The 41,839-nt window shown below is 41.4% G+C and carries 35 protein-coding genes, 2 rRNA genes and 1 other RNA gene; 15 read left to right on the forward strand and 23 right to left on the reverse strand.

The window, feature by feature from the left end:
- A 16S ribosomal RNA gene (locus tag AACX33_RS17505) occupies window positions 1-126 on the reverse strand; the annotation flags it as partial.
- A 527-nt stretch (window positions 127-653) separates the two neighbouring features.
- On the opposite strand from AACX33_RS17505, the gene AACX33_RS17510 reads away from it, so the two are divergent.
- The 3 genes from AACX33_RS17510 (at window position 654) to AACX33_RS17520 (ending at window position 4,161) form a co-directional block, all read left to right on the forward strand.
- Window positions 654-800, forward strand: a complete 147-nt coding sequence (locus AACX33_RS17510) for a hypothetical protein (protein WP_227789154.1) — start codon at window positions 654-656, stop codon at window positions 798-800.
- 214 nt (window positions 801-1,014) lie between these two features.
- Window positions 1,015-1,185, forward strand: a complete 171-nt coding sequence (psb34, locus tag AACX33_RS17515; RefSeq protein WP_194003631.1) for a photosystem II assembly protein Psb34 — start codon at window positions 1,015-1,017, stop codon at window positions 1,183-1,185.
- A 180-nt stretch (window positions 1,186-1,365) separates the two neighbouring features.
- Window positions 1,366-4,161 carry a PAS domain S-box protein gene (locus AACX33_RS17520; RefSeq protein ID WP_194003633.1) on the forward strand — a complete coding sequence of 932 codons (2,796 nt, stop codon included), beginning with the start codon at window positions 1,366-1,368 and terminating at the stop codon, window positions 4,159-4,161.
- A 51-nt stretch (window positions 4,162-4,212) separates the two neighbouring features.
- Here AACX33_RS17520 and AACX33_RS17525 read toward each other — a convergent pair whose 3' ends face one another.
- A complete protein-coding gene (locus tag AACX33_RS17525) occupies window positions 4,213-4,728 on the reverse strand; it encodes a sporulation/spore germination protein (protein WP_194003690.1) in 516 nt (171 codons plus the stop codon).
- 414 nt (window positions 4,729-5,142) lie between these two features.
- Between AACX33_RS17525 and AACX33_RS17530 the strand changes: the two genes are divergently transcribed.
- The gene (locus AACX33_RS17530; protein WP_227789155.1) at window positions 5,143-8,076 is read left to right on the forward strand and encodes a PAS domain S-box protein; all 2,934 of its coding nucleotides are present in this window, start codon (window positions 5,143-5,145) and stop codon (window positions 8,074-8,076) included.
- A 382-nt stretch (window positions 8,077-8,458) separates the two neighbouring features.
- Here AACX33_RS17530 and AACX33_RS17535 read toward each other — a convergent pair whose 3' ends face one another.
- Both AACX33_RS17535 and AACX33_RS17540 read right to left on the reverse strand, forming a co-directional pair.
- On the reverse strand, window positions 8,459-10,444 hold the full coding sequence (locus AACX33_RS17535; RefSeq protein WP_194003635.1) for an SUMF1/EgtB/PvdO family nonheme iron enzyme: 1,986 nt from the start codon (window positions 10,442-10,444) through the stop codon (window positions 8,459-8,461).
- A gap of 1 nt (window position 10,445) precedes the next feature.
- A complete protein-coding gene (locus AACX33_RS17540) occupies window positions 10,446-10,832 on the reverse strand; it encodes a Pepco domain-containing protein (protein ID WP_194003637.1) in 387 nt (128 codons plus the stop codon).
- A 389-nt stretch (window positions 10,833-11,221) separates the two neighbouring features.
- Between AACX33_RS17540 and rsmA the strand changes: the two genes are divergently transcribed.
- The 3 genes from rsmA to AACX33_RS17555 are packed head-to-tail and all read left to right on the forward strand — an operon-like array spanning window position 11,222 to window position 13,379.
- On the forward strand, window positions 11,222-12,040 hold the full coding sequence (gene rsmA / locus AACX33_RS17545) for a 16S rRNA (adenine(1518)-N(6)/adenine(1519)-N(6))-dimethyltransferase RsmA (protein WP_194003639.1): 819 nt from the start codon (window positions 11,222-11,224) through the stop codon (window positions 12,038-12,040).
- Between the two features lie 19 nt (window positions 12,041-12,059).
- Window positions 12,060-13,013, forward strand: a complete 954-nt coding sequence (ispE, locus tag AACX33_RS17550) for a 4-(cytidine 5'-diphospho)-2-C-methyl-D-erythritol kinase (protein ID WP_194003641.1) — start codon at window positions 12,060-12,062, stop codon at window positions 13,011-13,013.
- Between the two features lie 45 nt (window positions 13,014-13,058).
- Window positions 13,059-13,379, forward strand: coding sequence for a DUF3082 domain-containing protein (locus tag AACX33_RS17555; protein ID WP_194003643.1), 321 nt, complete (start codon window positions 13,059-13,061; stop codon window positions 13,377-13,379).
- Here the strand turns inward: AACX33_RS17555 and AACX33_RS17560 are convergent.
- The 3 genes from AACX33_RS17560 to AACX33_RS17570 form a co-directional block, all read right to left on the reverse strand.
- Window positions 13,376-14,260: a response regulator transcription factor gene (locus AACX33_RS17560; RefSeq protein ID WP_194003645.1), complete on the reverse strand. Its 885-nt coding sequence runs from the start codon at window positions 14,258-14,260 to the stop codon at window positions 13,376-13,378. The two genes, AACX33_RS17555 and AACX33_RS17560, sit on opposite strands and share 4 nt — an antisense overlap.
- 54 nt (window positions 14,261-14,314) lie before the next feature.
- Window positions 14,315-15,847 (reverse strand): sensor histidine kinase, encoded by a 1,533-nt coding sequence (locus tag AACX33_RS17565; RefSeq protein WP_227789157.1) that lies wholly within the window; start codon window positions 15,845-15,847, stop codon window positions 14,315-14,317.
- 68 nt (window positions 15,848-15,915) lie between these two features.
- Window positions 15,916-16,320, reverse strand: coding sequence for a hypothetical protein (locus AACX33_RS17570; protein WP_194003647.1), 405 nt, complete (start codon window positions 16,318-16,320; stop codon window positions 15,916-15,918).
- A gap of 1,474 nt (window positions 16,321-17,794) precedes the next feature.
- On the opposite strand from AACX33_RS17570, the gene AACX33_RS17575 reads away from it, so the two are divergent.
- From AACX33_RS17575 to AACX33_RS17585, 3 genes are all read left to right on the forward strand, one after another.
- Window positions 17,795-18,067 (forward strand): HetP family heterocyst commitment protein, encoded by a 273-nt coding sequence (locus AACX33_RS17575; protein ID WP_194003649.1) that lies wholly within the window; start codon window positions 17,795-17,797, stop codon window positions 18,065-18,067.
- Window positions 18,068-18,136: 69 nt separating this feature from the next.
- Complete coding sequence (gene trpC, locus AACX33_RS17580; protein WP_194003652.1) at window positions 18,137-18,976, forward strand: indole-3-glycerol phosphate synthase TrpC; 840 nt, start codon at window positions 18,137-18,139, stop codon at window positions 18,974-18,976.
- Window positions 18,977-19,212: 236 nt separating this feature from the next.
- Window positions 19,213-20,478 (forward strand): HhoA/HhoB/HtrA family serine endopeptidase, encoded by a 1,266-nt coding sequence (locus tag AACX33_RS17585; RefSeq protein ID WP_194003654.1) that lies wholly within the window; start codon window positions 19,213-19,215, stop codon window positions 20,476-20,478.
- A gap of 562 nt (window positions 20,479-21,040) precedes the next feature.
- Here the strand turns inward: AACX33_RS17585 and AACX33_RS17590 are convergent.
- Together AACX33_RS17590 and AACX33_RS17595 are read right to left on the reverse strand one after the other, a co-directional pair.
- Entirely contained in the window at window positions 21,041-21,406 is a 366-nt protein-coding gene (locus AACX33_RS17590) for a TSUP family transporter (protein WP_194003656.1), read from the reverse strand.
- Between the two features lie 12 nt (window positions 21,407-21,418).
- Window positions 21,419-22,384 carry an acetamidase/formamidase family protein gene (locus tag AACX33_RS17595; protein ID WP_194003696.1) on the reverse strand — a complete coding sequence of 322 codons (966 nt, stop codon included), beginning with the start codon at window positions 22,382-22,384 and terminating at the stop codon, window positions 21,419-21,421.
- A gap of 659 nt (window positions 22,385-23,043) precedes the next feature.
- Between AACX33_RS17595 and AACX33_RS17600 the strand changes: the two genes are divergently transcribed.
- Entirely contained in the window at window positions 23,044-24,720 is a 1,677-nt protein-coding gene (locus AACX33_RS17600) for an MBL fold metallo-hydrolase (RefSeq protein ID WP_194003658.1), read from the forward strand.
- A 510-nt stretch (window positions 24,721-25,230) separates the two neighbouring features.
- On the opposite strand, the gene AACX33_RS17605 is transcribed toward AACX33_RS17600, so the two are convergent.
- The 3 genes from AACX33_RS17605 to AACX33_RS17615 form a co-directional block, all read right to left on the reverse strand.
- On the reverse strand, window positions 25,231-25,542 hold the full coding sequence (locus AACX33_RS17605; RefSeq protein WP_194003660.1) for a DUF6679 family protein: 312 nt from the start codon (window positions 25,540-25,542) through the stop codon (window positions 25,231-25,233).
- A 555-nt stretch (window positions 25,543-26,097) separates the two neighbouring features.
- Window positions 26,098-26,313 (reverse strand): hypothetical protein, encoded by a 216-nt coding sequence (locus AACX33_RS17610; RefSeq protein ID WP_194003662.1) that lies wholly within the window; start codon window positions 26,311-26,313, stop codon window positions 26,098-26,100.
- Window positions 26,314-26,523: 210 nt separating this feature from the next.
- Window positions 26,524-27,312 carry a Nif3-like dinuclear metal center hexameric protein gene (locus AACX33_RS17615; RefSeq protein ID WP_194003664.1) on the reverse strand — a complete coding sequence of 263 codons (789 nt, stop codon included), beginning with the start codon at window positions 27,310-27,312 and terminating at the stop codon, window positions 26,524-26,526.
- A 180-nt stretch (window positions 27,313-27,492) separates the two neighbouring features.
- Between AACX33_RS17615 and AACX33_RS17620 the strand changes: the two genes are divergently transcribed.
- Window positions 27,493-28,176 carry a DUF1997 domain-containing protein gene (locus tag AACX33_RS17620; protein WP_194003666.1) on the forward strand — a complete coding sequence of 228 codons (684 nt, stop codon included), beginning with the start codon at window positions 27,493-27,495 and terminating at the stop codon, window positions 28,174-28,176.
- A gap of 57 nt (window positions 28,177-28,233) precedes the next feature.
- On the opposite strand, the gene AACX33_RS17625 is transcribed toward AACX33_RS17620, so the two are convergent.
- Window positions 28,234-28,704, reverse strand: coding sequence for a DUF4079 domain-containing protein (locus tag AACX33_RS17625; RefSeq protein WP_194003668.1), 471 nt, complete (start codon window positions 28,702-28,704; stop codon window positions 28,234-28,236).
- A 252-nt stretch (window positions 28,705-28,956) separates the two neighbouring features.
- Between AACX33_RS17625 and AACX33_RS17630 the strand changes: the two genes are divergently transcribed.
- A complete protein-coding gene (locus tag AACX33_RS17630; protein ID WP_194003670.1) occupies window positions 28,957-30,234 on the forward strand; it encodes an ankyrin repeat domain-containing protein in 1,278 nt (425 codons plus the stop codon).
- Between the two features lie 399 nt (window positions 30,235-30,633).
- Window positions 30,634-31,089 (forward strand): cobalamin biosynthesis protein, encoded by a 456-nt coding sequence (locus tag AACX33_RS17635; protein ID WP_194003672.1) that lies wholly within the window; start codon window positions 30,634-30,636, stop codon window positions 31,087-31,089.
- Here the strand turns inward: AACX33_RS17635 and AACX33_RS17640 are convergent.
- From AACX33_RS17640 to AACX33_RS17670, 7 genes are all read right to left on the reverse strand, one after another.
- Complete coding sequence (locus AACX33_RS17640) at window positions 31,061-31,414, reverse strand: phage holin family protein (RefSeq protein ID WP_194003674.1); 354 nt, start codon at window positions 31,412-31,414, stop codon at window positions 31,061-31,063. The two genes, AACX33_RS17635 and AACX33_RS17640, sit on opposite strands and share 29 nt — an antisense overlap.
- A 39-nt stretch (window positions 31,415-31,453) precedes the next feature.
- The gene (locus tag AACX33_RS17645; protein WP_194003676.1) at window positions 31,454-32,251 is read right to left on the reverse strand and encodes a peptidoglycan-binding domain-containing protein; all 798 of its coding nucleotides are present in this window, start codon (window positions 32,249-32,251) and stop codon (window positions 31,454-31,456) included.
- Between the two features lie 76 nt (window positions 32,252-32,327).
- Complete coding sequence (locus tag AACX33_RS17650; RefSeq protein WP_194003678.1) at window positions 32,328-33,611, reverse strand: insulinase family protein; 1,284 nt, start codon at window positions 33,609-33,611, stop codon at window positions 32,328-32,330.
- 70 nt (window positions 33,612-33,681) lie between these two features.
- Window positions 33,682-34,923 (reverse strand): insulinase family protein, encoded by a 1,242-nt coding sequence (locus AACX33_RS17655; RefSeq protein ID WP_194003698.1) that lies wholly within the window; start codon window positions 34,921-34,923, stop codon window positions 33,682-33,684.
- A 206-nt stretch (window positions 34,924-35,129) separates the two neighbouring features.
- Window positions 35,130-35,313, reverse strand: a non-coding RNA gene (gene ssrS / locus AACX33_RS17660) — 6S RNA.
- 60 nt (window positions 35,314-35,373) lie between these two features.
- Window positions 35,374-36,528 (reverse strand): 5-(carboxyamino)imidazole ribonucleotide synthase, encoded by a 1,155-nt coding sequence (locus AACX33_RS17665; protein ID WP_194003680.1) that lies wholly within the window; start codon window positions 36,526-36,528, stop codon window positions 35,374-35,376.
- Window positions 36,525-37,013 (reverse strand): pentapeptide repeat-containing protein, encoded by a 489-nt coding sequence (locus tag AACX33_RS17670; RefSeq protein ID WP_194003682.1) that lies wholly within the window; start codon window positions 37,011-37,013, stop codon window positions 36,525-36,527. Before AACX33_RS17670 ends, AACX33_RS17665 begins: the two co-directional genes overlap by 4 nt.
- A 569-nt stretch (window positions 37,014-37,582) precedes the next feature.
- Between AACX33_RS17670 and AACX33_RS17675 the strand changes: the two genes are divergently transcribed.
- Window positions 37,583-37,903: a hypothetical protein gene (locus AACX33_RS17675; protein WP_194003684.1), complete on the forward strand. Its 321-nt coding sequence runs from the start codon at window positions 37,583-37,585 to the stop codon at window positions 37,901-37,903.
- Between the two features lie 46 nt (window positions 37,904-37,949).
- Here AACX33_RS17675 and AACX33_RS17680 read toward each other — a convergent pair whose 3' ends face one another.
- The 3 genes from AACX33_RS17680 to rrf form a co-directional block, all read right to left on the reverse strand.
- A complete protein-coding gene (locus AACX33_RS17680) occupies window positions 37,950-39,863 on the reverse strand; it encodes a GTPase family protein (RefSeq protein WP_194003686.1) in 1,914 nt (637 codons plus the stop codon).
- Between the two features lie 351 nt (window positions 39,864-40,214).
- Entirely contained in the window at window positions 40,215-41,549 is a 1,335-nt protein-coding gene (locus AACX33_RS17685) for a hypothetical protein (protein WP_194003688.1), read from the reverse strand.
- Window positions 41,550-41,717: 168 nt separating this feature from the next.
- Window positions 41,718-41,835, reverse strand: a 5S ribosomal RNA gene (gene rrf / locus AACX33_RS17690).
- Between the last annotated feature and the right edge of the window lie 4 nt (window positions 41,836-41,839).

A 41,839-nucleotide genomic window follows, 5' to 3' on the forward strand; every position in this document is an offset into this window, starting at 1 on the left:
GACCTGAAGCCAGATTCTCACGCGTTACTCACCCGTCCGCCACTATCTCCGAAGAGACCGTTCGACTTGCATGTGTTAAGCATACCGCCAGCGTTCATCCTGAGCCAGGATCAAACTCTCCGTTTTGTTGTGCTTAGAGTTTTATCCGAAACAACTTGTTGTCTCAGAATCCTGTAAAATTTTTGATTAACCTTTGGGATTCTACCCAAACTAAATCTTCTTGACGAGGATTGGTTATTATTTAGCTTTCAAAGTATTCTGTTTTCACGGTTCAGGTGTTGCGACTTTCGCCTTGGCACTTATCTAATATATCTACTCTGTCTGGTTTCGTCAAGGGGTTAGGCAAAGTTTTTTTTGAGGGGCAGAAAAAGTGACGGAAATCAGCTTGTGATCAGTGTTTAGCGGAACGCAGCAATGTGGACGACGGAGCATCGGATGTTGTGATGAGCTTTGATGATTCGCGTTACCGATTGTTTAGGCAGTGTCTGTGATGAAGGCTTTGCAGTTGAGTGGATTTGTGGGCGATCGCTCAATAGCCTGTAACTATATCAGTCTCATGCCTTTATGAGCCTATGGATAGAGGCGATCGCCGATTAATGCATAGAAACTGAGAACACAAACATATATATATATGATGTGCGGGTAGAGTTTTCATGGATTGGTATCTACTGAAATTAACTACTCATATCCAAAAATACACTTTTGGAGAACGGCTAATACCAGAACGCCTGGGGAAGGGTAGCTTACCTTCTGGGATAGTAGCCGAAACTTGGGAAGTGATTGTCTCTACAAGCTTTTGAATCAGTAGATCGAAAAGTCATGCGATCGCTTCAGTGATATTTTAATTACCCTCAGTCAGCAAATAATGGTGATTGTTTTGAGGCAATGTCTGGCTTTGCTATAGATAAGCATATTTAATTACCTTCATCCACTATTATTTGTCAAGCAGCATTGACGAATCGTAACAATCTTGTTATATTAGTTTACATAAGGTAACAAATACAGGAAAACATTATGTATACAACCATTAACGAAAGCGGCATTCTGAATAACTACGCCACCGAACCCAAAATGTACTGCGCTACCTACCCCAACAAAGAGGAGCAACGTCAATATACTGTGCAAGCTGCGTTTGGGACATTGCTTGTGACTACGTTAATTTTGGTAGCTTTGAGCGTTAGCTAATATTTAGAGATTTCGGTATCGGTATCTCTCATCGTCATTTGGACTTCTCCTTCTCACCCCGGTTAGTTTTGCCGGGGTTTTTTGTTGCGTCAGACTAATTATGTAATTTTGCTGTAGTTGAGTCTTAAAGTGATGCACTAACGATACAATCTCTATCCTAGAAGCATCAAGGAGTTGGTGATGAGTGCTGAACAGCTAGAACAGGTGAGAAAATTGCAGGCTACTCTCACCAAGATGGAAGTAACATTAAGTGCGATCGCAGATGCTGTAGTCTGGGTGGGAGAAAATGGGCGGATTCAATGGTGCAATTCTAGCTTTGAGCATTTGGTAAACCAACCACCGAATCATATTAGCGGCGCAATCCTGAGTAATTTATTGCCTCTAGTCCAGGCGGGAAAACTTGTTGATTTACCAGCTTACCCCGATGTTCTGATACATACTGGGGCGTATAAAACAACAGAATATCAATTTCAGTGCAATCAGCGTTCCCGAATGTTGCAAATCTCAGGCAGTTGTGCAAGAGTAGCCAGTGATCATTGTGCCGTATTGGTGATTCGGGATGTAACGCAGGCTCAGGAAGATATCAGCCAACGCCAGGAAGCCCAGCAAGCTTTACTAAGCGCTACCTTGGAATCAATTCCAAACGGTATTTTAGCCATCGATAGTGTGGGGAATATCGTCAATTACAACCAAAAGTTCTTAGAAATGTGGTCAGTTCCCCCAGAAGTTCTGACAGCACTAAATGATGAACAGTGTATTGCTTATCTGGCAAACCAACTCAAAGATCCTCATCAATTTACGCAACGAGTCCGGGAGTTATACACACAGCCAGAAATCGATAGTTACGATTTATTAGAACTGCAAGATGGCAGAGTATTTGAGCAATATTCTCATCCGCAATCCTTAGAAAAACAAATTATTGGTAGAGTCTGGAGTTTTAGCGATATTACACAATACAAACAAGCAGAAGAAGCACTACTACAAAGTGAACTCCAATATCGGGCAATTTTTGCCGCCATCAATGATGGACTATTTATTACGGAAATAGAAACGGAAAAAGTTGTTGAAGTAAATCCGGCTGCTTGCCGAATGCACGGTTACACTTACGCAGAGTTTATTAATTTACATCCATTTGATTATATACACTCAGACTCACATCATGTTTTTCAAGACTATGTGCAGAAAATTCAATTGAATAAAGCATTTTATGGGCAGGCAGTTGATATCTGCAAAGATGGCACGTTAATTGATGTGGAAGTGGAAGGAACGATTTGCACTTACAACGGTAAGCCACACATTTTGGCAATAGTGCGAAATATTAGTGAACGTAAACTTACCCAAAAAGCCCTACAACAAAGTGAAGCAAAATATCGCGATTTGGTACAAACTGCTAACTGTATCATTCTGCGTTGGGATAGCAATGGTAATGTGATCTTTTTGAATGATTATGGTCAAAAGTTTTTTGGCTTCGATTTAGATGAGATTGTCGAACATCACGTCATCGGCACAATTGTTCCCGAAACAGAAACCTCTGGACGCGACTTACAAGCGTTAATGGTGGATATTTGCCAAAACCCAAACAATTATTTATTTAATGAAAATGAGAATTTATGTAAAAATGGCGATCGCGTCTGGGTAGTGTGGGCAAATAAACCCATTTTGGATGAACAGGGCAACTTAAAAGAAATTCTCTCAGTAGGGACTGACACTACAGAACGTAAACGCACCGAAGCAGCTCTTCAGCAGAGCGAATTACAGTTTCGTAGCATCGTTGAAAATGCCAATGACTTGATATATATCCTGAACCAAGACGGCATTTTTACTTATCATTCACCCAACATCACTGCAATTTTGGGATATAGCCTTGAGGAAATAGTCGGTCATTCCATAGAGGAGTTTACAGATCCTGAATTTTTACCTACTAACTACTCCGCCTTAGAGAGGGCGGTAACTGAGATACAACATTCTGGTATAGAGATGCGAGTCAAGCACAAAAATGGTAGCTGGCGATGGATTAGTTCTAATACCTCAACCGTCACCAGTCCGACTGGCGAAGTCACAATTTCAGGTGTGGGGCGCGACATTACAAAACGCAAACAAACCGAAATTAAATTACAGCAACAAACCCAAGACCTAGAAAATACTCTATACGAACTACAACGCACCCAATCTCAACTAATTCAAAGTGAGAAAATGTCCTCACTTGGTAATATGGTTGCGGGTATTGCCCATGAAATTAATAATCCTGTGAATTTTATTTATGGTAATCTCACTCCAGCCAATGAATATGCGCGAAACTTGCTGCGGCTAGTAGAACTCTATGAATTACACTTTCCCCATCCCCCAGAAGAAATTCAAGCAGAAATTGCAACTATCGACCTAGCATTTGTCAAGGAAGACTTAATTAAATTGCTTAATTCTATGCAGGTAGGAACTGAGAGGATTCGGGAAATTGTGTTATCTCTGCGGAATTTCTCGCGTTTAGATGAAGCCGAATTTAAACAGGTGGATATCCACGATGGTCTTGATAGTACTTTGATGATTCTCCAAAACCGCCTGAAAGCACAACCGGATCATCCAGGAATATTAGTGATTAAAGAATATGGTAAAATTCCTGCGGTTCAATGCTATCCTGGACAATTAAATCAGGTATTTATGAATATTTTAAGTAATGCTATTGATGCTTTGGAAGAAAATTTCGTCGGAGAACAAAGGCAAATTCATATTAGTACGGAACTTTTACATAACAACCTCGTAACAATCTGCATTGCAGATAATGGTCTGGGTATTCCTCAAAAAATACTTTCCAAATTATTTGATCCTTTCTTTACAACTAAAGATGTGGGGAAAGGTACAGGATTAGGGCTATCTATTAGTTATCAGATTATAGTAGATAAACATCGGGGAAATTTATCTTGTCATTCAATTCCTGGAGAAGGTGCAAAATTTATAATTGAAATTCCCATTCGTCAATGAATAATTATAAATTTTGGTTAACATAATATCCTCTACACTTCCCTCAGTGTTTCAAAGAATTACTTCCTTACCTTGCTCTGTGAAGCGAACTTCTTTAATATTCCATTCAGCATTACTCATTAAAGTTTTGCGGAGACTGCCAAATAGAGCAAACTGTTCACAACTAGAAAGCGAAACGAACTGCCGCTTCGACAAAGGAGATAGCCGCAAATCAACTGTAGCAACGCTATTTTGAACTTGAACACGATAACCAGACAAGTCAAAGTCAGCTGTATCTTGTTCTGCGATAATTTTACCCACCGCACTGCTAATAGGTTCTGCCGCTGGTATTGAAACTTGTTGCGGGATTAATTCTTGACATTGATTATCACTAGTATATAAAATAACTTTAACAGTTTGGCTCGTGGGAGTTTGAGAAGTTGCCGCAGGTGTTTTTGGAGTCGCCTTTGGTGTGGTAAGAGAAGATGGTGTTTCACTCTCGATAGTGCTGGAAGTAGGACTACAACTACTGATGCTAGCTGCGATCGCTACTACTATAAATGGCAAAAGATACTTTTTGTTGGTCATATTGATCATGGTTATGTGATTATCTATTAACTTCAGTGCCACTGGTATCAATTCCGCATAAATTTCCCAAAATTGCACAAGCAGCTGTTAAGCTTAACCAGTTGTCAAATTCTTGACTCAGAAATTACAGTAATTATCCTGAAATTTATGGACTAAAAATTCTAATGGATACCAAGTTTAGGATTTCAGAGAAATAAGTTTTCCTAATTGCATAGTCAAAATAATTGTTTTCTCCTTGTCTTCTTTGTCGGCTTGGTTGTGAAGGCTAAAAAGGGCAAAATACCAAGCTGCATAACAGCGTAAGTTAGGATAAATTAGGAGAATTATGGCGTTAATTTTAGATTTTAAACTTGAGATTGGGAAAAATAGATCCTGAAGTTAACTTTATCCCCTTACTTGGAAATTGACGAGACTATGACTGGTAATCTCATCACTGTCGATAAAAATACCTATGAATCTCTTGAAAAAGAGCTGATAGAACTGCGTCAGCGAGTCATCCGGAATAACCTGAAATATAGCCAAGAGCAAATAGATTTACTTATAGAGTATACACCTGCGGCGATCGCCATATTTGACCGTCAAATGCAATACCAGTTAGTAAATCGCCGTTGGCGGGAAGATTACGGCTTAGGCGATGAAAATATTATTGGGCGATCTCATTATGAAATTTTCCCCGATGTTTCCCAGGATTGGCGGAAAATTCATCAACGCTGTTTGGCGGGAGACATTGAGAAAAGTAACAAAGATGCTTTCTTACGTGCAAATGGTCAAACCGATTGGGTGAAATGGGAGATATATCCTTGGTACGAAGACTCTGGCGCAGTCGGTGGTATCATCATGTTCACAGAAGTGATTACTGCTAGCAAACAAGCAGAAATCGCCCTAGCAAATAGTGAAAGACGCTTCCGAGATATCGCCGCTAATTTGCCTGGGGCGATTTTTCAATTCACAATCCGTAATGGTGTTTGGGGCGTGGACTATATAAGCGATTTTATCTGGGAACTTGCAGGTATTACCGCAGCCGCAATGATTGAGGATTTAAATAGCTTTTTTGCTCGGCTACATCCAGAGGATTTTGACAGCTTAGTTGCTTCAGTAGAAGACGCAGTAGCACATTCTACTCCTTGGCATTATGAGGGAAGATTGGTGAAGCCTAACGGAGAAATACTTTGGTGGCGCGGAGATTCAACTCCTATGCAAAATGAACAACAAGAGGTAATTTTTTGCGGAGTGCTAATGGATATTACTGAGATTAAGCAAAAAGGAGCAGAGCTAAAAAAACTGAATGAGGAGCTAGAAGCCAGAGTTGAAGAGCGGACAGCTGCTTTACGTCAAGCTGAAGAACGGTGGCAGCGACTAGCAGACAATGTACCAGGGATGCTTTATGAATTTAGTCTTGACCTGGATGGCACAATGTCTTTTCCCTTCGTGTCTTCGGGATGTCGAGAAATTTTGGAACTAGAGCCAGAAGAAGTTCAAAAAGATGCAACCTTGGTTTTTAAGAATATTCATCCTGATGATTTTCCAGACTTGCACTCAGAGATCACTCACTCTGCCCAAACACTGCAAAACTGTGAATATGAGTGGCGGACTCTGGCACCTTCTGGTCAGTACAAATGGATCAAGTCAGCCTCTCGCCCAGAACGCCAAGCAGATGGTGAAATCATTTGGTATGGCTGTATGGTTGATATTACAGACCGTAAACAAGCAGAAGAAAAACTTCAAGAGCAGGCACAGTTTTTACAAAGCATTTGGGAAAATGTAGATTACGGCATTTATGTTTTAGACGTGATCAACAATGGAGAAGAATTTCGTTACGTTAAATTTAATCCAGCTATTTTGAGAACTAGCCCCATACCTTTAGCATCGTTTCCAGGAAAAATCATGGCTGAGGTACTACCTACTGATATAGCGGATATTTATCGTGATCATTATCGGGAATGTGTTGAGTCTGGCAAAAGCATATTATTGGAAGAGTCTTTTTCTGTCAATGACAAGGAAACTTGGTGGCTCTTGAATATCACACCTCTGTTTGACAATGCTTTACGAATTGATCAGCTTGTGGTTACAGTCACTGACATCACAGAACGCAAGCAAGCCGAACAAGACCGACAAATGTTTGTCTCACTGATTGAAAATAGCAATGACTTGATTGGTTGTGCCTCTCTAGAAGGAGAATGCCTATTTATTAATGAATCTGGACTCAAACTCGTGGGTGTTAAGAGCTTAGAAGTTGCTCAAAGATTCAATCTTCTTGATTATTTCCTTCCTGAAGACAGAGAAGAAATGCAGATGCAAATTATACCTACTGCTATGGAGCGTGGTCTGTGGCAAGGTGAATATCGTTTGCGACATCTTCAGACTGATGAAGCAATTCCAATTGAAATGAACCTGTTTGTGGTTAAAAGTTCTGATACTGGTGAGCCATTGTGTTTAGCAAGTATTACGCGTGACATTACAGAACGCAAGCAAGCGGAAATCAAATTGCAGCAACAAACCCAAGACCTAGAAAATACCCTATACGAACTGCAACGCACCCAATCTCAACTTATTCACAGTGAAAAAATGTCTTCACTTGGTAATATGGTTGCGGGTATTGCCCATGAAATTAATAATCCAGTAAATTTTATTCATGGTAATCTCAGTCCAGCCAGTCAATATGTTCAAGACTTGCTGCGGCTAATAAAACTCTATGAATTACACTTTCCCCATCCCCCGGAAGAAATTAAATCTGAAATTGCAGCTATCGACTTAAAATTTCTCAAAGAAGACTTGATTAAACTGCTTAACTCTATGCAGGTAGGAACTGATCGGATTCGAGAAATTGTGTTATCTCTGCGGAATTTCTCCCGTTTAGATGAAGCCGAATTTAAACAGGTGAATATTCACGAAGGGCTTGATAGCACTTTGATGATTCTCCAAAACCGCCTGAAAGCAAGACCGCATCATCCCGAAATATTAGTGATTAAAGAATATGGTAGAATTCCGGCTGTTCAATGCTATCCTGGGCAGTTGAATCAAGTATTTATGAATATTTTGAGTAATGCTATTGATGTGTTAGAAGAAGTTTTTGTCGGGGATAAAAGACAGATTAATATTATTACTGAAATTGTCAATACAAACAGAATAGCAATCCGCATTGCAGATAATGGACAAGGAATTTCTCAAAAAACACTAGACAAAGTATTTGATCCTTTTTTTACAACTAAAGAGGTGGGGAAAGGTACAGGATTAGGGCTATCTATTAGTTATCAGATTATAGTAGATAAACATCGGGGACATTTATCTTGTAATTCCATCCCTGGGGAAGGAGCAGAATTTGTGATTGAAATTCCCATTCGGCAGTGAATAATTATTAATTATAATTAAGCATAATTAGCCAATAGAAGCGAGACAGTTAAGAATGAAACTAATTTACAAATTAATGTTCTAAATAATGGTAAATATATAAAATATAGTAGTTGTGTTTTCCAAAATTACCCATTGCTCCAGTGATTTTGCAATATTTAACTCGAAGTAAAATCGAGTGGAGGAATGTGGTAATGAAAGCATCTCGTGCTTAAGTAAAACAAGAGATATAAATAATATCTATAGTTGCTACGGAAATATGGTTGAATAGGATAAGTCTTCGGCTTTGCAACCTACCAAGCTATGGGATTCGGTTTGATCTTCGGAGGTCGTCGCCTTCCTCTCTTGAAGAGGTCTGGACTGTTCTGATCTTCGCGAGCGCTCACGCAACCACACAGACCAACCTAAAACCAAGATTGCTACCACGACCCGTGCGCTCGAACCTATGGCGAGCAGCAGATCGGCAGGCTTTGGCATCGTTGTACCACGAGCCGCCGCGTAACATAGAATTATTATCATTACTACTAAGGTATGCGCTACCGTCTGTGGGCGCTTCTTCGTAATTTTCTTTATATGTATCTTGACACCATTCCCAGACATTACCGTGCATATCGTATAAGCCGAAAGAGTTAGGTGGAAATTGTCCTACGGGTGTTGTCATCTCACGAAATTCACCTTTTGGCCCATTGCCGTAATTGCCTGGGTATAATTTACCCTGATCATCGCGGTCTGTTCCTCGATAGTTTGCTAAATCAGTGGTAATCGTTTCACCAAAATAGAAGGGTGTAGCTGTTCCCGCACGACAAGCATATTCCCATTCGGCTTCGCTGGGTAGCCTGTAGGTTTTTCCTGTCTTTTCACTCAACTTTTGACAAAACTCTACGGCATCATTCCAATTTACTAGTTCTACAGGTCGTTTATCACCTTTGAATTTAGCAGGATTTTCCCCCATAATTGCTTGATACTGTGACTGAGTAACTTGATATTTACCCATGAAAAACCCAGGGACTGTTACCTGACGCTGGGGATTTTCACGATTCAATCGTCCCTCCTCTCCTACTGGTGAACCCATTGTAAATGTTCCCCCTGGTATCTGCATCATTTCCAAGGTGATACCATTCCCTAAATCCTCAACAAAGTATTCTGCTTGGCTGCTGGGGCGATTGGTGATTTTTCCTTGTGCGTTCACAGTCACAGTTTCAAATGAAAAGGTTTGCAGCGATAAACCGGGGTTCTGTCCTCCTGAAATATATTCCCACAGATGTGGCGTTACAATTGCCAAACCTAACCCACCAGCCCCCATACCCACAGTTTGAATTATTCGCCGTCGTGACCAGTTAGCTATTATTGGTAACTGTGGTGAAGAATTTTTTAACTGTATTGGAGTAGTGGGTCTTTGACTTGTTCCCTTACTAGAATTGTCTGGAATTGATTGCTGAGGCAAATCAGGATGAGAAGAATTATTTCGTAACTGTTCAATCTTTTGTAATGCTCTCACCGCTTCTATATCCTGTCCTAAAGCAGCTGCCAACACTCGAATCCATAACTGCTCTGCTAAATCTAGATTACCTTCGTCTTTTGCGCGATAAGCATCAGTTTTAAGTGTGGCAATATCCGCTAAAGTTGCATATTGAGGTACAAGTATTAGATGAGATTTATTTACAGGCTCGGCAATCACATAAGGCGTTTGCCTCCCGTGATTATATTCACTAACAATTTCAGGGACACGAACATTTAAATACTGGTTCAATCTTTCAACAGTGGCACATTTACCTTGAATTCCTAACCCTTCTAGTAAGGCCGTGGTGAAAGCACCTTGTTGTAATGCTTCAATTTCATAAGAATATTCCTGGGGACTACAGGAAAATATGCTGATAACTCCTTGTTGACGTGCTTCTTCAGCCGCTTGTCGTCCAATACCTTCACCTGCACGAGTACTTAAACTACGACAAGCATCCAACATCAAAACCACATTATCAGCACCACAGCGACGCAGGCGTTCAGTGACATAATTAATGGCAATTGCTGTATTTGGGATATCTTCTGGGTCGCCATCGCAGGGTATGAGATAATCACGTCCAGCGTGTCTAATGCCATGACCACTGAAGAAAAACCAAAAGTTATCACCCGCACTCATGAAAGGATTTTCAAATAACTGCCGCAAAACTCGTAGCAAGTTAGCACGATTTGGGCGAGTCGATTTTCCGTCAATATCAGGGGAGTCATCCGAGAAGAAATATATCTGCTCAAACCCTGCCTGATTTTGGAGAAACTGCTGGATTAACTGTGCATCCCGTTTGGCATAATTTAGCGGTTGCAAATAATCATATCGGTTAATGCCGATCGCGATCGCCCAATTTTTTACCATCTCACTTTGGCTCTTGCCGTTTAAAGGTCAGTTTGATTGCTCCTTTACCCCCAGCTTTTGCACCATTGCCAATTAATTTAACTTCTCCCTCACCGCTAATTTCTACCGATAACTCAATTTGGTCTAACTGCATCCCAGAGTTAACTTTAGCTTGTTGTTCTGCACGGTTAAATAAGCGCCCTACCACTTGCAAAAAGTGGGTCATTTCTTGCTCTAATTTTTGAGTGCTAACCTGAACAGCATCTCCTACCCGTTTCCTGGTATCCTTTGGAGGTTCTTCGCTCCAGCTTCTTGTAGTGGTAGTCCCGCTTTTCACGCCGTTAGAAGTCGAAATTTGGGGAGTGTCATCGGTAACAATCCAAATGCTGTCTGAAGGTGTGTCTAACATGATAATTTAGGTATCTATCTGAAATTTTCCCACAAATATCCATACAACGGTAGAAATGGCGATTTCGAGAAAATGCTAGCTAGGCAAGTCCTAACAATGGCCTGGAAATAAGTTACTAGTACAAGTCGGCGAAAATAAACAAACCATTCAAAATCCATGAAAAGCCCATATTATAAGCTTTTTGACTTTTGACTTTTGACTTTTGACTTTTGACTTCCGCCTTGCGGTACTAGGCTATTAGATCAAGTATTCTCCACAAGACTAAGATTCACTTGATTACCATTTTTAAGTTTTCAAGTCAAGATATAGTTAGATAATTCATGGAAATTTTATATTGTCAAGTAAGAAACACGAAAAAATTCAAAAACTAGATATATTCAGGAAAATTAATGATTAGACCGCGCAAGTCCTTTGCTCAACATTGGCTCAAAAGTGAAAAGGCACTGGATGCAATTATTAAAGCAGCAGAATGTCACCAGAGCGATGATCGCGTTTTGGAAATCGGCCCAGGTACCGGCATTCTGACTCGGCGTTTACTCCCCTTGGTGCGATCGCTTGTCGCAGTAGAAATAGACTTGGATTTGTGCAAACAGTTAGCCAAGCAACTCGGTAAAAAAGATAACTTTTTACTCTTGCAAGGAGATTTCCTCACCTTAGATTTAGCATCTCCTTTAGCAGCCTTTCCCAACTTTCAAAAGCCCAATAAAGTCGTAGCGAATATCCCCTACAACATCACAGGGCCAATCATCGAGAAATTGTTAGGGACGATCGCCAACCCCAACCCAGAACCATTTGACTCCATCGTCCTACTAGTGCAGAAGGAAGTAGCCGACAGATTGTATGCTAACCCTGGTTCCCGAACTTTTGGGGCTTTGAGTGTGCGGGTGCAGTATTTAGCTGATTGTGAATTTATTTGCACCGTTCCCGCAGCTGCATTTTACCCACCACCAAAGGTAGACTCAGCAGTTGTGCGGTTGCGTCCCCGACAGATAGAAACAGTAGTACATAACCCCCGCAAATTTGAGAATTTGGTAAAACTGGGATTTGGGGCGAAACGCAAAATGTTAAGAAATAATTTGCAATCGGTTGTTGAACGCGATCGCCTGACCCACTTACTGGAACAATTAGAAATAAATCCCCAAGTTCGAGCCGAAGACCTCAGCGTTCAGCAATGGGTAACATTAACTAATTTACTCACAACTGAGTAACTACAATTCAGCACTCAAAATGCGTTCATACACTTTAATTGCTCCCGCCAAAATCAACTTATATCTGGAAATCATCAGCGATCGTCCCGATGGTTATCACGAGTTAGCTATGATACTGCAAAGTATCGACCTCGCCGACGAAATTAATGTTCAATCCCTAAGCACAGAAGGGATTTTCGTCAACTGTAACCACCCACAAGTACCCACAGATAAAAGTAATCTAGCATACCGAGCAGCCGCACTCATGGCGGCGCAATTTCCCGAAGCCTTGGCTAAATATGGGGGTGTAGAAATTACAATTAACAAGCACATTCCCGTAGCCGCTGGGTTAGCGGGAGGTTCGACAAATGCCGCAGCCGTATTGGTGGGGATAGATTTACTGTGGAATCTGGGACTAACGAAATTAGAATTAGAAGAACTGGGTGCTAATCTGGGTTCAGATGTCCCATTTTGTGTTGCGGGTGGAACAGTGATTGCTACAGGTAGAGGTGAGCAACTTTCGCCTTTAGCAAATTTGGATACTATATATATAGTATTGGCGAAATATCGCAGCCTTGAAGTTTCCACAGCTTGGGCGTACAAAACCTATCGCCAAGAATTTAGCAGTTCTTATCTCAGAGATACGGAAAATTTAGCAGCGCGTGCAGCCGCAGTTCATTCGGGAGAAATAGTTAAAGCTATCCTGAATCAAGATACCGGAGAAATTGCCCAAAAGCTGCACAATGATTTAGAGCGTGTAGTCTTACCAGCTTATCCACAAGTTTTACAACTGCGAGAACTCTTTGCTACTCAAGCAGGCGTTTTAGGAACAATGATGTCTGGTTCTGGCCCCACAGTGTTTGCCCTCGTGGAGTCTGAAGAACAAGCACAAGCAGTAATGCTACAGATGAGAGCGGCAATTCCTGATCACGATTTAGAATTGTTTGTGACGCGGACAATTACACATGGCATTCAGGTAGCATCATCAACTTAAGGAAGTTTTTTTCCTTGCACCAAGACACTAAGACACAAAGAAGAAATGAGTGATTCAAAAGTAACACAATCAGAAGCTCAAACCCAGGTTCCGCCGACTCCCTTACGTTGTATAACGGGAGCGGTATTTGCTGGCGGGTTAGGATATGCGATGTATTTGCTGATGATATCCATAGCGACAACTTTTGCGGCTAAACCTATTCATTCAGATAACCCAATGGTGGTGAATATTGGCTCTGCTGTTCGGACTTTGGTTGTAGGTGTAGTTGCTTTGGGAACTGGGATATTTGGGATAGTTGCAATTGGTTTGTTAGCTTTGGCAATCCAATTAGTGGTGCAGCAATTGACAAAGCCCAAAAACAGTTAACCTCGACCTAAAGGTGCATAGTTTTCATATTGAGGCTGAATATTGAGCAATTGCGGCGGCTCATGACTCGAAATTTGAGAAAATTGATTTTGGTTTCTCCAAGTTTTGGGAGGTATGCCGTGATCTTGACGAAACTGGCGGGAGAAATGACAAGCATTTTGATAGCCCAGGGCTGTAGCAATCTGCTCAATTGTCTGGTCACTATCCCTCAATAAGAGACGGGCTGCGGCCATGCGGCGCTTGACTATCCAACCATTAACAGTTTCACCTGTTTTTTTCTTGACTCTACTTGTTAAGTAAGCTGGTGAATAACCCACCGCTTCAGCCACAGTAGATAAAGTAATTCCTCGATGATAATTAGCTTCAATGTAATCGAAAACTTCTTTGAGATGGGGAATCGGCGGAAAGATTAACTCAGAGGTGACAGACTTCGTTGTCTGTGCGGGTACTGATTCTGGCATTTGATGAGATTTAGTCGCATACCAGTAATGCAAAAGTGATTGCTTTTCCAATCGGATGGCGATCGCTTTGAGTAATTGCTCTAAAGTAGAAGGTTTAGTCAGATAGTCATCTGCGCCCAACTCCATACCTTTACGAACATCTGTCTGATGATCGCTACCAGTGAGAAAAATGAAGGGAATAATCGCAGTCACAGGATCTTGGCGCATCCTCTGGAGAACGCTATAACCATCCATATCTGGCATGACAATATCGCAAATCACCAAATCGGGTAAATAGGTTTGTGCTTTTTCCACACCAACACGACCATTTTCTGCACCTATGGTTTTAAAACCTTCAGCCTCAAGTCCCCTGACATAAAGACTGCGGGTACTAGCATGATCTTCAATTATGAGAATTGTTTTCGGAGATTCCTGGATCATTTTTTTATCTCTAGGATTTTAGGCAAAGAACAATTAGCAAACACTCTACTGAACTCATAACTTTGATTTGACTGCTGGTAACATGATGGTAAATGTGGTACTCACACCAACTTCACTTTCCACAGCAATGTGACCACTATGTAAGTCCACAAGGGTTTTGACAATGGATAACCCTAGTCCAGTACCTGGTAGATGATGAATATTGCTACCTCGATAAAATGGCTCAAATAATCGCTGTCTATCAGCAACAGGAATGCCAACACCCCTATCTGTAACCTGGAAAACTACTTTCCCACATTCACAAAAGAGTTTAAAATCAATCACGCTGCCAATAGGAGAATATTTCATGGCATTGTCGAGTAAGTTTGAGATGATCGGTTCCAGCAGTTTTTGATCCATACAGGCTGTGATGTAGCTACCTTGACGCACAAAATTTATGCGGTTCTCGCTACTATTTGTCTGGATTTGGGCAATTAAATCATGGCAGAACTCAACCAAATTGAGGGGTTTGGCATCATAGTTGACCTTGGCGGCTTCTGCTTTGGCGAAGAACAGAATATCATCCAACATTTTGGTGAGCTGTTCAACACCTGATTGAATGTGATCAAGTAATGGTCGTGTTTTTTCCTCCTGAGATTCATGAATCTGTCTTTTGAGTAAACTATTAGAGAATGAAACCACATTTAGTGGGGTGCGGAATTGATGGCAAACCATAGACATGAAGTGCGCTTTCAGTTCGCTGAGTTGTTTGGTTTTTTCTAAAGTTTGATTCAGATCCGATTCTGCTTGTTTATATTCAGTAATATCAATACCTGTAATCATTTCAACTGGTGTTTCTTGCTCATCCAACTTTGCGACTGCACAAGCTAACCAGCGTTCTGTGCCGTTTTTCTCCAGAATCTTGATTTCCTGGTATTCTAAATCCTTATTATGTACCTGCTTACGCTTTTGATTTTTGAACAATTGGCGCGCATCAAATCCTGTTAGTAGATCATCTTTTGTATAGCCAGTCAGGACTTCTGCCGCCCGATTCATGTAAGATAAATCCCAGCCCTGAATTAGAAAAATGCTCGCATTTGTGGTTTTGGCCAAAGTACACCAGCTAGCTTCATTCAACTGTGGTAATTCTTCTGTGGGCTGGAATGGAGTCACATCCCAAATGCTCCATACTCTACCGATAATTTTACCCTCCAGCCACTGCGGCTGAGAGTATTGAGCAAAAATTCTCCCATCCTTTAACTCTAAAATATCGTAGCTGTCCAAATCAGATTGACTGGATACTTCCCGCATCACCTGGCCATAGGCTTCTGGATATTTTAGCTCCTGCTCGAAAAAAGCTTGGCATTGAAGATAGTTGCTGGATAATATCAGAGAATTTGGAATCTGCCACATATCGACAAATTTCTGATTAAAACCGAGAATATCTCCTTTTAGACTCACTGCAATAATGCCATGAGCCGTAGATTCCAGGGTAGAACGCAGTAGAGAAAGGGACTTTTGGAGCTGTACCTCCTTGTGCTTCAGTTCAGCAATTTCTTGTTGTAAATGCTTTTGAGTATTTTGTAATTCGTCAATCCACTGGTACATACTCCCCTCTACTACTTGATCACTTCTCTCACAGCCAAAGCTAGAGTCAATCTCCCGGCTTTAATTATCTATGTAGGTAAAGGTAGTTTCCAGTAAAAGGATTCGGTTTCCTGAGTGCGATCGGCAAAGCCCCGCCAGAGGCGATCGGCATCGCCAAATTTTAATCTGAAATAACCTGGTAATGTGAACGTAGATATATCGGATTGGGCTAACATACTTCGCCCTCGCTTTAACCAATAGTGTCGCAAAAAACTTGCATTTTCCAGTTTTATGGAAAGTAATTTCTGATGGGTATATTTAAGCTGCTTGTACAATGTTGCGTCTTGAGCAGAAAGAAACTGTGCGGTTTGTACTAAATAAAAAGCAGCGTTTATAGATTGATTGATCAATAAAATAGCAAATTTCAGATTCGCTTCTGGCTTTAGTGCTAATGGATAAGAGGATGTCGCTAATTTATAATTGCCAGCATTCATATCCCTACTCGCTATTTTTTATCAATTGGTAATCGAGTCACAAAATATTTGATAATCACAACTTCTTAAAAGTGCTGATTAATCGACGCTTTTAAACAAAATAAATTTAATTATAAATATTTCCAGGTTACTTACTACTCCTCACCTGATTTTATCAATATAAATTAGGTGCATTCAACTTATTTACATAAATAAACAAGTAATTAAATGAGATTACGTTGCAGAGAAAAATATCTACTTGCCAAAAACTGATTCAAAATAACACTCTTATGTCCAATATAATTTAGATAGTATTGCTCTATAATCTTGAGATTAAATAGACAATTTGTTAATCATAAATTACACTTCCATTATTTTACTCATTTAGATATATAACTATAAAATAATCTGCTTAGTCATCTGTCATGAGATATACCTTTTTTTTTACAATCATATACGTATGACCAGAACATCTCTCAAAAGTTATAGAAATTGTAACAACTTAATGTATCGATAATCACAAAATTTTGAACGCCAGAAATATGGGGTAGCAAAAAAACATCGTCAGATGCTCAATGCTTGTTGCTGTTTTTTGCCCGCAATCTATTGACTAGCTTTAAAATCGCTCAAGTTGGGAAAATCTAAATATTTTTTTTGTATAAATATAGACTACATACATATAGAACTAGTTAAAGACTATAACCAGCAATTATGGCAATGAGTACATTACTAATTGGGACTTACAAGGTTGAGCGCCAGTGCGAATATTGGGCATTTGTAGTTGAAACAACACCATGTGTCCCAAAACCATGTTTCCAAAAGCACATTTTTGATTAACTGGACTTTTCAATCATTACCATAAGAATAAATTGAACTGCTTCTAAATTCAATTCAGTGGCAGATAGCAATATATGATACTTACTTTTACAGATAAAGATGACCTATGAGGAGAAAAAATACATATCCCACATTAAAATGCCAAAATAAAAAAATAATTTTTTCTGTGATCTTTGGATTTGACAAAAATATATTTAGTATATTTTATTACTTTAGAAGTTGTTCACAAGCAAGTATTGCAGTTAATTAAAATCAATTAATGGCAAAAGCGAAAGAAGAGATAAGTCTATCCAAAAATTGTTCATATATCTGTGGCTAAAAATTGAGTAGGCTTAATAAAGAAGCTGCTTCTGCAACACGGTTTATCTGTAGGGGCTAGTTTAACTAGATATATATTAGGCAGATAAAAATGCTAACTAGTTAAATCCACCCCTATTTTCCCAACCAAGTTGTAATTGCTGTTAATGCTTTTTACTTATCAGCAGAAATGCCTGTAATCAGCTTGGGGAATCCTAAAATTTTCCAGTGGAGATAGTGAACTTGGCTGTCAACTCAAGAAATTGGATGATATCACCACTAACACTCTTATTTTTAGATAAAAACAAAAATCACAATTGAATCTAGATGTAGGACTCCAAATTAAAAAAGAGGGAAAGCTATGCATCAACTAAATAATAGTTGTAATACACAAACCGCTAAAAAAATTAACACAGAACAAATTGAACAAATTATCAAAGCAATTATTGCTGGTAAGTATTCGTGGGCTTGTGTATTAATTCTCCGGTTTTCTGGCTACAACCCTATAGACTACATACCTTACCGCACCTACATTCGACTGTTGAAAAACAATTGCTTAGTGGACAACTCCAAGTCAAAAGATATGGAAAAGAAAGAAGTATTTGACATGAACTCAAACTGGATTCGACTCTGAAAACAGTAGGGACAAGATTTCATCCTTGATCATTTCTGAGTCACTCTATCTCCAGATACATAACAGCTAATGATTTACCCATTGACTACTGTTAATACCCGTCTGCAACCTATTCTCAGAGAGATTGTTTGGCATAAAAAGCAAGAAGTGACACAAATGCACCAACAGATGTCGTTGGCTTCTTTGCAACGCCAGTTAACAGCTGCGCCAACGGTGCGAGATTTCTTGACGGCTTTGCAACAAAATCCTGATAAACCTGGACTAATTGCAGAAGTTCAGAAAGCATCGCCACTTTATGGTAATATCCGCACAGACTTTGATCCCATAGCGATCGCTAAAGCTTATGAACGAGGTGGTGCAGCTTGTATCTCAGTTTTTACTGAAACAGCATTCTTTCATGGCAGTTTTGAACATCTGCGGTCAATCCGCCAGAGAGTAGCATTGCCCTTGTTGTGCAAAGACTTTATTATTGATCCGTGCCAAATTTATTTAGCACGAGCAGCAGGAGCAGATGCTGTACTACTAATCGCAGCCATTCTCACAGATCGGGAACTGCAAGACTTTCTCAGAGTAATTCACTATTTAGGGATGAATGCTTTGGTGGAAGTTCATAACTTGAGTGAACTAGATCGGGTTCTCAAGCTTGATGACATCCGCTTAGTTGGGATTAACAACCAGAATTTAGAGGATTTTACCATCGATCTCAGCACTACACAACAATTGCTGGCAGCGAGGCGATCGCAGTTACAAAACTTAGGGGTGATCGTTATCAGTGAGTCGGGATTATATACAAGTGCTGACTTATCTCTGATGGCTGAGGCTGGTACACAGGCAGTTATAGTGGGAGAATGTTTAATCAAACAAGAGGATATAGAGCTGGCTGTGCGTTGTCTAATTAAAGGTGATTAGTTCATACCTCATCCGCCCAATATACTCAACGTCCCGCAACAGGCATTAATTTTTTCAGCCCGCTTAAGCGGGCTAGGCTTGTATCAGCTCAACTCTAGAGTTAATGCAGCTAACCAGCAGAAAACTGCTAAAATCACAAATATTTCACAACTCAGCTATACTTTTGCAACAAAAGCGTCACAAATAATATCTACATTATTATTAGTCATACATTTAAAATATTCTTAGAGCTAGCAATGAACAAGCAAGTACACGATGGAGATTCCTCATTAAATAAGATTTCAGCTGATCAGGCTCATACCAAGTACCAAAATCAAGCCCCCTGGAAAAAGACAGCCGCCTCTTTATCACTCGTGCTGCTGGGATCAGGAATGACACTAGCAGGTGGTTATTTGGCTGGAAACCCAGAGATTATATCTGAGAGGACATCCAACTTAGCAGTGAGTCGAGTCAATGCTGCGCCTCCATTACCAACTGCTACAGGTTCTAACTTTGTTACCGAGGTAGTGCAGAAGGTGGGGCCAGCTGTAGTGCGGATCGAAGCTTCCCGAACCGTCACCAGTCGGTTACCTGCTCAATTTAACGATCCATTTTTCCGCCAATTCTTTGGATCTCAGCTACCAGAACAACAAAGCCAGGTACAACGAGGTACTGGTTCCGGTTTTATCATCAGTAAGGATGGTAGTATTCTCACCAATGCTCACGTAGTTGCTGGTGCGGATAAAGTCAGAGTCATACTCAAAGATGGGCGTAGCTTTGAAGGTAAGGTGATGGGGAGCGACGAATTAACAGATGTCGCCGTTGTGAAAATTGATTCCAACAATCTCCCGATGGTAGAAGTGGGGAACTCAGACCAACTACAAGCAGGAGAATGGGCGATCGCCATTGGTAATCCTTTAGGATTAGATAATACAGTCACCACAGGAATCATCAGTGCTACCGGTCGCAGTAGTAATCAAATTGGCGCACCTGATAAGCGAGTTGAATTTATTCAAACCGATGCAGCAATTAATCCTGGTAATTCCGGCGGTCCTTTGTTAAATGCTCGTGGTCAGGTAATTGGGATGAATACAGCCATTATCCAAAGAGCGCAAGGACTGGGTTTTGCTATTCCCATCAACACAGCTCAACGGATTTCCAACCAACTAATTGCTACAGGTAAAGCAGAGCATTCCTATCTGGGAATTCAGATGGTACAGTTAACGCCTCAAATCAAGGAACGTCTCAACTCAGACCCCAATAGCGGTGTCAAGGTGAATGAAGATCAAGGAGTCTTAATTGTGCGTGTTATGCCCAATTCACCCGCATCTCAAGCCGGCTTACGTGCAGGAGATGTCATCCAACAGCTGAACGGTCAATCAGTCTCAGAAGCCAGCAGTATCCAAAAAGCCGTAGAAAATGCTCAAGTCGGGGGAGATGTGCGCTTAGGATTGCGTCGCAATGGACAGAATATTAACTTAGCTGTGCGAACTGGTGCTTTACCCACTCAACAAGTGCAATAACTGAGTGCTGCTTTGACACTCCCCGCGATAAATCGACGGGGATTCTTGGTTCAACGAAACCACTTAACCTAGAGTCCTTGCGTCGTCTAAACCAGAGGTGGGATTCTCCCCAAGCGTTAATTCGGGTATGCCCTACCCTATTTGCATTAGTGCAAGTCCTGTTTGGTTTGAAACAAATTGTTTCAAAATGCTGATTCGTGTTTCGACTTCGCTCAACACAAGTCTAGCCCCTATAAATCTTTTACCTACTGCTAGGAGGAAACTAGAATAATGCAGTAGAACCGCATACATTCAATTATCTTGGCGAAGCCTCTCCCTTTGGGAGAAGGTTCAGGCTTTGTCTTTCGACAGCTAGGTTTTTTAAGTGGTTGATTACCTTTCCACTACAATCAGTATAGCAGTACCTTAGTACATTAATAAATTAAAAGCCGTCGTAGAACGACGGGGCTTTAAACCCAATTTTTCGGTAAACCTCTGTGGGCATAGCTGTGCTGAAAGCGGAGCGGGGTGTTACCCTTACTGAGTCAGGAATGATTGTTGATCCTACTCCCCACTCCTCAGATCAGATTAAATATCGTAGAGCAAGAAGTAACAAAAAAATGCCATACAACTTCTTGATCATTTCACTGCTAATAAATGCTTGATTAGCAAATAAAGCTCCAAACAAATTACCAACTATTAGGCCAACAGCAATAATTGCCGCATATTTAATATTTATGTTGCCGTTACGATAGTATACGACTGCGCCTAAAATACCAATTGGCAAAATTTGGGCAGCAATAGAAGTACCAGTGGCAAACTTCTGATCCAGACCAACTAACAACACCATTGCTGGAACCATAATTGCACCACCCCCCAGACCAAACATACCACCAGTCAAGCCAGCAACTAAACCAATACTCAACATTTGAATAACTATATTAGACATATTTATTAAAATTTACAAACATATTTGCTGCGAAAGTATAGATTTGGGTAGCATTCCATGAACACCTTTTTGGGGACTATTAACAACTTGAGTAATGTGAAAATTTACAGCTAAACTACACAAGACATAAGCATCTTCCGCCGATAAATTGGTGAACCGTTCCAGAAGATCAATCATGTTTTTTACAGCTAGTTCTAAAGCTGTATCTAAAGTTGGTGCAAAACCCATTGTAATAATATCAGTCGGTGTTTCAGCTATCGGTGTGGTCAGTTGTAAATCTTTGCGAAGGGTGAGCTTGATTCTACCATTCATGGAAGTTTCAATAGCGGTGACATTAACTTCCCCATCTCCCTGGGCTGAATGTCCATCACCAATAGAGAATAATCCACCAGTCACAAAAATAGGCAAAAATATCCGCGAACCTGCTTGGAGTTCACGGTTGTCAATGTTACCACCATAACTACCAGGTGGAATTGAAGTTCGGGAATTTTCTGGGGTGGCGACACCCAGGATACCAAAAAAGGGTTTGAGGGGAATTTTGATGCCACTATGAGCGGGAAACTCGGCGGTATTGTGGGCTAAATCCAGGGGAATAAATCTCAGCGCCGGTTGAGTAAACTGCTGTGGTAAGGCTCCCCAGCCTGCACGAATGGCATTAAAGCCAACTGGTAAACTCGGTGCGATCGCTTGTAATTCTATCTCTAAAACGTCACCTGGTTCGGCATCTCGCACATAAATTGGCCCCGTTAGTAAATGTGGACCTCCCGCAACTTTGCGTTCTGACCCTAGATTTTGGCAGATGTCCAGAAATTCCGGTGTGAGAAACTCCGGTGGTGCTTTGTCGTAAACATAATAACCAGTGTAAGTTTCCACGTCTATGGTATCGCCAGAATCAATTGTGAGTACTGGTTTAAGTAGATCAGAGAAACCACCAAGATGTACAGTTTCTCTCGTGGCTTTTAAAATGTGATGCATAATTTCAGCATTGATGTAGTTTTATGTGTTAAATTTTACAGTATAAATATATTTTTATGGCGCTTTTATGCAATAAAACAACTAGGAAATATTTTGACTTTCTTAAGATTTATGTCGCCTTGATGACAGGTTGATGATCTAGATGGACAGGTTAGCAGAAAAGTTATACAATTTGACTGATTGTAGTAAATCTACCTATTGCGAAATCAGCCCAAGCATAGTAAAGATTTTCTGGTATTTTAGCGAAATTTCGCCAGCATTCTATTAATATAAAAAAGTCTTTAGTCAGGAACAACAAACAAATGGATGTAAAGCTGATTTTATTGGGATTAACAGTTATGTTCACTGTTTCGTGCCTGTTCTTTGGCACTAAAAATGGATTTTATGATTCAGACAACTATCACGGTAATGGATCTGCACATTAAGAAGGCAAAATGGGCAAGAGGCAAATTCATGGAAACTCAAAGATGAGTGTTTCTTGTTAACCAAATTTTCCCAACTGGCTGAAGTTTGGAGTTAGCGTCCTCCCCAATCAAAAATTTGCTTTCTCAGGGTGTAGGGGCGCAGAACAAAACTTGCCCCTAGTTCAAAATCCCAAGATTCAGGATAATTCTGGGCTTTTGAGCTATGTCGATGATCATAAGCTTAGAGGGGAGGAGAGCATGAGGAATAATCTGTCGGCATCCTCTGGCGTTGATGCTGATGAGGCAGCTAGTGAATTAAACTGTTTGCCCTATAGTGTCCAGCATCATGATGAGGGTGTGTGTTTATTAGTACGGATGGGGCCACACCGGATTCTACTAGATTGTGGATTGAGGGATACTTCATCGTTACTGACCTCGTTAGCTAAGTCGGCACGTCGAGGTAGTTCGCCAATTCCAGCCGATTTGGTTTTGGTCAGTCACGCCCACCCAGATCACGCTAGAGGATTGCTAGACCTACATCAGGCTTTTCCCCTGTTACCGATCTATGCCAGCGAGGTAACGAGCAAGTTACTACCGCTGAATTGGCTAGACGAAGATCCCCAGATTATTTCTCAGCTTTGTCATGCTTTGCCGTTGCGATCGCCTGTAGAAATCCAGGAAGGTCTGGTCGTGGAATTATTTCCCGCCGGACATTTACCAGGAGCGGTAGCAATTTTACTTACCTATACTACAGAAGAGCGTTCTTATAAGCTGCTGTATACAGGAGATTTTTTCTTATCTAACTCGCGCTTGGTAGAAGGTTTGCGTTTAGAAGAGTTACGAGGATTAGAGTTAAATGTCCTGATTATTGAGGGTACTTATGGCACATCTCGCCATCCCCACCGCCGTAACCAAGAAAACCAACTAGCAGAACGGATTAATCGCGCGATCGCAGACCGTTGTTCTGTACTACTCCCCACACCAGCTTTAGGTTTGGGTCAAGAACTGTTGATGCTGTTACGTTCTCACCACCACTTCACCGGACGAGATTTAGATATCTGGGTTGATGGTGCTGTGGCTACTGGTTGTGACGCTTACCTGGAACTACTGCCGCACTTACCGCCATCCGTGCAGAACTTCGCTCGCCATCAACCCTTGTTTTGGGATGAGCGAGTGCGTCCGCGAGTCCGTCGTTTGCAGCCAGAACATCGTGCCACTGTGGGCAAGTCTCCCTGTATTGTACTTACAGACTCCACCGCTGATTTCAACCAATACTGCCAAAACGAAACTGGCCCTTGGGTGATCCTGTTACCAGAAAAAATTGATATAAAACTTAATAAAAAATATTCAGCAACCACTAGCGACGAAAGTTATCTTCTCGCCCAGCATAGTGACGGCCCTGGGACTACTCAGCTAATTCATAATTTGCGTCCCCAGCACGTTGTTTTTGTCCACGGTTCCCCAGCATACTTAGCAGATTTGACTAGCTTAGAAGAACTACAAAACCGTTATCACGTGCATTCTCCAGCTGCTGGTACTTTAGTAGAACTGCCAATTGGCGAGACATTTTTACAACCAGCACCCCCAGAAACGAATTATGAAGGCGAACTCACAGAGTTAGGAACAGTGATCACTGTCACCTTACCCGATGCGATTACACATGACCCCCGTTGGCGACAGTTTGCTGATACTGGTTTAATTGAAGCTCGTTGGCAGGGTGAAGAACTAGTGTTGAGGGGATTGTCTCCCAGAGAACTACTGCACCAAAATGGCGATCGCTATACTTGGTCTGATATAAATTCTTGTGGTAATTGCCGCCACCAACGAGGACAACGCTGTTGGAATCCTGCGTCTCCGTTATATAACTTCAAAGTAACTCTTGAGGGTTACTGTCCTGTTTTTGAACGCTTATCCAATTCTGAAACTCAAACGTGAAGTCCTCCGGCTCGCTTCGCTGAAGCCGGAGCTTCAAAGAAACAACCATCATCAGTTCGTGTCTCGTTCGCTGTTGCCACGTTGGGTATATCACAAGGATATTGGGGACTGAACCCGATGATGGTCTTACACAGCGTCTCTGGTATTACTACCTTTATCTCCTCAAAGAAGAACCCACGCAGCCACCCTGCTTCCCAAGGCAGTTTGATTTCTTTCCCGTACAGTAGGCTTGGCTGATCTTTTACAGTAGGACGTAGCCTTACGAACCAGTGGTCTACTCTTTCCCCCTTTCTCACGCTCTTAGTCTTGGCAAGCGTCGAGCCGCTACTGTAGCCGTTTGTTATGAGCCGTGTGGGTGGGTCGCAACCATACAGAATGTAGCAATCTATATATTTCGTGCTATCCATCCCTACCCCGCGGGAGCTGAGAGTAGGGACTTCCGCAGAATTTCGTTAAAACTCTGTTGTAGAGACGCGATTGATCGCGTCTCCACTGAGGTTAATCGAGTCTTTACTCAGGATTTGAGTCGGGAGAATGGTTCCGGATACGCTCTGATTCTGGACAATCTTCCGTCATCAGAAATTCGGCATTACCGCGTGGCACGGAGGCTAACTTTTGGGTTACAGAGCCAATGCTTTCTAAACGAACCATTTCCTCCCAGGCACAAACTTCGTCGTCCTCGTCTGTTTCATAGCGTAGAGTCACTAAATCCCCCTCTATGTCGAGGATGCGGGCGCGTTCAATCCAGCGTTGCTGGTCCCGCAAGAATACACATACCTCGCGCCCGTCGCAACACAGTTGATAAATCTTGCGGTGTAGCATGTACTGCTTCTACCTTTTTAAACAACGTAGTTAAACCTGTAAAATTTGGGTTTGACCCCATTTTAGATATACCTTTGAGAAATCAGTTCCGCAGTTCAGAATCACTGGGTCTCATGATTCTACCCATAGACTTGCTTGTGTTTGCCAAAATCTAAAGAAATTTGAAGTCACAGACTGACAGTTACTGCACCTGTTGAATACAATTTCCTTCAGGTCGATCAGCGAATGTCTACCTCATAGAAGTTACACAATTCGGTAATTCTCCTAACCAGGTATTAACCTGGTGAGTCTTTCCGTAATTGTGTAAGAAAAAATACCCCAAATCAAGCGTTGATCGCGGTTGTTTGATTTGCTTTCTTGTAGTCATTGGCATTGCTGGGAAGTCCGGGAACTCTGCTTTATTTTTATCCCTATGTATTTGATCTTAACTCATTCTCTCGCCGACCTTAATGCTTTTCTACAACAATCGCCAAATAATTTTGAATTGACGCACTGAAAACGTGAAGCTGGGTGTGCGTACTACAAGGAATTTGCCACTACAATGGAATGGCAGAATCACCGAATTTGAGATTGGCGGAGAAATTCTATTGGCAGTTGCGAGGATGCTTCTCTTTTGATTTGGCCGGCGCTAACTGCATCATATAAAGCTGTAAGGACTGTCAAGTCTTCTTGACTATAGCACTTAGTCGCCAGCACTTGATGGAGTAAACCCTCAGATTCGACACTAAGATATCCAGTTTGGAAAGCAGATTCAACGAGTGTGCGAATCATGTTGATTAGGGTAGGATAAAATTCTTATTTTTATTGTCTAACACTTATTCCTTTTATTCATTGATATAAAACAGTAAATACTGGTGATTCTTATGACGGTTAACTGTGACTTAGATCACAGTATTGGTCAAAAAAATTGATTTTTCCAAGACTAGTAATACTGAAGAATAACAAAAATTAAAGTATAAATTCTACCCGATTAAGCTAACTTCACGGAAAAAACTGGCGAAAATCTTCATCTTTGTGACTCAATTTCACCCAGTCTAGATTTAAAGACAGAAATCTTTGTACTAGGCGATCGCAGGCCGGGCGTTCAGTGGCATAGTGTCCCGCATCAATTAAAATCAGATTGCGATCGCGGCTTTCCTGAAACTGATGGAACTTACAATCAGAAGTTAAATAAACTTGAGCATGAGTTTTGACAACCGCCGAAATATAACTAGCGCCCGAACCGCCCAACACAGCCACTCGTGAAATCTTCTGCTGTAAGTCAGCAGTTGGGGAAAAAATTAAATGAGGCGCAGCGAGTCGGGTTTGAATTGTCGCGAGTAATTCTTGTAAAGTCAGAAATGGCTCTAATAAACCAACACGCCCGTAGCCCAATCCTGCTTGTGTCGGTACGATAGGAGTGACTGAGTGCAAGTTTAAAATTTGAGCCAAAACGTCAGCAGTACCATCCTGGACTTGATCAAAATTGGTGTGGGCGCTGTAAATCCCAATATTATGGGTAAAAGCTAATCGTGCCATTTCGGCGATCGCCTCACCAGTACATAAAGACTTGAGAGGACTAAAAATCAATGGATGATGAGCAAAAATTAGATTAGCATGGAGTGCGATCGCTTCTTGCATCACAGCCAAAGTCGGTGTCAAACAAACCAACACCCGCGCTTTCTCTGTTAACACACCCGGCTGAATCTGCCAACCGCAATTATCCCAGCTTTCACACCAAGCCGGATTTGCCCATTCTTCAAACCAAGTAATTAAATCAGAAATTTTCACAAAAACACTATCCTGAGAAACTAAAATGTCATGATTTAGTTCTTTAATTTTAGTGATTTCATCAAGTTTATGACAGTTTATTGAGTTTTCACATAAAATTTACCTTTGCTGCTAAACCACACCAGCAAATTGGGAACTCTTAATGTATGGACCAACGCCAATTTATAGGGGAACACATTGATGCTTTCGACAAACGGCGAATATCAATCTTGGGATATAAAAGAAACAGTTCTGCCCGTAGCGTCAAGTTTAACAGAATCTGAGGACACACTTACAGAGGCAACTGTCAGGTTACCCACTAAGTTTTACGGTCACTATAGTGACTCAATGGAAATGTATGCCCCAGCCAATAGAGTTGCAGAGTATCTTCAAACTCACGCCACATGGTTTTCGCGCTGTGCTGAACCGATGAAGGTACAACCCTTGGGCGAAAATGGTTATGCTGTGATTATCGGTCGCTTTGGCTCTTTTGGTTATGATGTAGAGCCGAAAATTGGTCTAGAACTTTTACCCCCAGACGCAGGAATATATCGGATTCGGACAATCCCTGTTCCTGACTACCATCCGCCTGGTTATGACGTAGACTATCAGGCATCGCTACAATTGGTAGAAAATGCGGTCAACAATTCTCCTAGCGGTTTTCGTGAGATTACACAAATTGAATGGGAATTAGATTTGTTAGTTAATCTGCACTTTCCCAAATTTATTCAACGATTGCCCAAATCTTTAATTCAATCTACAGGCGATCGCTTACTTAACCAAATCGTCCGTCAAGTATCTCGCCGCTTAACTCGCAAAGTCCAGGCAGATTTTCATCAATCTCTCGGAATCACCTTTCCTGGTAATTCCCCGAAAAAAGGCTAAATTAACAGTCATTAGCCATTGAATATTGACTAACGGCTAATGACTAACGACTAACGACTAAGCATTAGTGAGAATTCTTTGGACAATTTGCACCCCAGTAATAGCCTGCCAAGTAAACAGACCTAAAAGGGCAAAATTTAGGAGAATATGAGTTGCACGCGCCCAATTTGCTCCTTTTTGCATGAAAGGAGATAAAGAAGCCGAAAATGCAATTAGACCCGTCATTCCCAGTCCCGCTAGTAGATGTGGCCCCACAAACAACTTACCGTTATTGATGTAGGTGACAGCCATACCACCAATCGCACCTGTCACCATCAAGCCTAAGAGTATAGAACCCATTTGGTAGTGTTTAATGTTATATCTACCTTTAATCAGTTCTTTCTTTTCATCTCCTTGAGCGCCTCTGGTACGCTGTACTTGTAGACCCAAGTAGGCAGCGTAAAGTGAGAGTGCTAACAGTCCCCACATGGTTAGTGGGTGAAAAAAGTTTAGCCAATATTTAATTTCAGGTGACAGTTCCAGACTCATAGTGTTCTCGCCCAATTCTTAAATCTTCATAAAAATTAGCATAACTCTAATTTCTGTGCTTCAAGTTGCCAGGTGTAAAAGTTGTGGGGGAATAAAGGGGATGAGAGAGATGGGGAAGTAATACTTTAGTTCCTCCCTTTCCCCTCCTTCTTCGTGATGAATTAGTTTGCCTCTTGCCAAAGTGGTTAAACAATTTCAGACTAAATTTTGGGACTAGACTTACAAAACCTGCTGGTGCGGGGAATATTGATCATGGAAAATAACGATGTCTTGCTGCTAAAGTCGGCTAAAAGTGGCGATATTAAGCGGGTGTGTGCGCTACTGGCTGCTGGTGCTAAGGTTGACGTTGGCGATCGCGATGGAACTACAGCCTTAATGTTTGCTGCCAACTTAGGTTACACCGAAATTGTGCGATCGCTATTAGATGCTGGGGCAAATATTAACTTGCGTAGAAAACGCTATGGTTTGACGGCTTTGATGTTGGCCGTTAGTACCCATCAACTGGACATTGTACAGCTTTTGCTCTCCAGAGGTGCTGATGTAAATGCCATTAATGAAGATGGCAGTACAGCTTTAATGGCAGCTGCACTTAAGGGTGATGTTGATGTGGTGCAAGTCTTATTGGCAGCTGGTGCTGAAGTGAATGTCACAGACCAAGATCATGATACCGCTTTAAAATTGGCTGTCAAATACGGTCACACAGCAATTATAGAATTAATTTCCCAAAATGGTGCGGATGTCAATCTCCCGGATGAAGAAGGGGAAACCCTGTTGATGATTGCGGCAGATTTGGGACGTTTGGAAGTTGTACAAGCATTACTGCTAGCCGGGGCTAATGTCAACCAGAAAAACGCAGATGGTAGCACTGCGCTATTAGCCGCCGCCGCCGCCGGAAATCAGGCGATCGCATCTGCTTTACTGGATCAAGGTGCCGAAATTAATATTCCAGACAACGATGGTGAAACTGCCCTACATCTGGCTGTTGTAGAAGGCTACATTGATGTAGTGCAAGAGTTACTTAACCAAGGTGCAGATCCCCAAATTACAAATCATCTGGGTGATACACCAATGCTTGTTGCCGCCTTCCAGGGACATAGCCAAATACTTGAAATATTGTTGCGTTCTGGAGAAAAAACCAATAAAACAACCCTGGGTATACCTTTGATGCTGGCAATATCGCAGGGATACATTGAGACAGTCAAGATATTACTGGACTACGGTGCTGATCCTAATACTTTAGGGAATGATAGCAAAACAGCTTTAATTAAGGCAGCAGAAGGCAACTACACAGGGATTATCCGGTTGTTACTGGCTAAGGGTGCAAATGTGAATTTTCAGGACTTAGCAGGGGCAACAGCCTTGATGTGGGCAGTCTCTGGGGGCTATAGTGGAGCTGTACAGATATTACTCCAAGCTGGGGCAGATATAAATCTGAAAAATCGGGGCGGATATACAGCTTTGATGATTGCAGAATTTAATGGGTATAAGAATATAGTACTAAGTCTGCAAAAAGCTGGCGCACAGGAATAACCATATTAAAAAAAAATTAAGATAACAAAACTCCGGCGCAACTTTTATCAGCTTGCCGCGCTGGAGTAGGAAAAAATTGAAACACTAAGGTATAACAGGCAAAATGTTTCTACCTTGGTGTTTCCTACTGTGCTAGATAAGCTAAATATATAAGGTTTAATTGTGGATAACAGTATTATAAAGAGCAGTTTCTATGTATCATATTCTCGAAAATCTGGGAATAATCAGGAAGCAATTGGTTTGTGGTGGCAAGAAAAAGTGATATCTAAAATTAATCATCTTTTGCTTTTAACTCACTATAGCGATTGCGATCCATCGTAAAGTGATGACAATATCTTTGATATTGCTCTCTGATGAATTCGCCAAAAAATTCAACTTTTGACCGTGATCAAATGACTTATGCAGCAACAAAATTTATGGGTAGGAATTGGTTTTAAAAAGGGTAGTTCGTGGCAGTTAATAGGAACGGCAATACAGCAAGTATTTCAAGAAAATCAACTCAACGAAAATGCGATCGCAGGTCTTGCAACTATCGACAATAAAGCCTCAGAAGTTGGCTTAATCGAACTTTGCCGTCTCCGCAATTTTTCCTTGAAAATCTTTACCGCAGATATTTTGTCTACTGTTTCCGTCCCCAACCCTGGCAAAATCGCGGAAAAAACAGTGGGAACTCCCAGCGTAGCTGAAGCAGCTGCTATTCTCGCCGCCTCCCACATCACCTCATCTTTAACTAAAAACCAAGAGAGAGAAATCAGGTTATTAGTTCCTAAACGAATTTTTCGCTTACAGGGGGAACCAGGGGCGGTGACAATAGCTGTTGCCTGTCTTACAAAATTGTTCTCAAAAAATAGCTAATCAGACTAGAAACAATGGTCAGCACAATTGAACCCAGGAAAGCAGGCAAAAATCCTTGAATTTCAAAACCATAACCAGGAGTGAGGTTACTTGCTAGCCAAAGCGTTAACGCATTGATCACAAACGTAAACAAACCAAAGGTGATTAAGGTAATAGGAAAGGCTAAAATACTTAAAATTGGTCGAATAAAAGCATTTACCAAACCAATAATTGCTACAGCTACTAAAGCCGCTACAAAATTCCTGACAAAGAATCCAGGAACAATATTAGCGGTGATGAGCAAAGCCACCGCAGTACCAAGCCAAGTTAGCAAAAAGTGTTTCATGAGTTTTTTGTAGAAATTAGCCAAAGTTGTCGAACAAAACTATCGTCGCAATAGTGCTTCCCAGGTAGCACCACCAACTACACCGTCAGCCTCCAGACCATAGCGCTGTTGTGCAGCTTTGACTGCTGCTTCAGTATTCATGCCAAAATCCCCATCTACATCGCCTGCGAGAAAACCAAGCTGTTTTAGTCGTTCTTGCAGCTTCCTCACTTCTGAATTACGCATTCCTAAACGTAAAATCGCCCATCCTTGAGACGTATATTGAACACCAGGCATTTGTCCAGGAGGTGTCGTCGATGTTCTCGGTGGTGGTGAGGGTTTTGGCTGAGGTTGAGGATTCGTAGCCCTTGTAGTTTGGCGGGTCTGGGTAGGAACAGGAAAATTTGAGTTCAAGTTAGACGCTGGGTTAGGTGAAGAGTTGATTGGTGTAACTATTGGCTCTGTGGGGAATAGTCGTTGCCAAGTGATAGCATCAACAATGCCATCTGGATTCAAATCAACTGCTCGCTTGAACCGAGAAACAGCGCTGGCTGTGTCTTCTTTATAGATACCATCCACTGCACCTGAGTAAAAACCCAAAAGTCTCAAAGCCGCCTGAAGTTCTGAAACCCGTTCTCCTTGACTGCCAACTTTGAGGGTAGGACGGCTAATACTAGCTCTAGGAGTTGCTTGGGCAATTTGTTGGGGCGCTACAATTGCTACCACTGCATCAGAGGTCATGAGTAACAACGTAGATGAAAACAGAAGTAACCAATAAAACTTTCCTGTCTTCCTGCAACGAAATGCTTTTAGCGACTCAAAGTAGTTCAAAATACTTGTTGTCAGGCTAAATTGCATGGACTTTATTTCCAAAATCTTCTGTTGCTAATATTACAGCCGCTTGTGTTCAGAAAACAGCTGATTCTATCGCAATTTAACACTCAGCGCTGGGAAATGCACTATTAATCGCTGTTTCTTGACCAACTAAAGACATATAAGGTGACTGTAAATACTTACAGGCGGCAGCTATGGCATCTTTGACACTCACAGATGCAATCAGTTCTTGAAACTGCTGATCAAAATCAAGTCCTAAACCCAAAGTTTCATACCAACCGTATATTTGAGCAATTTGTCCGTTAGTTTGTTTACCCAAAGCGTACTGCCCCAGAATTTTGTTTTTAGCTGCTTGTAGGGCGGTTTCTGATACTTCAGTAGTACAGAGTAAATCCACTTCTTTCCGTAGCCCTTGCAGAGCGATGCTGGTATTTTCTGGTGCTGTACCCATATACACCACAAATGAACCCGGATACAGCCTTGTCGGATAAAATGCCGATACCTCGTAAGCTAAACCCCGCTTTTCCCGTAATTCCACAAACAAACGGCTAGAAAGCCCATTACCCAAGTAGGTAGACAGCAATTTTAATGGGGCGTAGTCTGGACAACTGACTGATGATCCCAAATAACCCAACATCACAATAGATTGCTGTGTTTGTACAGGCTGTAGTCGATGCTGCGGTTCTGCCTGAATTTCTGGTAAATTAACTAATGGCAAGGGTTGTGCCGGAATTTGCCAATCCCCAAATACTTGTTCTACTAATGCTATGGCATCTTCTAAGGTGACTCGCCCGGCGATACTTATTACAAGATTATCTGGACGAAAATAAGTTTGGTGAAACTGCACCAAGTCAGCACGCGATAAACCGCCCATTGTGGTTTCATCTCCCAGCACTGACATAGCATAGGGATGATTTTGGTACATTACCTCCCGCATTTGGCTAAAGGCAACGGTAAACGGCTGTTCTTTTTGAGAGCGAATATTTTGTAGTGCTAAACGCTTCTCTAGTTCCACTTGGGCTTCGGGAAATGTCGGCGATCGCAATATTCGCCCTGCCAATGTTAAAATCTCCGCAAAGTCCGATGTGACTGTCTTTAAAGACAACAAAAAATAATCCGTGGCAGCATCCGCACTTAAACTTGCTCCCACAGATTCCACTTGTTCAGCAAGTTCCCAGCTCGAAAGTCCGTCGCATCCCTTTGTCATCACTGTTGACAGCAAATGGGCTAACCCCGCTTGCTCTCGTGTTTCGCAACAACTACCAGCACGGACAAACATCCGCGCCGCCACAATATCCGCAACCGGATTTTCTGCCACCAACAGGACAATGCCATTATTCAATACAGTGCGATGAATAGGAGAGGAAGATGGGGAATTTTTCACAGTTATAAGTAATAAATTATTAGTTATTCTTGCTGGTTAGTTGTTAACACTAAACAACCAATCACTGATATTAACAGGGTTTAAGTATAGTAACCGCATAATTTTGCGGTGAAAGAAACTGTTGAGCTAATTCTTGCAGTTCTTGGGTATTAAACGATTGTATCTGCTGAGGATATGCTACTGCTAATTCAGCTTGGGCAATAGTGTTGTAGTATCCATAAAGTCCGGTTAACTGATTTGGTGTTTCCGTAGAAAAAGCATACTCATTACAAACCAGTCTACGTGTCCGGGCGAGTTCCTGCTCACTAATTCCTGTGGTTTGTAAATCATTTAAATGACTAAGAATCAAATTTTCAACTTGATCTAAATTTTCCGGCTCCAACCAAGCAGTAATTGAAAATAAACTTGATTCTCTTTGGAGGGAAAAATTACTATAAATTCCCTGTACTAATTGCAATTCTTCCCGCAAATCACGCACCAGTCGGGAAGTTCGCCCTTCTGACAATAACACCGCCAACAAATCTAAACCATAGGCAGTGTGTAGTTGCTCTACCCCTGGTACAACCCAAGCCATCATTAAGCGTGCTTGTTCTAGACGTGGTAAACAAATTTCTTGGCGATGAATTCCCGTTATAACTGGCTCTATTATTTTTTCAGACTGCGGACAGTCTAAAGGTGCAGCAAAATCAGCAAATGATTTATTTACAAGTTCCCAGGCCGACTCTTGAGCAATTCCCCCCACAACCACTACTGTCATGTTTTCTGGTTGGTAGTGGGCGCGATGAAAACAACGCATGGCGGCTGGGGAATTTTGCATTAATTCTAGCTCAGTACCTAGCACCGAACGCCCGTAAGGATGGTTTTGGTAGATGCTTTGATTGAGGGCTTGGAATCCTATCCAATCGGGATCATCATTACATGAGCGAATTTCTTCTAGCACCACATCCCGTTCGCGGATAAATTCATCGTCTGGAATTGTGGCATTAATCAGCAGTTCTCCCAAGTGGGGCAGAGTATCTGCTAGGTAAGGGGCTGCTGTCGTTACGGTGTAATGAGCATAATCATAACTCGTAGCTGCATTACTCACGCCGCCCCTGGTTTCAATATTATGATCAAACATTCCAGGGGCTAGCGTCGCCGTCCCTTTAAAAATCATGTGTTCTAAAAAATGTGCCATGCCGAACCACGGTTTTGGCTCAAGGATTGCTCCGGCTCGCACCCAAACATCAGCCACAACTACAGGGGTAGTGGCAATTTCCTGATGGATAAGTGTTAAACCATTATCTAGTTTCAGAACCGAAGCTGGAAACACAGTATGCTCTAGTTGTTGTTGTGACAAATTTTTGTAGCTTTAACCACAATTTAAGACAATTTTTGTTATTTTAACTCTCAACGATCACTAAATTAGAATCAACGTATACAGATTTTGTTTTTCTCAATCATCAAATTAATATTTGCCAGTGAAATATAAAATTAAAGCCCCCAAGTTTTTGCTAACTTTGGGAGCTAATAATTTTTAAGTTCACCGCAACGCCGTTTTACCTAAGTTTATGACCTGGTTAAACCAGGTGGGTGCCGACTTTCTTCGTTTTAAGTTTCCGGGTACACGCCCGGTTTACTGCCACGAGACTTGTTAGCTTCCCTTTTCTTTAAAGACATAGATCAAAAAACTTGATGGCAGTCACCAACGTCGTAGTGCAACTAATTTATTATAGCCTTCCAAAACAGGTTGTGTGTTCAGTCTGAGAATTTTCTAGTGAACTTAACTGGGATACCAGATAGATTCTATATTCTGGGCTATGGTACTGATAGCATCTGGGTTTTGCTCATCCAGTAAAACGGTGACGTGTCCTAGTTTGCGCCCAGGACGTGATTCGGTTTTCCCATACCAGTGAACGAAAGCCTGGGGAATTGCGGCTAATTTTTGGCGCTGGCGTTGGTAGTCACTTCCCGAAATTTCATACCCCAGGAGGTTGACCATGACAGCACTAGCACAATTTAAAGCGGTATTTCCCAAAGATAAGCCACAAACGGCTCTCAAGTGCTGTTCAAACTGAGATGTTTCACAAGCGTCTAAGGAGAAATGCCCAGAATTATGGGTACGAGGGGCAATTTCATTTACCAAAATTTTCCCGGCGACGGTGAGAAATAGTTCTATGCCAAAAACTCCCACGACTTGCAGGTTATTTAGGAGAGTATGAGCGATCGCCTCAATTTCTGCGGCTTGATTCGGTGTAATATCAGCAGGTGCAATCACTCGCCGACAGACCTGTTCTTCTTGTTGAGTTTCTACCACCGGGTAAGTCACAACCTCACCTTCCACAGAACGGGCGGCAATTATTGCTAATTCCCGTTCAAAGGGGACAAATTCTTCAATTAAAAATTGAGATTGACTTATAGCATTATTTGTGTTACTGAAATCTAGCTTTTCCTGCAAATCATCTAAATCTTTAATAATGAAAGTCCCTTGACCATCGTAACCGTGCCGTCGGGATTTTAAAACCACTGGAAAACCCAGCTCTTCTATTTGAGACGCGAGATTTTCGGGTTCTTCCACCGCGAAAAATCTGGGAACAGGTAATCCCAAACTTTGTAAATAGCAGCGCTGATTATATTTATCTAAAAGCGGAGTTAAAGCTGCTAACCTGGGTCGAAAGCAAACACCTTGATGTTCTATAACAGATAAAGAATCTAAATTAACAAATTCATTTTCAAAGGTAATGACATCAGTTTTTTGTGCTAAAATCTCTGTGGACATAGCATCATCAACTTTAGCCAAAACAGTATCCTGTGCGATCGCTACAGCAGGATCATCCAAACTAGGAGTTTGCACCACTAATTTTACACCTAACTTTTTAGCTGCATCCCCCATCATCCAGGCCAATTGCCCACCACCAATTATACCAACACGCTTCATCGACATCCTAGAGAATAACGAGTTTCTACGCCAGTTTTAGAATTTACACCACTGGCTTTGTTGCACAGTTCTTTAATTTGCACGCCATCCAAAATTGCATCAGTGAAATCCGCACTGTCTATATTCACATCAGTAAAAATAGAACGCAGCAACAGAGCTTCTTGCAAAACAGCATCGCTCAAATCAGCCCCTGTCAACTTTACCTGATCCACCATAGCATTAGTTAAATCCGCCCCGTGCAGATTCGCTTGCGTCATTACCGAAGCACTCATGACGGCTCCCCGTAAGTCAGCATTTTCAAAGTTAGCTAATTCCATATTGGCGTTAGAGAACTCAGCCGCTTGTAAAGTTTGTCCAGAAAAATCACGTCTGGCTAACTCTGCATTACTAAAAGACATGGGATGAGTCCAATCTGCCCAAGCTGGTGAAGCTAGGAACCATACAGTAACCCCTAAAATAAATGCTAATCCTTGTTTCCAAAACATAATCAAGTATCTAATGGTTCTCTTTAGCTTACCGCATTTGAATTTGGGCTTGACCTGCGTAGGTTGGATAGAGGAACGTTAACGTAGTTTGCCGAAGGAGTAACCCAACAAATATTTGAGGTATAGCGCCGAAAATGTTGGGTTTCGCTTTGTTCAAACCAATCTACGATTATTAGGTTTTCAATTTGTAGGTGTAATTGCGTCAGCCTTTCTCTGTGTGAGCAAAATTACTTGCCCGATTACAGATAAATTTGCCACAATAAAACCAATAAATCCGAATTCTTGACTGCAAATTAGTAGGCGACGTTCACTGAATTATTTACAATCCTTAATAATGTAATTGATAAGTAAAGATTATTGTATTTTGAGTTCAACAGTTAATATCGACTGTTAGGCTATGAATTATGTGAGCAGTTAAGCAATTCTTGTCTGTCAAAAATGCTCATATAGCTTTACAAGCGGAGACTTTATTCTAAGTTCCTAATGATTAATTAACTATTAAGGAATCTCCCACAAACTTATATTCACCAACTACACAAATTCCACAAGTCTTAATTACCAACACCCTTATGACTCATTACTCTATTGATTGGATTGAAGCCTGGTGCCAAGAAAATGGCTGGACAGAATTATTTGTCGAGCGGCGCAACAACTATTGGGCTTTTCCTCCTGGATGCGTAATGCCTGAACCAATTCCCAATCACATCCTCAACTTGATTAAAGCTGAAAAGGGCTTCACTGTTGAGGAAAGAGTCTGGTCAGCATCGGCGGTAATTGGCACAATCGTAGCTATTGTTTCTACAGTTGTATTCAAATGTCCCATGCCATTAGTTTTGGCGTTCGCCTTTAACGCTGTGACTGTAGCTCAACTTGAAATTGAAGATGCATAGCCGCAAGGCGGAAGTCAAAAGTCAAAAGTCTTATTTTATAGGCTTTTTATTCATTTAAATAGTAATTAAACCGTTCCTGTAATTTTTCTACACTCATATCTTGAGTCCAGTATTCCACGATCGCATGACCAAATGCCCAGGCGTTGCGGTCAGATGCAGCAGAGTTTTCTAGTAGCAATGGCCAAAGAGATAGCAAATCAAAGTTAACAGGATTAACCTTACCTGTATGCAATAGGGAAAACAGGTCATAGGCCATTTGCAGTTTACCAATCACAATCGGCAATTGTTCCACTGGGATTTGCTCTGCCAACAAATACGCCAAAGTAGGAGAACCAGTTGATACTGTGGAAATAAATTGCAGCACAGGACTTTTCAGCAGTGCGGTTAGTCCCTGAGTTGTTGCCATTTGGAAAGTATAATGGTCGATGATTTTGGCAGATGCGGCAGTACGGGCTTCCAAGTTACGCAAAAAGCGGGCTAACCGGAGTTGTTTAGCCGGAGCGATCGCTTCTACAATTTGCAAAGATAGTGTTTCTACTCCCCAGGCGGCTCGACCTGTTTTGATATCGCTGGTCACAATCGGTAATATTAGATTACAGAAGTTATCCAAAAGTTGAGCGCGGTATTCGGTAGCATTGCGAATGGCAATTTCTTTGGGACGATTCCCCGATTCCCAATTGTATGGCGGTTCCCACTCCCGGATAGGACGCAGACGGTCTACTTGGGTAACAACTGCGATCGCAGGTAAATCTGCAACTTCCGCCCGCATATCTTGGAGAAAATCTACATCCATTTGTAGGGCGGGATCAAGGGCAGGGGTAACTAACAGTAGTAAATCTGCGTTTGTAGCATAATCAAGCACCAGATTTCGCAAATCACCACCGTTGACTTGTTCATAACCTGGAGAATCCCACAGCGTTAAACTTTCCCCGCTTGAACTTTGCCAATGATAATTTTGAATCTGGTCTGTGCTGGGTAAAACATCCACCTCTGCGAGATCAGCCTGAAATAAAGTATTAATTAAGCTGCTTTTTCCCGAACCTGTGCGTCCTACAATGAGAATATTGACGGGTTTTTGGGCAACTTCCTCGGCTGGTTCGGCTTTGGCTAATATTTCTCGCAGGTTTTGAGTCTTCGCTGTGGGTAGGGTGGGTGTAGAAATACTGGCTTCTGCAATTGGTAATTTGCTACCACTGTAAAGTGCGATCGCCTGACGGCATAAATTCCGCAAGGCATTTTCCCGTAGTAGTTGCCCTAAATTGACTAACAACTGCTGAGTTGCTTGGTTAGTATAACCCTTAGTAGCTTGCTTGGCCACTGCTGCTACAGGATTAAATAGCCACTGCGCCCAATTCAATGCCTGGAAAACTTTCCGAGCCGATGGCTCTAGTTTGCGATAGACTTCATAAGCTTGGTAAGCCTGTCCAACCGTAACCTGATTCAGCGCTGGTGATAACTTCTGCATCCACTGATCGAGGTCATCCATCGTTCCCCGAATTAACCCGTAAGCCTGGGGTATATAAATATTCAAGAGGGGATATTGAACTTGAGGATAATAGATATGCGCGATCGCTGTGACTAAATCTTGGCATCGTGTCCAAAAGGTTTGCCAATCTTCCCAAATCGGGCGATCGCTTTCTGCTGCTTTGAGAATCTGTTGCAGTGAGATTTCCGCTTGTTTGATATTGTCACTTTGGGCTGGTAGTCCTACTGGCTGATCTGCGGCTGATTCTAACTCTTCTGTGACTTCTGCCAAAGCAGCTTCTACCATATTGATTTGAGGTTTAGTCCATCTCACCAGCAGCCAGCGCCAGCCCACAAATACCAGGGTAAATATACCCCAAATCCAACTAATACCCCAGGTATGAATTTGCATCCCTGCGGAGATGAGTAAAAAAGTAATGATTATTGCAATGGGAAATGCTAATACTACCCATTGCCACAGTTTTAATCTCAGCATTTTCTGGTGATCCGCCCTAAATTTTGACACTCCCTATATCTATACTAAATTTATCCCAAAAAATTTTTATGGGGAGTGAAAAAAATACCTCACAAAAATCAACCTGCTATCGTTGTCGCTGTTTTAGATGAGCCTATCATCAGTAGTGAAAATGAATCTGGTAGCCCTTATTTTCTAGAAACACTAGACATCATATTAGGAATCATGATTGATGATCATACTTTTCTAACTTTTTACTATGATAGTAGGAGATTCGAGACTTACTAGATGGCCGAATTATTATTATCAAAGCGATGTCTAGGAGGGCTAACCCTACAGATAATTATATGATGGCTCCGCTAATGACTAATTTCATTTAAAACCCTTTGCTGACTTTTTTTGTCCCTTACCTTTGGGCTTAGATTTGTTAACTTCTGCGATGGCTTCTTGAAATAAATTGTGCAGATGTATCGGTACACTGGCAATTTCTGGTAAATCTGGCTCTATAAGTTTATCGAATTTCTGCAAAAGTAAATCTAAGTCATTTACCAGGTTAAACTCTGGACGTTGTAGAAAATCTTGCAACAACTTTTCTAGTTGAATTGGATAATTTTGGGCTAAACGATGCCAGATAAAAGCATTAATACTTTTGTCTTCCAGGTAGTGGCGAATTAGTTTTTCATTACCTGCAACATTTTGCCCATCCTCATCTGAGATAATTGCTTGCATTCTACTATAGGTTGGTAAAAACATTTGTCCCCAACGAGGATGAGAAAGAGCCGTAACTTGTTCTGCTTTCCTCAGTTCGGCAGGTAAATCAACCTTTGGCATGACCATTTTAGTCTTGCCGGTATTCTTATTATCTTTAAAAATTTGAGAAACTACATTTGAGTCTGCACCAACTTCTTTGGCAGCTGTTTGTATCTCTTCTTCGCTAACACCAGCTTCTTCTGCCATTTCCGCCAGACATTTGGAAGAATCAATTCCTGCCTCTGCCAAACGTTTTTCAGTAATTAACTCTTGAAATTCAGCTATTTTTTTATTCAGTTGGTATCCCGGTAATGTAATTTCATCACTGCCGAAAAAGTCTATAAACTGCTGATGATATTGCTCTACTGATTGCCAAGCTTCCTCTAACAAGTCAGGAGCATCGCTATAAAGATTATTTTTATAGTTTTCTTTGAAATTACCAATTGCTACAGCGAGTTTTGGCTTACCCAATTTACCCATGATGGTGTAGGGAGCAGAAAACATCCAGTTGCTATTATTAATGGGAAAAATATGAGTTAGTAATATTTCTCCTACTTTCAAGCGAGATAATTTCTCTAAAGTTTGAATATTATTTAGCTTGACAATGTAGTGCTTATCTGTAAGCCAATTAGTCAACTCAAAGCCATCGGATAAAACATTAGTTATGGCAAATAATCCAATAAAACTACGATGCCAGTTATTGAGTAAATTGCGATCGCTCTCTGATAAATCTTTATGGCTTTCGATAAACAAGTCAAGTGGTGACTTATCACCAACTTGTCCTTCTACAAGAAAGCTATCAATGATTAAGTTTTGCTGACTACTATCTCCACTACCTCGGCGCAAATGTTCTGCTGCATAAGTTTCTAGTGCTTCGGCTAGTTCTCCTTCTCCATCCAGGACAAAATCGACTAAGGCTTGCTTTAATTCGTAAGATCGTTCTAAAATGGCATCCACAGGTATATTTTTTGTGCAACAATTGCAGTTTATAGCTTCTAAGAGAGTTTTTGCATCTAGCGATCGCTAGATTTTATGATATGGGAAATATAACCAACGAAATAAAGCAAGAGAAAAAACAAAAGCCCCTTCAGTGATAGAAGAGGCTCTTATTTATTCAATTGATAAACCTGGCATCGAGCTATTTTTGCGTAGGGCTACCCCTAGACTATCGTCGCCGCAGCAGCGTTTCACCTCTGAGTTCGGGAAGGGATCAGTGTGGTTCCACCGCGCAATAGACACCAGGAAAA

Origin of the sequence: Nodularia sp. LEGE 04288, assembly GCF_963896525.1 — a bacterium.
In the GTDB taxonomy this organism is placed as follows: domain Bacteria; phylum Cyanobacteriota; class Cyanobacteriia; order Cyanobacteriales; family Nostocaceae; genus Nodularia.

Coding starts and splice junctions, on each gene's coding strand:
- AACX33_RS17510 (WP_227789154.1), top strand. CDS start 654: ATGGATTGGTATCTACTGAAATTAACTACTCATATCCAAAAATACACT.
- psb34 (WP_194003631.1), top strand. CDS start 1,015: ATGTATACAACCATTAACGAAAGCGGCATTCTGAATAACTACGCCACC.
- AACX33_RS17520 (WP_194003633.1), top strand. CDS start 1,366: ATGAGTGCTGAACAGCTAGAACAGGTGAGAAAATTGCAGGCTACTCTC.
- AACX33_RS17525 (WP_194003690.1), bottom strand. CDS start 4,728: ATGACCAACAAAAAGTATCTTTTGCCATTTATAGTAGTAGCGATCGCA.
- AACX33_RS17530 (WP_227789155.1), top strand. CDS start 5,143: ATGACTGGTAATCTCATCACTGTCGATAAAAATACCTATGAATCTCTT.
- AACX33_RS17535 (WP_194003635.1), bottom strand. CDS start 10,444: ATGGTAAAAAATTGGGCGATCGCGATCGGCATTAACCGATATGATTAT.
- AACX33_RS17540 (WP_194003637.1), bottom strand. CDS start 10,832: ATGTTAGACACACCTTCAGACAGCATTTGGATTGTTACCGATGACACT.
- rsmA (WP_194003639.1), top strand. CDS start 11,222: ATGATTAGACCGCGCAAGTCCTTTGCTCAACATTGGCTCAAAAGTGAA.
- ispE (WP_194003641.1), top strand. CDS start 12,060: ATGCGTTCATACACTTTAATTGCTCCCGCCAAAATCAACTTATATCTG.
- AACX33_RS17555 (WP_194003643.1), top strand. CDS start 13,059: ATGAGTGATTCAAAAGTAACACAATCAGAAGCTCAAACCCAGGTTCCG.
- AACX33_RS17560 (WP_194003645.1), bottom strand. CDS start 14,260: ATGATCCAGGAATCTCCGAAAACAATTCTCATAATTGAAGATCATGCT.
- AACX33_RS17565 (WP_227789157.1), bottom strand. CDS start 15,847: ATGTACCAGTGGATTGACGAATTACAAAATACTCAAAAGCATTTACAA.
- AACX33_RS17570 (WP_194003647.1), bottom strand. CDS start 16,320: ATGAATGCTGGCAATTATAAATTAGCGACATCCTCTTATCCATTAGCA.
- AACX33_RS17575 (WP_194003649.1), top strand. CDS start 17,795: ATGCATCAACTAAATAATAGTTGTAATACACAAACCGCTAAAAAAATT.
- trpC (WP_194003652.1), top strand. CDS start 18,137: ATGATTTACCCATTGACTACTGTTAATACCCGTCTGCAACCTATTCTC.
- AACX33_RS17585 (WP_194003654.1), top strand. CDS start 19,213: ATGAACAAGCAAGTACACGATGGAGATTCCTCATTAAATAAGATTTCA.
- AACX33_RS17590 (WP_194003656.1), bottom strand. CDS start 21,406: ATGTCTAATATAGTTATTCAAATGTTGAGTATTGGTTTAGTTGCTGGC.
- AACX33_RS17600 (WP_194003658.1), top strand. CDS start 23,044: ATGAGGAATAATCTGTCGGCATCCTCTGGCGTTGATGCTGATGAGGCA.
- AACX33_RS17605 (WP_194003660.1), bottom strand. CDS start 25,542: ATGCTACACCGCAAGATTTATCAACTGTGTTGCGACGGGCGCGAGGTA.
- AACX33_RS17610 (WP_194003662.1), bottom strand. CDS start 26,313: ATGATTCGCACACTCGTTGAATCTGCTTTCCAAACTGGATATCTTAGT.
- AACX33_RS17620 (WP_194003666.1), top strand. CDS start 27,493: ATGCTTTCGACAAACGGCGAATATCAATCTTGGGATATAAAAGAAACA.
- AACX33_RS17625 (WP_194003668.1), bottom strand. CDS start 28,704: ATGAGTCTGGAACTGTCACCTGAAATTAAATATTGGCTAAACTTTTTT.
- AACX33_RS17630 (WP_194003670.1), top strand. CDS start 28,957: ATGGAAAATAACGATGTCTTGCTGCTAAAGTCGGCTAAAAGTGGCGAT.
- AACX33_RS17635 (WP_194003672.1), top strand. CDS start 30,634: ATGCAGCAACAAAATTTATGGGTAGGAATTGGTTTTAAAAAGGGTAGT.
- AACX33_RS17640 (WP_194003674.1), bottom strand. CDS start 31,414: ATGAAACACTTTTTGCTAACTTGGCTTGGTACTGCGGTGGCTTTGCTC.
- AACX33_RS17645 (WP_194003676.1), bottom strand. CDS start 32,251: ATGCAATTTAGCCTGACAACAAGTATTTTGAACTACTTTGAGTCGCTA.
- AACX33_RS17665 (WP_194003680.1), bottom strand. CDS start 36,528: ATGAAGCGTGTTGGTATAATTGGTGGTGGGCAATTGGCCTGGATGATG.
- AACX33_RS17670 (WP_194003682.1), bottom strand. CDS start 37,013: ATGTTTTGGAAACAAGGATTAGCATTTATTTTAGGGGTTACTGTATGG.
- AACX33_RS17675 (WP_194003684.1), top strand. CDS start 37,583: ATGACTCATTACTCTATTGATTGGATTGAAGCCTGGTGCCAAGAAAAT.
- AACX33_RS17680 (WP_194003686.1), bottom strand. CDS start 39,863: ATGCTGAGATTAAAACTGTGGCAATGGGTAGTATTAGCATTTCCCATT.